Below are 52,340 nucleotides of genomic sequence, written 5' to 3'. Positions count from 1 at the left end.
CTATTTCGAAGGCTCGGCGCCGATCGACCTGAAAGCCGTGGGCGATATCGAACGCCAGTGGCGCGAAGCCGCGGCGAAGGTGGTGCAGGCCGTTCAGGTGGCCGGCGAGGCGATGGGCGTGAAGGTCCGCCCGGAAACCGCCACATCCGACCTGGTCTCGGAAACCGTGATCGCCACCGCCACGAAGCACGGCTGCGACCTGATCGTCATGGCCTCGCATGGACGCAACGGCCTCAAGCGCCTGTTGCTGGGCAGCGAGACGCAGCAGGTGCTGACGCACTCGCACATTCCCGTGCTGGTGCTGCGCTGAGCGCTCAGGCGAACAAGGCCTTGTATTTTTCGCGCAGCAGGTTTTTCTGAACCTTGCCCATGGCGTTGCGCGGCAACTCGTCGACCACGAAGCAGCGCTTGGGCAGTTTGAAGTTGGCCATGTCGGCCTTGAGCGCGGCCAGGATGTCCTCCGGCAGCAGCCGGGCACCGGCGCGGGCGATCACCACCGCCACGCCCACCTCGCCGAAATCGGGGTGCGGCACACCGACCACGGCGCTCTCGGCCACGCCAGGCAGTTCGTTGATGCGGCCCTCGATCTCGGCCGGATAGACGTTGTAGCCGCCGCTGATGATCAAGTCCTTGCTGCGACCCACGATGGTGACGTAGCCGTCGCCGTCGATGCGGCCCACGTCGCCGGTCTTGAAGAAGCCGTCGGCGGTGAACTCCTCGGCCGTCTTCTCCGGCATGCGCCAATAGCCGTGGAACACGTTCGGCCCCCGGACCTGGATGCCGCCGATCTCGCCCTGCGCCACGGGCTGGCCGGCGTCGTCCACCACACGCAGCTCGACCCCCGGCAACGCAAAACCCACCGTGCCGCCGCGCCGCTCGCCGTCTTCGGCACGGCACGGATTGGAGGTCAGCATCGCCGTCTCGCTCATGCCGTAGCGCTCGAGAATGGTATGGCCGGTGCGTTCCTGCCAGGCCCGGAAGGTTTCGATCAGCAGCGGTGCGGAGCCGGCGACGAAAAGGCGCATGTGGCGCGCGGCTTCGCGCGTCAGCCCGGCCTCCTGCAAAAGCCGCACGTACAGCGTCGGCACACCCATGAACACCGTGGCTTCGGGCAGCTTCTGCACCACGAGCTTCGGGTCGAAGCGGCCGAGCCAGATCATCTTGCTGCCGTTGAGCAGCGCGCCATGGATGGCCACAAAGAGCCCGTGGACATGGAAGATGGGCAGCGCATGGATCAGCACGTCGCCGGGCTGCCAGTCCCAGTAGCCCTTCAGCGTCTGCGCGTTGCTCAGCAGGTTGCGATGCGACAGCATCGCGCCCTTGCTGCGGCCGGTGGTGCCGCTGGTGTAGAGGATGGCAGCCAGGTCGTCGGGCCCGCGCTCGGCCACCGCGTGCTGGTCGCTGTGGTGGGCGGCGCGTTCGAGCAGCGATCCGGTCACGTCGTCGTTCAGCGTGAAGACGTGGCTGGTGCCGGCCGTGAACGCGATCTTGCTGACCCAGCCGAAGTTCTTGCCGGTGCACACGACCACTGAGGGCTCGGCATTGCCGATGAAGTAGGCGATCTCGCTGCTCTGGTAGGCGGTGTTCAGCGGCAGGAACACGTAGCCGGCGCGCAGCGTGGCCAGGTAAAGCACCATGGCCTCGACCGACTTCTCCACCTGGACCGCGATGCGGGCACCGGCGGGCAGGCCCAGGGAGCCGAGCAAGTTGGCCATCATCGCCGTGGCGCGGTCGATGTCGCGCCAGGTGTAGCGCAGGCCGAGGTCGGTCTCGACGGCCACGGAGTCGATATCTTGCGGGAACGCGGCGCGCAGGGCGGCGAAGAGGTTTGCGTTGGAAGGATTCATGGTGAAGGCAGGATGGATTCTGGTGCTCAGTCTAGCTTCGCGCCCGAAGCCTTGACCACGGTGGCCCAGCGTTTCACCTCCGCGCTCACGAAGGTGCCGAACTGGGCCGACGTGAGGCTGGGGAAATCCGCGCCGTTGGCGGCCCAGATGGTCTTCAGCTCCTCGGTCGCGCCCGCACGCTTGACCTCTTCCACCATGCGGCCCTGCACCTCCACGGGAGTGCCCTTGGGCGCCCACAGACCGTACCAGGTGGTGACGGTGTAGTCGGGCAGGCCCACTTCCGCCGCACATGGCACGTCGGGGAACGCGGGGTTGCGCTTGGGGCCGGAGACCATCAGCGCCTTCACGCGGCCGCTCTTGATGTGGGTGGCCGACGAGCCCAGGCCGTCGAACATCATGTCGACCTGGCCGCCCACCAGGTCGCGCAGCGCCGGGCCGGCGCCGGTGTAAGGGATATGGGTGATGAAGGTGTTGGTCTGAAGCTTGAACAGTTCGCCCGCGAGATGATGCGAGGTGCCGGTGCCGGCCGAGCCGTAGTTCAGCTTGCCGGGGTTCTTGCGCACCAGGGCCAGAAAGGACGCCATGTCGGGCGTGGCCACGTTCTTCGGATTGACCACCAGCACCTGCGGCACGTTGGCCAGCATGGCCAGTGGCACGAGGTCGCGCTCGATGTCGTAGTCCAGCTTGGCATACATGGCCGGCGCGATCGCGTGGTGCACCGCGCCCATGAAGAAGGTGTAGCCATCGGGCTGGGCGCGCGCGGCGATGCCCGCGCCCAGCGTGCCGCCGGCCCCGCCCCGGTTTTCGATGATCAGTTGCCGGTTGGTGAGCCGCGCGAACTGCGCCGCCAGCGGACGCGCGAAGGCATCGGTGCCGCCGCCGGCGGGGAACGGCACGATCAGGGTCACCGGCTTGCTCGGCCAGGCCGTCTGGGCGTGCAGCCAGGGGGATGCGAGGCCGGCGCCGGCGGCGGCCAGCCGCAACAGGCGACGGCGGTTGAACGGGGTTGCGATCAGGTGGCTCATGGTTTGTCTCCGGTCTGATTTTTTGTGATTGCCCGCGCTGCGTTCGGGCGTTGGGAATGGCACTACAGCAAGGATTCGATCTGACCCGACACCGCGATCCGGCCCTGGGCCAGCAATGCGCGGTGCTTGTCCAGCCGCTTGAGGTCGTAAAGGTAATTCACCATCAGGCCGTGCGACTGCTTCAGCCCCTTAGGCGACAGATCGCCGGCCCAGTTGAGTTGCTCCACGCGCGCGCCGTTGCCCAGGTGGAAGCGCGCCACCGGGTCGAGCGGCTTGCCGTCCAGCATTTCACGGCCGAGGTAGTGGGCGGCGGCGCGCAGCATGAACCTGCGCACCGGCGAGGATTCGGCCAGCGCCTGCGGCTTGTCCAGCAGGGCCAGCACGTGCTCGGGCTGCGGTGGCTCGAAGCCGACGGCCCGGCCCAATTCCGCAAGCTCCTTGGGACTCAGCCGCGCCAGCATGGCCGTGCCGTTCCTGCCGAGCCAGCCGCGGTAGCCCGGGATCGGCGACAGGGTGGCAAACGTCTTCAATTGCGCGAACTCCAGCTTCAGCGTCTCGACCACTCGTTTGATCAGCGAGTCGCCGAAACTCACGCCGCGCAGCCCCTGCTGCGTATTGCTGATGGAATAGAAGATCGCCGTGGTCGCCTTGCGCGGGTCCGCCGCATCGGCCGACTCGTCCAGCAGCGGCGTGATGCTCTGCGCGATGCGGTCGACCAGCGCCACCTCCACGAAAATCAGCGGCTCGTCCGGCAGGCGCGGGTGGAAGAAGCCGTAGCAGCGCCGGTCGGAATCGAGCCGATTCTTCATGTCGGCCCAGCTCCTGATGTCGTGCACCGCCTCGTACTTGATGAGCTTCTCGATGAGCGAGGCCGGCGAATCCCAGCTGATGCGGCGCAGTTCGAGGAAACCCACGTCGAACCAGGTGGAGAACATGTATTCCATCTCCACATCGAGCGCCAGCAGGCGTTTGTCGGCCTTGAGGAAAGGCGACATTTCGGCACGCAGGTCCACCAGGAAACGGATGCCCTCGGGCGCCACGCTGAAGCGCTGCAGCAGGCGCCGGCGCGGCGACACCGTGGCGCGCCGGTAGTTGACTTCGGCCACGGCCTCATCGGGCGTGCCCACCGCCGCGGCGAACTTGGCCTGCGCGGCCTTCACCCGGGCCGCGTCGGCGACGAACTGCTCGCTCATCAGCAGCCACAGGTCGCGCCGCTCCGGGGCGGTGGCCTTGGCATACCAGGCCGCCACTTCCTGCGCACGCCGCCCACCCTCGACTTCGCTGACCTGCGGATCGACGATGGCGCGCAGTGCCTCGAGCGTGCGGCGCAGGACACGCGGCGACAGGGCTTCCTCGGGCTGGCGCAAGGTGGCGTTGAGGCGTTCACGCGTCGAACGCAGCGGCTTGACCTTGGCGGGCGTGCCACCGGGCGCGGCATCCCCGCCGGCGCGCAGCTTCGCAACGCTCGGAAAAGTCCGCGTGATCCAGTCCGGCGTATTCATGACGCCAGCCTCGACTTGCGGCCAGCCGCCAGTTCGCGCAAGGCTTCGCGCTGGCGCATCAGATGGGTGCGCATCGCGGCCTCGGCCCCTTCGCTGTCACGCGCCTTCAGGGCCGCGAAGACCGCCAAGTGCTCGGCCAGGCTCTGTTTCAACCGGCCCGGCGCATGCAGTTGCTGCAGCCGCGCGAGCTTCAGGATCTTGCGCAGGTCGGCAATGGACTGGGCCAGCCAGCGGTTGTCCGCCAGTGTGATGATGGCTTCGTGGATGGCGAAGTTGGTGGCGTAGTAGTCGGTGATGCGGCCGGCCCTGGCATGCGCCTGCAGCCGGTCGTGCAGCACGGCGAGTTCGGCCAGCTCGGCGTCGCTGGTGTTGCGCGCGGCCTCGAAGGCGCAGCGGCCCTCGAGCAGTGCGATCACCGGAAAGATGTCGTCGAGGTCCTTCTCCGTCACCTGGTTCACGAAACAGCCGCGGCGCGGCTCGTGTCGCAGCAGACCTTCGGCCGTGAGCACCTTCAGCGCCTCGCGCAGCGGCGTGCGGGAGATTTCCAGCGTGGCGCACAGCGCCACTTCGTCGAGGAACATGCCCGGTGCAAGCACACCGGCGAAGATCTGCTCGCGCAAGGTGCTGGCAACTTCCTGGTGCAAGGAATTCTGGACGAGACGCATGGCGGGCTGCGGGCTTTCCTGGTGAAGTCGAGGACCGCACCTTAGCGGCAAACACGCAGGCGCATTGACGGTAATTACCCGTAATTATGAGAACGCCGGTTGACGAGAGCCCCCGCAGACCATGCCGCCGGGCAAGACGAGCGCGCACGCCTCGCGCTCGCCGTGACCCTCACGCCTCTTCGCGGCCCGACTTGTCGATCAGGCCAACGACCTTGGGCACCAGCGCGAACACCGCCAGCGCCAGCAGTGTGCTCAGCACCGCCGTGGCCTCTCGCCCCATGCCGGCGGCCACACCGATGGCGGCCGTGAGCCAGATGCCGGCCGCCGTCGTCAGGCCCTTGACCTTTTCCTCGCCGTCGAGCTTCAGGATCGCCCCGGCCCCGAGGAAACCCACGCCGGCCACCACGCCCTGCACCACCCGGCTCAGGTCGGCCTCCAGCATGCCGGCCTGCTGCGAAACCAGCACGAACAACGCGGACCCCATGGCCACCAGCATGTGGGTCCGCACCCCGGCCGCCTTGCCGTGCGACTCGCGCTCGACACCCAGCAGCCCACCCAAGAGCGCCGCCAGCAGCAACCGCAGCATCACGCGTGTCGCCTGTTCGATGTCGGGCAGATCGGAGAATTCGGCGGCGATGGTGTCGCCGATCTTTTGCAGCGCGGAAGTGGTCATGGGGCCTCGGCGAAATCCGTGTCAACGGGAGCGGACACTGTAACCGCCGCGGCGTTTTCGACGCAGGTCGAACCTGGCGGCGACAGGTTTAAGACCTGTTTAAGCCACCCGCCTCAGAATGGAATTTCCACTTCATCCCATGCAAGGAGTTTCATCATGCACAAGATGTTCCAACCTGGAAAGCGCGTCCTGGCCACCGCTGTTCTGCTGGCCGCCGGCGCGTTGGCCGCCACCGCGGCGCAGGCCGCGACACCATCCATCCATGTCAGCCACGGCATCGAATACATGAGTGGCGGCATCGGCAGCGACGAGGCGCATTTCATGCAGACGGTGTCGCCGCAGTGGTCGGCCACGATGGAATTCGCCGTGAAGGACGCGGCGGATAGACAAGGCGCCGATTTCGCTGCCAACGTGCACGTGCAGGTACTGGACGCTGCCGGGCACGCGGTGCTGGACACCGTGTCCGAGGGTCCGTTCCTGTTGACCCGCCTGGCGCCCGGCCACTACGACGTGCAGGCCACGTTCAACGGCCAGACCCTGAAGCAGGCGTTGACGGTGCAAGCCGGCACCCCCAGCAAGAACCTGTTCGTCTGGCCCGCCAGCGCGTTGCGCTCCTGAGCGCCGGACGCCCTGGGTGCGCCGTCAGCGCCGCACGGGCACGGCACCGCCATCGCGCCGCGCCCAGATCCACAGCCCGATGCCGCCGAGCACCATCGGCACGCACAGCCATTGGCCCATGCTCATGCCCAGCGACAGCAGGCCGAGGAAGGCATCGGGCTCGCGGAAGAACTCGGCGATGAACCGCAGCACGCCATAACCCACGAGGAAGGCCGCCGCCACCTCGCCCTGGCGCCGCGGCCGGCGGGCATACAGCCACAGGCAGACGAACAGCAGCAGGCCTTCGAGCAGGAACTGATAGACCTGCGACGGATGGCGCGGCAGTTCGCCCGCGCCGCGGAACACCATGCCCCAAGGCAGGTCGGGCGGCGCCAGGCGGCCCCAGAGCTCTCCATTGATGAAGTTGCCGACGCGGCCGGCCGCCAGCCCGGTGGGTACACACGGCGCCACGAAGTCGGCCACTTGCAGCCAAGGCTTGTGACGGGAGCGTGCGAACCAGATCATCGACGCGATCACGCCCAGCATGCCGCCGTGAAAACTCATGCCGCCTTGCCACACGTAGAAGATTTCGAGCAGGTTCGACAGGTAGTAGCCGGGCTTGTAGAACAGGCAATAGCCCAGCCGCCCACCGATCACCACCCCCATGACACCGAGGAACAGGATGTCCTCCACATCCTTGCGCGACCATGCGCCGGGGCCCTGGATTGAGGCATAGGGTTCGTGGCGCAGCCGGCGCCTGCCAAGGAACATGAACAGCGCGAACGCGGCCAGATAGGTCAGGCCATACCAGTGCACGGCCAGCGGTCCCACCTGCAGGGCGATGGGATTGATTTCGGGGTGGATCAACATGGCCGGTATTGTGCCTGCAGCCGCCATTGGCGCCGGGTGCGCCGGCTCAGCGTGTGGTGTAGCCGCCGTTGGCGAAGATCGTCTGGCCGGTGATCCACCAGCCTTCGGTGACGAGGAAGCGCACCAGGGGCGCGATGTCCTCGATGTCGGTCAGGCCCTTCTTCGAAAAGCCCGACAGCGCCGCCGCCGAGGCGTGGTAGGCGGCCGACGCATTGCTCTCCTGCCCGTAGAAGAAGGGCGTGTCCATGGGGCCGGGGCCGATGGCGTTGACGTTGATGCCGCGCGCACCGAATTCCTTGGAAGCCGCGCGTGTGTAGTGCTCCACCGGCGCCTTGCTGCCGGGGTAGATGGCATAGGAGTCGGTGTAGGCGGCCAGCAGCGAGCTGACGATGGTCACGATGCTGCCGCGCTCGGCGAGCGTGCGGCCGGCCTGTTGGATGAAGAAGAAGGCGGCCTTCGCGTTCGCGGCGAAGCTGCGTTCGTAGTCGGCTTCGGTGACGTCCAGGATCGGCTTCTTGACGACCACGCCGGCGGTGTTGACGGCGATGTCCACCTGGCCGAAATGCGCCAGCGCCGTGTCGAACAGCCGCACGTTGTTGTCGACCACGGACAGGTCCCCCTGAAAGCCGATGGCGTCGGCACCGAGGGCCTTCAGGGCGCCGATGGTGGCCTCGGCTTCGGCCCTGGAGGCGTCGCTGTTGTAGTGCACGACGATGCCACGGGTTCCGCCACCGGCGAACTGCCTGGCGATGAGTGCGCCGAGATTCTTGCCGCCGCCGGCGATGACGGCGACTTTGCCTTGAAGGGTAGGGGCTGACATGGCGTTTCCTTTCGTTGGGTTGAGACACCCAGTCTATTGAGCGATCAATCAGGAATAAACACGCAGTCAAGGACTAGACTATTCAGGAAACCAGATCAATTGCATGGATCGAATCGAAAATCTCGCCGTATTTGTGCGCATCGCTGAAACTGGCAGCTTCACCTCGACGGCCAACCAGCTCCAGCTGCCGCGCGCGGCGGTTTCCACTGCGGTGCAGCAGCTGGAGGCACGGCTGGGGGTGCGTCTGCTGTACCGCACCACACGGCGCGTCAGCCTCACGCCGGACGGGGCGGCCCTGCTGGAGCGCGCACGCGATCTCGTCTCCGACATGGAAGAGATGGAACAGCAGTTCAGGCCCTCGCCCGGTGCGGTGGCCGGCCGGCTCAAGGTGGATGTGCCCAGCCGCATCGCGCGCCTGTTGATCGCGCCCGCGCTGCCGGGCTTCTTCAAACAGTTCCCCGCCGTCGAACTCGACCTCGGCTCCAGCGACCGGGCGGTGGACCTGGTGCAGGAAGGCGTGGACTGCGCGCTGCGCGTCGGGCCGCTGGCCAGCAGCAGCCTGGTAGCACGGCCGCTGGGCACGTTCGAGTTGATCAACTGCGCCAGCCCGGCCTACCTGGCACGGCATGGCACGCCCGGCTCCCCCGCCGAACTGTCCGGGCACTGGGCGGTGAACTACGCCGCGCCCGGTGGCACGCGCAATGCAACCTGGGATTGGCTCGACGCCGGCACGCCGGTCCAGCAGGCCATGCGCAGCCGGGTCACCGTGAACAACGCCGAGAGCTACATCGCCTGCGCCCTGGCCGGGCTGGGCATGATCCAGATTCCGGCCTACGACGTGCAGGATCATTTGCAATCGGGGGAGTTGGTCGAGGTGCTGCCCGAAGCACGCGCGGCGGCGATGCCGGTGCACCTGATGTACCCGCACCGGCGCCATGTATCGAACCGGGTGCAGGCGTTCTCGCGCTGGCTGGAAGTGGTGCTGGCGCCTGCGCTGCAGGGGCGGCGCAACGGCGCTGCGTAGTCGCGGCGCCATCAAACCGTGTCGGACCGCCCTCCGGCCTGTTCCCGCACGAATCCGATGAAACGCTCCAGCGACGGGCTTCGACCCTCTTCGCGCCACACCAGGCTGGTCTCGCAGCCTGGCAGCGCCGGGGCGCGCTTCACGCGGTGAACGGCACGGTAGACCACGCCCGGCCGCTGGAACTGCCGCACGCTTTCCGGCACCCAGGCCACGCCCAGCCCGGCGGAGACCAGGTTGACGATGGTCTGCATCTGGATCGCCTCCTGTGCCACCTGCGGCGAGCGGCCGGCCGCGTGGTAGAGCGCAAAGATCGCGTCGTACAGCGAAGGCACGATGCGCCGCGGGAAGATCACCAGCGGCTCGGCCAGCACGGCATCGAGCCGGAGCACCGGTGCGGTTGCCAGCGGATGCTGCTCGGCCAGCGCGATCACCAGCGGCTCCTGCGCGATGAGCTGGCGTGCCAGGCCAGCCGGTGCGAAGCCAGTGGCGTGCAGCATGAAGCCTGCATCGATCTCGCCGCGCGCGAAGGCCTGTAACTGCACGTCGCCGGTGGCCTCGGTCAGCTCGACGCGCACGTTCGGATAGGACTCGCGAAAGCCGCGCAGCCACTGCGGCAGCTGCGCAAACCCCACGGTGGAGACGAACGCCAGCCGCAGGCGACCGAGTTCGCCGGCCGCGGCGGCACGCGCATGTTCGGGCAGCGCCTGCGCGCGGGCCAGCAGATCGAGCACCTCGGGCAGCAGCGCCTGGCCCGTGGCAGTCAGCTGAACGCTGCGCTTGGTGCGGTCGAACAGGCGCACGTCGAGCAGCCGCTCCAACTGGGCGATGGCCTGGGTCAGCGGCGGCTGCGTCATGTGCAGGCGCACAGCCGCGCGGCCGAAATGCAACTCTTCAGCCAGCGTGGCGAACTGGCGCCACAAGCGGAGTTCGATCTGCGCTTCTTTCATATGCTGAATGAATTAATGGCGGTGAAAAAATAGATTGGAAACGATTTTCGAGACGGCGCATACTTCGCGCTGAAATTTTCCCCACGACCGATAAAGAGATACGCCCATGGAAACCAAGCCGATCCAGATCAACCGCCGCAGCGCCAACATCACCGAAGGCAAGTCGCGCGCGCCCAACCGCTCCATGTACTACGCCATGGGCTACGAGGAAGGCGATTTCAAGAAGCCGATGGTCGGCGTGGCCAACGGCCACAGCACCATCACGCCGTGCAACTCCGGCCTGCAGAAGCTGGCCGACGCGGCGATCGAGGGCATCGAGGAAGCCGGCGGCAACGCCCAGGTGTTCGGCACGCCGACGATCAGCGACGGCATGGCCATGGGCACAGAGGGCATGAAGTACTCTCTGGTCAGCCGCGAAGTCATCTCGGACTGCATCGAGACCTGTGTCGGCGGCCAATGGCTCGACGGCGTGCTCGTCGTCGGCGGCTGCGACAAGAACATGCCCGGCGGCATGATGGGCATGCTGCGCGCCAACGTCCCGGCGATCTACGTCTACGGCGGCACGATCCTGCCCGGCCGCTACAAGGGCCAGGACCTGAACATCGTGAGCGTGTTCGAAGCCGTGGGCCAGAACGCGGCCGGCAACCTCTCCGATGAAGACCTGACCGAGATCGAACGGCGCGCCATCCCCGGCACCGGCTCCTGCGGCGGCATGTACACGGCCAACACCATGTCCTCGGCCTTCGAGGCGCTGGGCCTGTCGCTGCCCTACTCGTCCACCATGGCCAACCCGCACGACGAAAAAGCCAACTCGGCCAAGGAATCGGCCAAGGTGCTGATCGAGGCCATCAAGAAGGACATCAAGCCGCGCGACATCGTGACGCGCAAGTCCATCGAGAATGCCGTGGCCGTGATCATGGCCACCGGCGGCTCGACCAACGCCGTGCTGCACTTCCTGGCCATTGCCCACGCCGCCGGCGTCGAATGGACCATCGACGACTTCGAGCGTGTGCGCGTGAAGACGCCGGTGCTGTGCGACCTGAAGCCCAGCGGCAAGTACCTGGCGGTCGACCTGCACCAGGCCGGCGGCATTCCGCAGGTGATGAAGACGCTGCTGGCCGCCGGCCTGCTGCACGGCGACTGCCTCACAATCAGCGGCCAGACCATCGCCGAAGTGTTGAAGGATATTCCTGATGTGCCGCCCGCCACGCAGGACGTGATCCGCCCGATCACCAACCCGATGTACGCCCAGGGCCACCTCGCTATCCTGAAGGGCAACCTCTCGCCCGAAGGTGCGGTGGCCAAGATCACCGGCCTGAAGAACCCGGTGATCACCGGCCCGGCGCGCGTGTTCGACGACGAACAGTCGGCGCTGAAAGCCATCCTGGACGGCAAGATCGTGGCCGGCGACGTGATGGTGCTGCGCTACCTGGGCCCCAAGGGCGGCCCGGGCATGCCCGAGATGCTGGCGCCGACCGGCGCGCTGATCGGCGCGGGCCTCGGCGAAAGCGTGGGCCTGATCACCGACGGCCGCTTCTCCGGCGGCACCTGGGGCATGGTGGTCGGCCACGTGGCGCCCGAGGCCGCGGTCGGCGGCACCATCGCCTTCATCCACGAGGGCGACTCGATCACGATCGATGCACGCAAGCTGTTGCTGGAGTTGAACGTGGACGAGGCCGAGATCGAAAAACGCCGCCAGGCCTGGACGGCACCCAAGCCACGCTACACCCGTGGTGTGCAGGCCAAGTTCGCGTTCAACGCGTCCACGGCCAGCAAGGGCGCGGTGCTGGACGACTACTGATCGGCCGCCCGACGCCTCGTCCCCAAGACAAAAACCCCGAAACCACCCGGTTCCGGGGTTTTTCATTTCAAGGCTACCGGCTTCAGCGCTTGCGTGGCGGCAGGCCCATCGCACCGCGGCTCTTGTCGATGCGCGCCTGCTTGCGGCGTTCCTCCCGCTCTACCGCCTTGCGTTTGGTGTGGCCGCTGAAGTCGGCCCAGGCCCACCACGCCACGGCCAACGCGAACGGCGCCAGCACGATCCACCAGCTCCACAGGGCCACGGGGCCGATCTCGAGGTACTTGAGAAGCAGCAGCACGACACCCAGGCCGAGAAAATACATCGCACACTCCTCATTCAAAGACGGCAGCCTGCCCGGCATTGGCCCAGGCGCCGCGGGGTCAACCCTGTTCATTACAATCGCGTTGAACGACTGTAACCCAACCCATCCCCCACGCGCACGACCCAAGAGGTGAAAACGATGAAACGCATCCTGCTGACGCTGGCCACGGCCCTCACCGTCGCCGGCCCCGCCCTCGCCGACCAGGCCCTGGCCACGGCCAAGAACTGCATGGCCTGCCATGCCATCGACAAGAAGCTCGTCGGCCCCGCCTACAAGGATGTCGCCGCCAAATACCAGGGCGATGCCAGCGCCGTCGACAAGCTGTCGGCCAAGGTCATCAAGGGTGGCTCGGGTGTCTGGGGACCGATCCCGATGCCGGCCAATCCGCAGGTCAACGAAGCCGATGCCAAGAAACTCGTGACCTGGATCCTCGGCCTGAAGTAAGCGCCCCGCACGCAACAAAAAACCCGCTGGCAGCCAGCGGGTTTTTTGTTGCCGTCGCAGCCTTGCGGCTGTCGTCGATCAGAGCTTTTCAGCCAATTGATCGAGGATGGCGGGGTTTTCCAGCGTGGAGGTGTCCTGCGTGATCGCTTCCCCCTTGGCGATGCTGCGCAGCAGGCGGCGCATGATCTTGCCGCTGCGGGTCTTGGGCAGGTTGTCGCCGAAGCGGATATCCTTGGGCTTGGCGATCGGGCCGATCTCCTTGGCCACCCAGTTGCGCAGTTCGTTGGCGATCTGCTTGGCTTCCTCGCCGGTGGGGCGGGAGCGCTTGAGCACGACGAAGGCGCAGATGGCTTCGCCGGTCAGGTCGTCCGGACGGCCCACCACCGCGGCCTCGGCCACCAGGTCGGACTTGGCCACCAGCGCCGACTCGATCTCCATCGTGCCCATGCGATGGCCGGAGACGTTGAGCACGTCGTCGATGCGGCCGGTGATGCGGAAGTAGCCGCGGTCGGCGCTGCGCACCGCACCATCGCCGGCCAGATAGATGGTGCCACCCATTTCCTCGGGGAAATAGCTCTTCTTGAAACGTTCCGGGTCGTTCCAGATGGTGCGGATCATCGAGGGCCACGGCCGCTTCACCACCAGCATGCCGCCCGCGCCGTTGGGCAGGTCGTTGCCGGTCTCGTCGACGATGGCGGCCATGATGCCCGGCAGCGGCAGCGTGCAGCTGCCAGGCACCAGCGGCGTGGCGCCCGGCAGCGGCGTCATCATGTGGCCGCCGGTCTCGGTCTGCCAGAACGTGTCGACGATGGGGCAACGCTCGTGGCCGACGTTCTTGTAGTACCACATCCAGGCTTCGGGGTTGATCGGTTCACCCACCGAGCCCAGGATGCGCAGGCTGTCCAGGTTGGAGCGGTCCGGATGCACGGCGGCGTCGCCCTCGGCGGCCTTGATCAACGAACGGATCGCGGTGGGGGCGGTGTAGAAGATCGAGCACTTGTGGCGCTCGATCATCTGCCAGAAACGGCCCGCGTTCGGATAAGTGGGAATGCCTTCGAAGATGATCTGCGTGGCGCCCGCGGCCAGCGGCCCGTAGGCCACGTAGGTGTGGCCGGTGATCCAGCCGATGTCGGCCGTGCACCAGAAGACGTCCTCGGGTTTCAGGTCGAAGGTCCAGTCCATGGTGAGCTTGGCCCACAGGAGGTAGCCGCCGGTGCTGTGCTGCACACCCTTGGGCTTGCCGGTCGAGCCCGAGGTGTAGAGGATGAACAGCGGATGTTCGGCGCCCACCGACACCGGCGGGCAGTCGCTGCTCTGGCCCTGGATGGCTTCGGCGAAGGTCTTGTCGCGGCTCGCGACCATGTTGCACGCCGTCTTCGTGCGTTCGTAGACGAACACGGTCTTGATGCTCTCGCAGCCGCCCATCGCGATGCCCTCGTCGATGATGGCCTTCAGCGGCAGCTCCTTGCCGCCGCGCATCTGGAAGTTGGAGGTGATCACGGCCACGGCGCCGGCATCGATGATGCGCTCGTTCAGCGCCTTGGCCGAGAAGCCGCCGAACACCACGCTGTGCGTGGCGCCGATGCGGGCGCAGGCCTGCATGGCGATCACGCCCTCGAGCGTCATCGGCATGTAGATCAGCACCCGGTCGCCCTTCTGGATGCCCTCGGCCTTGAGTGCGTTGGCGAACTGGCTCACGCGCACCAGCAGTTCGCGGTACGTGGTCTTGGTGACCGTGCCGTCGTCGGCTTCGAAGATCACGGCGGTCTTGTTCTCGACCGCCGTTCCCATGTGTTTGTCCAGGCAATTGGCCGAGGCGTTGAGCTCGCCGTCGGCAAACCACTGGTAGAACGGCGCGTTCGATTCGTCGAGCACCTGCGTGAAGGGCTTGTCCCACTGCACGTTCTCACGCCCCAGCCGACCCCAGAACCCGGTGAAATCGCGTTCGGCCTCGGCACAGAGCGCGTCGTACGCGGCCATGCCCGAGATGCGCGCCTGCCGGACCATGGCTTCCGATGGCGGGAACACGCGGTTCTCGACCAGGACCGATTCGATGTTGTTGGACGCGGTGTTGCTCATGGTGATGTCTCCTCGAAGTCTAGGGTTAATCCGAACTGCGTCGTAATGTCGCGGCTCGCTCTTACAAGCGACTGACTGAAGGCTAGCTTACACCCGGCGCAATCCGTCACGGGTCACCCCTACAATTCCGCCTTTTTGCCTCACTACCGATCGGTCCGATGTCCAAACCTCCTGTTTCCCCCAACACCGGCCTGGGCCCTCTTGCCGGCTTCATCTTCGCCAGCCGCTGGCTGCAACTTCCGCTCTACCTCGGGCTGATCGCCGCGCAGGCGGTGTATGTGGTGCACTTCCTGGTCGAGTTGCTGCACCTGGTGGAAGCCGCCTTCGGCAACCAGACCGCCCTGCAGGCGCTGATCACCAGCATCGGCTACAACAACGCGGGCACACCACCGGCGCTCAACGAGACCATCATCATGCTGGTGGTGCTGGCGCTGATCGACGTGGTGATGATCTCCAACCTGCTGATCATGGTGATCGTCGGCGGCTACGAGACCTTCGTGAGCCGCATGAACCTGGAGAGCCACCCGGACCAGCCCGAATGGCTGAGCCACGTGAACGCCTCGGTGCTGAAGGTGAAGCTGGCCATGGCGATCATCGGCATCTCCTCGATCCACCTGCTCAAGACCTTCATCAACGCCGCCAACTACGACGTCAAGGTGCTAATGTGGCAGACCATCATCCACGTCGTCTTCCTGCTGAGTGCGCTGGCCATCGCCTACACCGACCGGCTGCTGACCGCCACCTACAACTCGCGGCACGAGTGAGCATCGCCCCCCTGCCGCCCGGGCTACCGGTTCAGGCCGGCGGCGCGCGCCGGCGTTCCGGCAGCAGGTGGCGCTCGTGCAGCCAGCCCTCGAAGGCGGCCGCCGGCATCGGCCGGGCGAAATGGAACCCCTGCAGCTCGTCGCAGTCGAGCAGCTTGAGCTGGCCGGCAAGCTCCTCGATCTCCACCCCCTCGGCGATCACGCGCAGCCCTAGCGTATGGCCCAGCGCGATGATCGCGCGCACGATGGCCAGATCCGTCGGGTCGCTCAGCATGTCGCGCACGAAGGACTGGTCGATCTTGAGCTTGTCGATGGCGAACCGCTTCAGGTAGGCGAGGCTCGAATAGCCGGTGCCGAAGTCATCGATCGACAACTGCACACCGAGTGCCTTCAGCGCGACGAGCTGCTCCTCGGCCAGGCTGGTGTTGTCCATCAGCAGCGACTCGGTGATCTCGATCTCGAGCGCGGCCGGCATCACCCCGTGCCGCTCCAGGCAGGCCTGCACCTGGGCCACCAGGTCGGTATCGGCCAGCTGCATGGCCGAAAGATTCACCGAAACATCGAGGAAGCCCAACCCCTGTGCATGCCAGCGCGCCAACTGGCTGCAGGCCTGCTCCAGCACCCAGGCGCCGATCGGACGGATCAGGCCGGTCTCCTCCGCCACCGGGATGAACTGCGACGGCGGCACCGCGCCGAGCTCGGGATTGTTCCAGCGCAGCAAGGCCTCCACCCCGATCACATCGAGCGTCAGCGCATTCACCTTGGGCTGGAAGTGCAGGCTGAATTCGCCGAGCGCCAGTGCTTGGCGCAGGTGGTTTTCCAGCGTCACGCGCTGCTGCGCCATTTGCTCGATCTCGGGCTCGTAGAAACGCGCCATGTCGCGCCCCTCGCTCTTGGCCACGTACATCGCGGCGTCGGCGCGGCGCATGAGCTGGTCGAGATCGCTGCCGTCATCGGGATAGAGCGACACGCCGACGCTGCACGACACATGCAGGTCATGCCCTTCCACATGGTGGGTCTGGCGGATCAGCGGGATCAGCCGCCGCTCGACCATCTGCTGCACCTCCGCCCGGTCGCTCACGCCGCGCAGGATCACCACGTATTCGTCGCCACCGAGCCGGCTCACGGTGTCGTCGGCGCGCACGGCATGGCTCAGCCGGTGGGCCACCGAGCGCAGCACGCCGTCGCCGATGTGGTGGCCCAGCGTGTCGTTGATGTTCTTGAAGCGGTCGAGGTCGATGAACAGCACGGCCACGCGCTCGCCGCTGACGGCCGCGGCCTTGAGGGCGATCTCCAGCCGCACCACGCACAGCGCACGGTTCGGCAGCTCGGTCAGCACGTCGTGCTGGGCCAGGAACTGCACGCGCGCCTCGGTGCGCTTGCGGTCGGTGATGTCCACCGAGATGCCGATGTATTGCGACACCGTGCTGTGCCGCGCGCCGTCGCGCACCGCCGAGATCATGAGCCACGCGGGATAGGTCTCACCCGAGCGTTTCACGAAGTTGACCTCGCCCTGCCAGGCGTCGCGCTCCTGCGACAGGTTGTCCAGACGCTGTCCGACAGTGATGGCCTGCTGCCCCTCGAGCAGGAAGCTCAGGTGCTCGCCGATGACCTCGTAGAAATCGTAGGAGGTGCTGCGGCAGAACGCGCGGTTCACGCTCAGGATCTTTTGCTGCGCATCCATGATGATGATGCCCTCGCTCGAGGCTTCGAAGACCTTGGCCCACAGCTCGAGCCGGCGCTCCATCACCTTGAGCACGTTGATCGGCGTGAAGGCCGTGAGCACCGCGTCGCGGCCCTGGAACTGCAGCCGCCGCGCCGACAGCACGGCCCACGACGGCTCGGCGCCGCCGAGCCAGCGCACCTCGAATTCGTCGACCGCACCGCGGTCCGACAGATGCTGGAAGAAACGGGTGCGCACGCCCGGCTCGAGCCCGGTACGCCAGGGGTCCGTGTTGTTGCCGGCCAGCCATTCCTGGGCCGGCGCATTGGCATGCAACACCTCGTGGTCGGGCACCGAGGTCATCACCAGCGCGATCGGGATCGCCTCGACCAGCGCCTGCTGGGCCTGCGCGGCACGTTCGCGCGCCGTGGCCTCCTGCTGCACCAGCCGCTGCTGGTCGAGCTGGGCCAGCATCTCGTTGAAGGCGGTGACGAGCTGGCCGATCTCGTCACGGCTGTGCCAGACCATGCGCCGCGTGTGGTCGCCCGTCTGGCGCACCGTGTCGGCCACGCCGGCCAGGTTCTTCAGCGGCCGCGAGATCTGCCGCGCGACGGCATACACCAGGCTCAGGATGCAGCTCAGCAGCAGCAGCGCCGTGCCCAGGTGCAGCCACATGCGCGTGAACAGCAGGTCCACGCGTTCGCGCAGCAACCGGTCCAAATCGGTGGCGGTGAGGGCCCAGGCCTGCGTCAGCGCCTCGAGCGAACCGGCGTAGTGGCCGCGCAATTGCTCCAGGCTGCGCGGGTTGACGCTGCCGTCGGCCAGGGCCTGCACCGCGGCCAGGAATTCGCCGAGCCGGTCTTCCAGCAGCTTGCGCCCGGGTTCGAGCGCAGTGCGCTGCACCAGCGTGCCCGCGGCGAAGGCCTGCGTGTAGTCGGAGCGGATGCCCAGCGCCACCGCGTCGAGCCGGCCGGCCAGGATCAGCAGTTCCGTGCGGCGGTCGGTCACGCCGCTGGCGCTCCCGGGCGAGGCGGCCGGCAGGATGCGCACGGTGTCGTTGAGCACCTCGAGCAACTCGGGAAAACGCAGCACCACCAGCGACATCGCGTAGTAGCTGTCGAGGTCGGGGTCGAGGATCAGGTTGGACTGGTTGCCCACCGTGGTGAGCAGTTCGCGCGCCTCGCGCACCAGGCCGCGCAGCGCGTTCTGGCGGTTCACTGCGCTGTTGGCGCCGGGCGCGTCGGGCGCCGGCACGCGCCGCCAGCTCTCGACGAAAGTACGGCTGGCCTCTTCCGTCTTCAGCGCAGGGTCATGCGCATCGCGCAGCTGATGCAGGCGTTCCAGCAGCACATCGGCCGCCTTGGGGTCGGCGGCCGGCGCGAGGAAGGGCACCATCAGCACATCGCGCACGGCCACGCTGTAGGTGGTGCCGACGATCTCCTTGCGGGTGAAGTCGATGGCCTGGAATTTCTCGTGGATCAGGATGCTCGAGACGTAGATGACCGCCGTCAGGTCGAGCAGGTAGATCAGGGTGAGCTTGCGGCCGACGCTCAGCCGACCCAGCCATCGGGTGAAGAGCTTGGTCAACGCCAGCGCCTCTTGCGTTGAGGCAGACCGGCAGGCGCGGCACTGACCTGATCCCGCACCGCCGAAACGGCGCGGCCACCATTCAAGGAATCAACGAAGGAGCGTCGCCAGTCGTCCCCCGTCATCAGTGACGCCCGGCCGCCCGAAGGCACTGACGCGTCCCCTTCGGGGGCAGCACAAATCGACGCATGGCGCCAAGCGATGAGCGGGGTCTCATCGTCTCAGGCCGCCGCGGGCACGAGGAACTCGCGGCTGATGTGCGAACCGAGTTCGTTGACCCGGTCGAGGAACTGGGTGAGGAACGCATGCAGGCCGGTGGCCAGGATCTCGTCGATGCGCGCGTACTGCAGGTCCGCGCGCAGCTTGCCGGCGCGGCGCAGGGTTTCGCTCGATGGATTGCTGGAAACCAGCCCCAGGTTGCTCAGCACTTCGTTCAGGCAGCCCAGCAGCGAGCGCGGCATGTCCTGGCGCAGGATCAGCAGTTCGGCCACGCGCTCGGGCTTGATCACGTCGCGGTAGACCTTGCGGTAGACCTCGAAGCCAGAGACGCTGCGCAGGATCGCACTCCAGTGGTAGAAGTCGTACTCCTGGTCCTTTTCGCTGGCGGCGCCGTAGAAGTCGCTCTCCACCGCGTGGAACTTCACGTCCACCAGGCGCGCCGTATTGTCGGCCCGCTCCAGGAACGTCCCCAGGCGCGTGAAGTGGAAAGCCTCGTCCTGCAGCATCGTGCCCAGCGTGACACCACGCGACAGATGGGAGCGGAACTTGACCCATTCGAAGAACTGGGCCGGGTCGGCTTCGAATTCACCGGCCTTGAGCATGCGGTTCACGTCGAGCCAGGTGGTGTTGAGCGTCTCCCAGACTTCGGTGGTCAAGGTGCCCCGAACGGCGCGGGCGTTCTCGCGCGCGGCACGCAGGCAGGAGATGATGGACGAGGGATTCTCCTCGTCCTTGACCATGAACTCCATCACCGACTTGGAGGTGATGTCGCCATGTTTTTCCTTGTAGGGGTAGAGCAACTCGCTGATCGACAGCAGGCCCTGCAGCCCGACCTGCGCGACGGCGGCGGATTGCGGCAGCAAGGCGGTCTGGTAGTTGATGTCGAGCATGCGCGCGGTGTTCTCTGCACGCTCGGTGTAACGGGACATCCAGAAAAGATGGTCGGCGGTTCTTGAAAGCATGTTTTTTCCTCGGCCCGTTGTTCAGGATTGGGATTGGGATTGCGCAACGACGGGCACGGTAGCGGGCACGGCGTCGTCTTCGAGGATCCAGGTGTCCTTGGTGCCGCCGCCCTGCGACGAGTTGACCACCAGCGAGCCTTCCTTCAGCGCCACGCGCGTCAGGCCGCCCGGCACCATCTGCACCTCCTTGGCCGACAGCACGAAGGGACGCAGGTCGATGTGGCGCGGTGCGATCCCGCTTTCCACGAAGGTCGGGCAGCTGGAGAGCGACAGCGTGGGCTGCGCGATGTAGCCGCTCGGGTTGGCCAGCACGGCGGCGCGGAATTCCTCGATCTCGGCCTTGGTGGCGGCGGGGCCGACCAGCATGCCGTAGCCGCCGGCGCCGTGCACTTCCTTGACCACCAGGTCCTTGAGGTTGGCCAGCGTGTAGGCCAGGTCGTCCTTGTTGCGGCACATGTAGGTCGGCACGTTGTTCAGGATCGGCTTTTCGCCGAGGTAGAACTCGATCATCTTCGGTACGTAGGGATAGATCGACTTGTCGTCGGCCACGCCGGTGCCGACGCCGTTGCAGATGGTCACGTTGCCGGCCGAATACGCCGCCATCAGGCCATCGCAGCCCAGCGTGGACGTGGGGCGGAACACCTGCGGATCGAGGAAGTCGTCGTCCACGCGGCGGTAGATCACGTCGACACGCTTCGGGCCACGCGTGGTGCGCATGTAGCAGAACTTGTCCTTCACGAACAGGTCCTGGCCTTCGACGAGCTCGACGCCCATCTGCTGGGCCAGGAAGGCATGCTCGAAATAGGCGCTGTTGTACATACCGGGCGTGAGCACCACCACCGTGGGCTCGGCCGTGGCCGCGGGCGCCGAGGCGCGCAGGGTTTCGAGCAGCAGGTCGGGGTAATGCGCGACGGGGGCGACACGGTGGCGGTTGAACAGGTCGGGGAACAGCCGCATCATCATCTTGCGGTCTTCGAGCATGTAGCTCACGCCGCTGGGCACGCGCAGGTTGTCTTCGAGCACGTAGTACTCGCCCTCGCCCTTGGCGTTGGGCGCGCGCACGATGTCCACACCCGAGATGTGCGAGTAGATGTTGTTGGGCACATCCACGCCCATCATCTCGGGGCGGAACTGCGCGTTGTTGATGACCTGCTCGCGCGGGATGATGCCGGCCTTGAGGATTTCCTGGTCGTGGTAGACGTCGTGGATGAAGCGGTTCAGGGCGGTCACGCGCTGGACCAGGCCTTTTTCCATGCTGCCCCATTCGTGGGCCGGGATGATGCGGGGGATCAGGTCGAATGGAATCAGGCGCTCGGTGCCGGAGCCGTCCTCGTCCTTGGCGCCGTAGACCGCAAACGTGATGCCGACGCGGCGGAAGATCATCTCCGCTTCCTCGCGCCGCTTGGCCATCATGTCCCCGGGTTGCTTGGCGAGCCAGGCGTCGTAGATCTTGTAATGGTCCCGGATCTGCTCGCCGTTCGAGAAGAACTCGTAGGGCAGCTTGGTGTACATCTCGTCAAATTTCTGCATAAAAGTTCCATCTCCTGAAAACAAAGAATAGCAAGTTGCGCGCCAGCGACCATGTCCAGCGCCGCCCGGTACGCACGAGATATCCACCCATTTCTCATCGATCGATGTCCGCACCCTGGTAAACCCGCAGACCCCGCGTACGAAGCATTCATCGTATACCGGCGATCCCCAGGACTTGGCCGGGAGGGTGTTTTCATCCCTCTTTTTTTGCGAGCTCGGGCGCGTTCGCGCGTGGCGCCAGACGGTGTTGCCAGTACCGTTGTTGCGTGTCGCGCTCGCAATCCGGCGCGTCCCCGTCGGCCGAAGACCACCGCATGGCGCCACAGCGCGCCGAGTCGAAAACCGCGATGCCGCGTTCGTCGTAGCGCGCCAGCACCGGCGCCGCCGGATGGCCGAAGCGGTTGCGGTAACCCGCCTGGACCAGCGCGAACCGCGGCGCCACCGCGTCGACGAAGGCCGGGCTGCTGGACGTCTTGCTGCCGTGGTGCGGAAGCATCGTATGGAACCATGATGAAACAGTGTCGGTTTCACGCCTGTAGGCGCTGGATGGTCACATCGCGGGATAAGATAGTTCCCCGCATCAATCCCGCATGCGATCCCGCACAACAACCCATGGCCTACATACGAAAACTCTCAACCGGCTGGCGCGCCGAGGTGCAAAAGCACGGAAGTCGATCCAGCAAAGTCTTTGACACCAAGCGCGAGGCGCAGAAGTGGGCCATGGATACAGAGGCATCTCTGGATTCGTTGAAGGGCTCAGGCGGCATGACCTGGGAGCAGGCATCAACCAAATATCTTGCCACGGTGGTGCAAGAGAAAGCAGCAAGCGCCGCAGACTGGGAGCGCCGTCGCCTGGATGAGATGGCGGTCTATTTTGGTGCAGAGACGCCCCTCGCCTCTATCACAAGCCAGATGCTGGGTGAGTGGCGGGACACGCGCCTGAAAGACGTAAGCGGGTCAACGGTCATCCGGCAGTTCACGGTAATGCGATGCCTATTTCGTGTGGCAGTGGAGGAATGGAAGGTTCTGACTTCAAACCCATGCAAGGGGGTGAGAATGCCCGAGCACCTACCGCCGCGGCATCAAGTCTGGACGTGGAGACTGATCAAGCGCGTTCTTCGCGCCCAGCGCGATGGAAACACGCTGCAAACCATTCGCGCGTTCCATATCGCCCTGCACACCGGCATGCGTTTGAACGAGATCCTTGCGGCGCGGGTGGTCGGGAAGGTGGCAATTCTGGAGCGCGACAAGAACAGCGGAAAAGCATCACCGCCCATCAAAGTACCCCTCGCGCGGAAAGGCGCGGCCTTGTTTGCAAAGTACCAGCCGTTCACCGTGCGGCCAGACATCGCCAGCGCACTGTTCTCAGACTTGACCGACCAGTTGCTGATCGATGGCTTGACGTTCCACGACAGCCGCGCCACCGCGCTGACGATGTTGTCCCGTCGAATGGATGTGATGACGCTGGCCAGAATCAGCAGGCACAAGAACTTGAAAATACTGATGGAATCGTATTACCGTGAAACCGCAGAACAGATCGCCGCCAGGCTATAGCCGTCTGCTGGATCATTCGCAGACACCTCGATTCACGCCCAAGTCATTGATTGACATTGGTTTTCCAGCAATTCCACCGCTGGAAATACAACCAAACGAGCGCGTTACCGGTCATTTGAAATCAACTACTTACGCGGTAGTTTTGAACTGGATCGCATCCCCTTTGCCGGAAGCTGCGGCTAGGGGGTCTTCGGCAGCTTGGCCTTGGCCAGCACTTCGCGTGCCCACTTCAGCCCTTCTTTCTTGCCGAGCGAATCGATCTTCGCCCACACACTTTTCGGCAGGAACATGGCGCGCCGCTCCAACGGTTCTTCGAGCGGGGGGCGCCCACGGGCGCGTTTTTCTTCATCGGTCATGCGGCAATTGTAGTGCCACTGAAAATATATTTGTTGTGGCATCAAAAATAGCTTGCAATCTCTATTTATGGTGGCACAATAAATACATCGACAACGCACCGGGAAGAACAAAATGATCTCAGTCAACATCGCAGCAGTGGAATCCAAGTACGGCAACAAGATCGCCGCCGTGATCCTCTCCGCAACTGCCGCCAACAACGGTCGCCTCAACGGCCTGGCGATGACGGAATCGCAAAAGTTCACCGCCCGCCGCGCTGTCAAGCTGGGCCTGATGACCGAGCACCACGCGATGTTCCCCGGCTTCCGCGAAGTGCCGATGTTTGAACTGGCGGCTTAAATGAGCGCGCCTTGGTGGCAGAAATGCCCGACGCACGGGCCTGCGAAGCAGGGAGCATGGGGATGTCCTGATTGCGTGCGCGAGATGCGTGAAGAGCGTCTCTCCCAGGCTTGGCAACCGATCGAGACGGCGCCGAAGGATGGCCGCTCGATGCTGGTGTACTGCAACCGGATGATTGTTGAGGCGTGGTACGCCAGCGCTTGGGACAAGTTCGCCAGTGCGGTAACCGGTGGAACCCACGGTCTCGATGCGCCAACTCATTGGATGCCACTGCCGCCAATTCCCACCACCACACAGGCCGACCCCATCCCTGCCCGACGCACATCCACATGAACAATGACGAAAACAGCCTGAGCGAGTCCGACCGCTTTGAGGTGGCCAACATCCTGACTCGCCGGTCCAATGAGATTGCGGGCTTCGCCGATGCGTACCGCAATGATCCGAAGCACTTCGGCAGCGTCGAAATGGCGCTGTCCCGCGAGATCGACCGGTTGCGCAGTCTTGCCGACCGCGTGAAGAATGCAACCCCCTTGCCGGGTACATCAAAATGAACAACCAAAGATTTTCCAAGGCCGCCGCGTTGAAAGCCCTGTATGCGCGAGCAGACCGCATCGCAGCAGACCAACAATTCGACATGGGCAATGGGACGTCACAGCTCAAGCCAAAGAACCGGATGTCCGATGAGGACGTGCGCCGGGCGGTCGAATACGGCCGGATGCGTGCCTTCGAGCAGTTCGCCAAGGCCATCGAAGACGGGCTCCGTTTCGAGTGATTCCCACCCACTGCCCGAGAAGCCCATGACAACTGATATCGACACCAAGATGCAGCGCTGCCTGGAGTTCCTGCGCCCCATTGCGTTGCCCGCCGAAAAGAAGGCAGATCATGCGCACTGGATTGCCGCTCGGAACGCTGACCCCGAGCAAGGCGAGGATTACTGCCGCGCGTGCTGTCAAAAGGAGGTGGACCGTTTGAATGCGGAAAACCCGGACGGTGAATACCTCGTGGACGGCGGCTGGGGTTCGGAGTCGGATACGTCGGGCGTATGTTCGGGCTGCGGTGAGCCGCTTCACGTTGGGCTCACCGAACACGGCGTTTCGTCCGAGCTTGAGCACTTCGAGCGACATCGGATCAACCTGCGCGGAACGCACGCCCCCTACACAGCCTTTTATCTGGTGGCCACGCTTGAAAGCGCATTTATCGGCGACGTGGACAAATGCAGCTGGCTCCGAGGCCATCAGGCCGATCACGTCAAGCGCAACCAGCAAGGCGTCCGAAAATTGCTGCGCCGCATCGATGCCATTCGTGGCCGCATGGCCGCAATCCCACCCACTGTCTGAGCAGATCGAGAAACAAAATGAAATTCCACCTTGAGGCAAAAGTGACCATCAGCGCCCGCACGGTCGTGGAGGCCGACACCCTTGAGGCCGCCATCAAAATCGCGGCGGGCCGGGCCACGGCATCCTGGGAGCCGTCGCTGAACGACGAAGAGGTCTGGATATGCGATGACGTGGACGGCACGCCTTTCGACATTGAGAGCCAGACGCTCTAACTTCCCACCCACCTACCTGGAAGAGCCGACATGACGAAAGACGAGATCATTGAGACTGCACGTAAGGCCGGCTTCCTGACGGGCAAGATCGACTATGCCGGCATTGAGGGCGCCTACGACGTGGTGCAGTCCAGGGCGACGGGAAACATGCTGGCGGAGTTAACCAAATTCGCGGAATTGGTAGAGCAGCGATATTTCGTCGCTACCACGCCGGCCGAACTGGATGCCGTCTTTGCCCGCATCGAGGCAGGGGGATAGGATTTCATGGACCCTGCGAGGGCAGGGCCATCATTGAAGCGTCGGCGCGGCGAGCGAAGTACAAGCGGACCGCGTAGGATGTGCAACGAGCTCTACCCGAAACGGATACCTCGCCCGGCTCACGACCGGGGCGCTTCAATGATGGTGAATGCGCAGGCTGATGCGCCTAGAGCAAGTGACGGGTTCATGCACCAGGCCCGGATGCGAGACGAAGCGCGAGAGATCGCAGGGTGTAGTAAGCCGGAGATCAGCACCGGCCAGCATCAACCCATCCTCCGTGCGCCAATGGCGCCAATCCCACCCACTGCCGGTGAAGATGGGGCTATCTGCCTTGGATTGGGGTGATGGTGGCAGGTGCTGAATTTCCTGCTTGTGTGCGTCGCCTCTAAGGATTGCCCCGGCGCCCATCACAAACTCCCGCTACACGGATAGAGATAGCGGTTCTATCGCTCGCGCATCAGCAATTGCGCATTCACCATCAAGTTAGGCCTCCGAGCACGGCAAATGCAACGGCCCCTCCGCACTGCCTTACGGCTCGCGGTGTTCTCCAGTTCTGAACTAAAGCCTAACTTGATAGCCCTCGTCTTTCCGAGGTGTCAGACCAGCTGGCCGAGGCCTAGATTCTAAATCTTCGTCCCCGATAAGTCGAGCCTAGAGGACGGCAAAGTTCGACTCTGTGAAATGCGCGCCTTCCTCGCCCGAGGCCGTTATCTCCACCCAATTCATGGGTATGCCGTCAACCACTGTTGGGCGCAACCAAGTTGCCTTAACGAGCGGCATTCGCTCACGCAGCATGTCGAGGTGGATGTCTGTCATTGCCGCGTAGACGTGGGACACGCCCATTTCGTGGAAGGGCTTGAGCCCAACTGTCTCCATCAGCTTGTAGAAGCCTGCGCCCATCAGGCTGTCGATCATGCCGTTGTCGCCCATGCGCGCGACCTGCAGCGATGACGTGGGGCGCTTGTCCGGGCCGCGCTCAAACACCAGCACGGTGTCGCGGCGGTGCACGATGCGGTAGGTGATGTCGCTCATCTTGGCCAAGCCTCAAGCAGCATCTTTACATCGCTGGCGTGCTGGTCAGCTGCTCGGCCCAGCTCTTGAACTTCAGCCGTACACGCTCCGAGTACGGAACGGATGGAAGCTGTAGCCCGATCTCCGGCGGCTTCGGGTTGGCCGGGCACGTTTGAGGCAGTGGGGGCGCTGGCAAGGTCGAGCAACCTGCGGCGCTCAGCGTCAACAGCAAGATAAGCAGCCTGAAAGGCTTGCGTGCGTTTTGTAGCTGCATTTTGTGCCTCTATTACTCGGGATTGACGAAGGGTTTCAAGACGGCGGTTTTCGGATTCGGCCGAAGCCGCGGCTTGCTGCTGGGCGATGGTGGATCTGTCCCAATCGGCGCGGACAGATGCTTTGCCGGCGCGATAGATGAAGGCGTGGGTGAAGATGAGGAACGCAGCCAGACCTAGGGCAATCCAGGTCTTGGGCGACAGCCAGGCGATCACAGCACTTCGCCCCCGGCCATCAGATACGCCGCACGTAGCGCTTGCATGGACCTCTCGGGCTGGCCATACCCGGCCCCTGGCAGAGATGCCCACAGGTTGCGCACGGCCGCCACGGCTTGATCGAACGAGCCAGCATCGATCAGCGGCAGGGCACCACGCTCGCGGATCAACTGAATGGCCCACAGATCCTGAGACACCGGCCCGAAATCGGCCAGGTTCAACTGCTTCTTGTAGTGCGCCCAGTCCTTCAGCATGAACTGATAGCGGCCGGAAGCGGTCGAGTACAGGCCCTTGCTGTTGATCTGCTTTGGCTTGCGACCGTTGGCAAACGGGTGGTCGCTGTAGTCATCGAAGATTTCAGGACCATCAAGCCCGGTCACGATCACGTCAAAACCATTATTCCGGCTCATTGGGTGAGTTGATGTTCCCTCTGATATCGATAGCATATCAAGGAACGCTTTTCGATTTACGCTTAATTGAGTGCCCATTTTTAAACAATCCTTTATTCGGAATGGCCTTTAGCCGATCCTTAAGAGATGCGATATACAGATGAGGACTTGGACCAGACCATATAAAATGCTCCGCGCTTTTCCTAACGCAGCAGGCTTCGAAGAAATCTTCGTAATATCCCAATGCAACACGCTTTTTTTCATGGTTTATAAAAACAAACCAGCGGTTGGTCCTATGGAACCACGAGACGCCCTTCAGTCCAGATGAGTTGTCTTCCCTTATCTTCGTGTTTGTTGCCTGAGTAAATCGTGAGGCCCACCGAACATTTCCTGGTTCATAGTCCCCGGATGGATTGATTCTGTCCAGCGTGAATCCAGGCGCAGGCGGCTCCCCAACATCGGCTAGGAATTTCGCGAATGTTCCCCATTGCGGACAAACTTTTACTCCCTTGCCGCCATAGAATTTGTACGCGGTATTGTTTGGGTTTTCGCAGCGCTGGCGCATTGCAATCCATGCTCTGTAAATAGGATGCTTGTGAAATACCATTGCCAACTCCATAAGTAAATTGGCAATTATACTTCATACGTCGTAACCTTTGTTCTGCGTCATTGGGCTGGTGCTGGTGCCCTCGGACACGCTGAGCATGTCGAGGAAGGCTTGTCGGTTTGCATTCATCAGCGTTCTCCCAAAGGTGCGTTACCTGTCTCTTCCAGGCTGATGCCGAGCCGCTTCTCAGCCAGGCGCTTACCTGCGCGCTCCACCATCACCAGCATCCGCGCGCCAAGATGACCCGACACGCCCACAATCGCGCCGGTGTACAAGGGCTGGATGGTCAAGGCTTCACAGATCCAGAACGTGATCAGCCCCACGAATGCGCTCACGCACAGCTCACCAATCAGGGCGGAAAGGCTGTAGGTCATCGCATCCCCCTTGCGGATGGCCAGATACCACCGCACCAAGCCGCCGAGCATTGCAATGCCCAGCATGGCGCCGTACTCATAGAGGCTGTAGCTGAGCGGGCTTTTCATGGTGGACTGAGCCCATACAGCGATGGGCGTCAGGAGGTGCGCGCAGAGGATGAGGGTTAGGAGGAATCTCACGTGGCCTCCATTGCTGCAACAATCGACGCCTTCCGCTCCGCAGTGAGTAGGCCCATGGCCACCAAGGCAGACAAACCATCTCGCGTGCGCTGGTCTGCAATCGTCACGTACTGCGCAGCCAGTAATCGGTCGTACCAGAGCTTGACCTGCGGATTGGTCATGGCCGCTGTTGCAACCGAAAGCTGCTCGCCAGCGGTGAACAGGTCGAGTAGTTCAAGACTTGTGAATTGGCGAGGCTGCGGGGCAACTGCGGCCGGCTGGCTCAACGCATCGGCTTCGGCTTTTGAGATGGCTTTCAACTCGCGCCCGATGAAGGCGTCCTGCGATCCATCGGCTTCGAATGCGTAGACGACATTCGCGGGGTTTTTGAAGTATTTCATGTGCGCCTCAACGAAGTTCGAACCAGGAGGTGAGCGAGCCCTGCGTGACCGCAAAGACATAAGTGGCACCGTTCGGGATGAGTGCGCAAGCGGTCAAGGTCGTGTTGGCTGGCGTCGATCCCGCAGTGGCGACGTTGATCCCGATCCCAGACACCCCGGCAATGTTCCAGGCCACGGCAAGTGTGCTGTTCGCAACCAGGCCAGATGCAGAGGCAGCGACCATGATGGACCGGCCTGTGCTGTTGGTGTACGTCGTGTTGATCGCACGGCTGGCGGTGAGGTTCTGCCAAGTCTGGTTGGTGATGGCGTCGGCCTGGTCACGCAATGTGGCGATGAATGCGCCGTGGTAACGGATCGCATCGTCCAGTGTCGAGGGTGGGTCAGAGGCGCCGTCCGGGCCGTTCAGGGCGGCGTTGGTCGAAAGGCTGGCGAGGGTGGTTTGAACTGCCATGTTGCTCCTAAAATGCGAAAACCCGCTCGGTGGCGGGTCTGGAACTAAAAGTGAAACCTGATCAAAGTACCGAAAACTCCGTGGCCGCCCTGTGGCTGGTCGTGCCGATCCTGGTCATCGGCGTGTCGGTCTTTGTCTTTTTCTTAGCGCTGATTTAGCAGTCCGCCGCCGACCAGGGCGTTAACTTGGGCGTTGACCAGCTCTGGATCGATGTAGTTCTTCGATGCCATGGCATTGACCACGCGAGGCGACGTGACAGCCCGAGAAAGCATGTTGATGCCACCAATACCGGCCGCTGCGCTGAGTGGCACGGCAGGATTCAGCAAGCCACCAAGCGCGGCCGCACCGCCGCCGGCCACAGTGGCCAAAATCCCGCGTGCTGCAGAGTTCGCGCCCGTACCGGACGGGTTGGCCCACATCTTGGAGGTGTCGCGCATCATGCTGGTGGCGCGAGCTACGCTGTCTACCGCTGACTTGACTTCTGCCGAGTTCTTGAAGCCCGAAAAAAGCTCTTGTCGGGTTGCCGGTGTCATGCGGTTCCAGTTGGTCAGGAACGTTTCAGGGCTCCATGCCGTGCCAGCATCGTTTTGCACACCGTTGGTAGCCCGTCCAAGCCGCTCGATCACGGTTCCAGCGGCATCACCGCGCGCACCCTCTGGAAGAGACTTCTTCACCGCCTGCAGGGTGGACAAGTTGTCTTCTGCAGACTTGGCGTACATGCGGAAGGCTTGTTCTGGTGTTCCTGCATCGGCGAAAGGCGCCACGCGTTCCATCCGGGCCAAGTTGGCGCGGTTGTAGTTGTTGGCGCGATTGAAGGCCTGGGTAGCGGCTGGACTGGTCTGTTCTGCGGCGGTGCGCATGTCGCCACTCAATGCACCATAGAGCGGATTCCACTTGCTGCGTGGAACGTCACTCATGATGGTGTTGTCGGAAATCTCATTCCCCACGGCGGTGCGCAACTGCTTCACAGCGGTGAATGGCAGCTTGTCGGTGGACGATCCACCAGGGATGGCGGCTACTGGAACGGCGACGGGCGCATTCATCAGACCACCACCACCACGAATGTCCAGCATGACGCCCGGACGCGTACCTTGCGTGTCGGCCTCAATGGCTCGGCCGATGCCAAGCATGCGCGAATTCTGGAACAGCGGCGACAGGTTTGGGGCACCCTCGATCTCGGGATTCAGTGCTCGGATCGTTGCCTTGGTGTTGGCCACATTGACCGGCGTTTGTGCTGGGATCACTTCATCCAGCTTGTTGTATAGCTGCTTTGTCGTAGCCTTGCCCTGGTCCCTGAAGTCACGGTTCAGCCCACTCTGGATAGACATGCCAGATTCCAGTGTGCCGCGGTTGTTGGATGCTTGGTTGGCCGCCTCTTGGGCCTTTTGCTGCAAGCCAGCGATGGCGGCATCCCGAGCTTTGCCCATCACCGTTAGGGCGCCAGGCGTGCTTTGGAGCAGATTTTCCACACCGCCAATTAGCTTGTTACCCGAGGCAAGGCCAAGCGTCGGATTGTCAACGCCCGCATTCTTCAGATCTTGGATGCGCTGCGCCATGTTCTGCCGGCCAGCTTCACCACCGCGCACGCCGCGCTGAACCAAATCCGTGCCGTATGTCTGGATACCGGTTGGGGCCATGCCGGCGGCGATGGCTAACGCCGTGTCGCCCGTGGAGTCATAGACCAGCTTGCCAGAACTTGCGCTAAGTGCGGAATTGATGCCCTGATTCACCGCTTGCTGGACGGTGTTAGGCTTCATCACGCCGGTCAAGGCGCCGCCGATGGCCTGTGTGTATCCACCCTCATAGTCAGGGTTGGCCGGATCGACCATCAAACGCCCAGCATCGGACTTGCGCGCCTGCTTCAGAAGCCATTCGCTGGAGCCTGGAATCTCGTCGCGAGGACGAATCTGCAGTGCATCTGGAGTCTTGCCAGTGATGGCGGTATACGGCGTGCCGATAAGTGCTTTGCCGAGGTCGAGCACGTTGGCCGCGGTGTCCACAGGTAGGCCGGCTAGGCGCGTCAGACCACGAAAATACCCCGTCCCCAGGGCATTTCCAGTATCCATGACTGCCGAGCCTGTTCCCTTCGCCTTCGGCTCCAGGGTGCTGGCTGGAGCTTTCGGTGTCGAGAAAATGGACTCATCGAAACCCGCAGACGTTGCCTCCCCCTTGGGTGTGCCGAACACATCAGGATCGAATCCACTCATTTGCCAAACAGCGGGTTAGCGCTGGACCAATTTGCGAGTTGAGAATAGAAGCCGTTGTCGAGCTTCCCATACTTCGCCTCGTACTTCCGAGCGAAATCGGCGACTTGCTGATTGCGTGTTTCGACCGCGATGCCGGCCTGGATGATTTGCTTGCGGCCTTGTGCCGTCTGGCCGATATCAGGCGTCATGCTGGAAAGAAAATTCCGATCGGCATCCGACATCGCACCGGGCATGCCAGCACCACCAGCAGGATTGCGCAGGCCAAGGGCAATCTCTCGGCTCATGGCAAGCGCCGCTTCCTTGTTCGGGAGGTTCTTGTCCACTTTCATGCCGAGCGAGTTCATTGCGCTGGCGAACTGAACACCCTTGTCAGAGAGCGCGCCGCCTTCAAAGTCGCCCAACAGCTTGTCGATCTGCTGCAGCTTCGCAATGCGACTTGGCGCACTGAAACCAGCAGAAACGATGTTCTTGCGCTGCTCGACCTGATCCTTGGCAACACCGCTCTGATAAGCAGAATCAGCGGTGTTCCGGCTTTGTTCCTGCGGCGACAGCTCCACCACATTGCCACCAGGTGCGCCCACGGTCGGGCCGCCGTTAGTCATCTGCCGCGAGTAGGCGTCATAGGCGTTGGCGCGCTCCTGTGGATCTTTGATGGCAGCGATCATCGGCAGAACCGTTTCTGGAGCACCCTGGAAACTGCTGGTCATGCCGCCTTGAGCCTGAGGCAGGTTCTGCAGCGATGCCCGATAGTCAGAGGTCGCTGGCTGCACGTTGGACAGGACCGAGCCGATGCGCTTGCGACCATCAGGTCCAATGGTCGGCGTGCCTTCTTTGTAGGCGGCTCCGCTGCGATTGGTGATGTCTTGGTAAGCACCGTAGGTTTCCAGCGCGCCCATGGGGGTTCCAACACGTACACCGCCCTGCCCGTCTGGCATAGTCACAGAGGTCATGCCGTTGGCCGCGGTGTTCACGCCAGGGATGAAGCCCTGCTGCAGTTTGTTCTTGTCGTAGGCATAGCCATTCGTCACCTGCATATCCGGCGTGCCGCGCTTCTCCACCATGGCCGCGATACCCTTGCCGCCGTTGAAAACGAGGTCGTATTTCAGCGCTTCGGCGGGGATGCCGTATTGCTTGGACATGGCATCGAGCGTGCCGGCCGCTGGCGTGCCCTGCTGCGCGCCAGCATAAGGCGCGGGCATGGGCGCAGTGCCGCCACTGCCTGCCACGTTTTGGCCGGGCATTGGTGCCGTGCCGGCACTACTGGTGATGTTGGCCCCAGGCATCGCTCCAGGCTGCTGCGTGGTGGTCGCTGGTTGACCGATGCCGAGCAACTGGTTCTGGATGTCCATTTGCCGTTGGGACATCGCCAACTGCTGACGGCGCATGGCATCTTGGCTGGTGTTTTCGGCGATCTGCGATTGCAGGAGAGCATTCTTCAGCTTCTCCATGTTCTGCGCCTGGCCCACTTGCATAGCGCCCTGCACACGCTGGCCGATGTTCATCGGCACGGTGGAAGGGCCACCAGCAGCCAGCAGGTTGATGCCAAGCTGGGCGTCGGGGTTGTTGAGGAAGTCGAGCAAGCCAGCCATATCAACGGCCTCCGTCGCTGTTGAAGGCTGCGAACGGGTCCGTCACTTGGTACTGTGGACCTGTTGCTGGCGCCTTGACTGGTTGCTCCATCGCCATCGTAGCTTGAGGAATGGCATAGCCCAGGCCTGCCGTGGTCGTCATGGGCGCGGTCTGCTGGCGCTGGGCGAGCATGGCCAACAGGCCGGAATTGCCCGACTGGTTACCGGTCGTGCCGAAGTTGTACGAGGCAGGCCGTGCGCTCGGGTTGTCGCGGTTGAAGCCGGTTTGCTGCCCGCTGATCTGCCCCAAAAGGTCGGGAATCAGCGTGTTCATGTAGGAAGTCTGATTGCCCATATTCCCCAGCGCGGCAAGTTGCTGCTGATTGAACGGATTGGCGGCGTACTGGCTCTGCAGCGCCTGGCCCGTGGCGAGGTTGCTCTTGATCCAGGGCGCGGCTTCTGCCCAAGGTTCCTTGGTGGCCGTGGTCGTGCCCGCACCGCCTCCACTGTCACCACCGCCAAGCAGGCCGCCAACGGCAGCGCCTGCCACCTGACCGATGATTGCGTCTGGCATGTCAAATGTCCTTTTCTAGAGTCACTGTGCGAATCCGGTAAGCCGGGAGGCGCTTCGCCCACCCTTTGCGACCGGTAAAAAATGCCTTGTTGCAGCCAACGGACTTGCCCCAGGCCTCGATCTCGATGCGTAGTGAATCGACGTAATCGCCGGCCATCGCAACGAAATGCAGGGCGCGGCCGCGCTTGGTTTCCACCACCTCGGTGACGGCCCAAAGGCTACCGTCGCGCCACAGCTGGGCCATGTCCTGCTGGCACTTGGTAACCCAGGTGCATGCGTTGTGGACCTCCGACAGATCGAAGGCTGGCGTCAATCCTTGAACCGCGGCCTCAAAGTCAATGGAGGCCGGCCGAACAACTGGCATCAGAAAAACTGGCCGTAGTCCGGGTTGGTGTATTGGGCGTAGTTGCCCGAGCCGCTCACCCAATCGGTGTTGCCAGAGCCGTTCTTGTACTGGTTGTAGATGCTGTTGCCGAGCTGCGCGCCACCCAGGGCCGAGGTGATTGGACTGCCCGAGCTGCCTTGCACGCCGGTCGTGGTGCCGAAGCCCTGCCCCAGGCTGTTGGCGTTCTGGGAAAACTGCCCGTAGTAGTTCAGCGGGGTGTTTTGGACCGTCGTCCCGTTGTTCAGATCCTGCTGGTTGTAGCCGTTCATGGCCGACAGCAGGCCGATGCCGGTTTGCAGGTTCTGGTTGTTCTGGCTGAAGGCGTCGTTGTACAGGCTGCGATCAAAATTCTGATCCCACTGGTAGTTCTGGATGTTCTGGTTGTAGGCGTTGCCACGCAGCGTGTTCGAGATGTCACCCAGAGAACTTTGCAGATTCTTCTGAGAGTTTTCGTTCAGTTGCTGCACGCCGGCATTGCCGAACGAGCCCGACTTCACCATGGCGTTGTTGTACGCCGGCTGGGCCGTCATGTTGTAGTTCCTGACCAGATCGCCCTGCGCCTTGTCAATGCTGGAGGTCAGATAGGGGTTTTCGGTCGCAAGATATGGGTTTGCCATGTGCTCTCCAGCGCTTCGCAGCGTTAGGGGTTGTTTAAAGTCAGTTGCCGGTCAGGGCGCGGTGCTGCACAAAGGTGCCTGGCGAGCCCGCGGCGACACAGATCCAGCCTGTCACGACGTATTTACTGCCCGCGGTTCCGGCCTCTACCGGTGCGCTGTTGCGGACAAAATCGCCACGCTGGTACTGCCCCGTGGTTGGGGCCGATGTAAGCGCGTTGTCGATGGCCGAAACACGACCATCGGCGATCTGATTGGCCTTCTGAGCAAACGCACGGAAGACGCGGGTCAGCAGTTGGTTCAACGCCACCTCGTAAGGGCTGGTGGCACCGATTGGAAGCTGCGGGTTTTCTTCGAGCCTCATGCGGCCTCCTGCAACAGTTGGCTCAGCATGTAGCAGAACGGCTCCCCGCCCGCCTCCCGAGGATCGATACCGCAGCGCTCGAAAACGTGCAGAACGGCGTGACTCAGTTCGTGCACCAGTTGCGGGGTAGCAGCCGCCCATATCAGATAGGTCCACATCCCATCCTTGCCCTCCCCGCCAGTGAAGCGGCCAACCTGGGCGCAAGTCAGGATGTCCGGCGTCTTGAAGAGATTGACATGCTCGCGCTCGTACTCCTTGCGCGACTTGGCGACGAACAGCCGTCCGTGATACGGGCGCAGAGAAAGTTCTTTCATCGCGCCCCCGTTACCTTGGGCTTACCGTCGAAGGCCGTCTCTTTGTGCGGCCCGGTCATGTCCACGCGGATGCGATGGAACCGGCCCGTCTGACGGATGTCAAACTTGCCGTCATTGATCGCGCCCGATGGCCCTGCGACCAGCGCATCACCCTCGTTGAACTTGAACGAGCCCGAGGCAATCGCTGTTGTTGGCCGATTGACATAGCGGACCCGGAACCGGTCCAGGATCGTCACGGCGTCGTCATCGCCCATGTCACCCGTCGTGAAGCTGGACGCCTGCGTGATGCCGTTTAGCGAAACCAGTTGATGCGACGTGTTGAAGTACGCCGAAACCTGCCCGCCAGACAGCCAGTACTGCGAATCAACCGGAATGTTTGGCAGCGTATCGATGGTGCTGGCATATGCATCCAGGCCGTCAATCGTCACGCCGGGCGAGATGTAGTTCAGCGGCGCCTCAAGCGTCGTATCGGCGCGGCCCCACTTCTTGGCAACCACGTGGTACACGAGGCATGTGTCACACGCGCCACTCGATGCAAGCGAGGGGAAGCTTACCCGCACCAGGTTGTTTTGCTTGTCGTAGGAGGCTTTGGTCCGGTTGCGGTAGCTCGGGCTGGAGTTGTCCAGGAACCACTTGCGCACCACACCCGTGCCGATGGGTTGAGGACGGGTGCCATCGAACAGCCAGAAATTGTCGTTGCTGACGATGAAATGTGCCCCGCCGATGTCGCAGACCGCATCCTGACCAACAGCACCCGCCTCGCCGCCTGGCACCAGGTTCCACTGCCAGACCACTGGCGCGCCGGCAAACGAGCCAATGAAGATGCCGCGGGCTTTGTAGGCCACCACGTAATCCCCAAGCGTCATGGCGGCCTGAATGGGGCCTTCAATCGCCACCAGGCGCCCCGTGTTGGCCGAGTTGGCTACGTTGGGTGTCCAGTTGGTCTGATCGCTCTGAGCGCAGCACCACCAGCGGTCCGGTGAAGCCCCATAGGTCACGTCGTTCGTGTTGAAAGCAATCACGAAATTGGACGATGCGCTGACGACGATCTTGGCTTTGGGGGCCGTGGCAATCGCAGTAAAAGCCCCGGAGGCCGACGACTGCATGGCGTCCGTCAGATTGGAGGCCACCGTCGTATCACCGAACTGACAGAAGCTCCATCGCGACTCGCTGGAGCCGGTGTAAGTGCCTGCGCTGCGGTCGGTCCAGGTCGATCCGGTGAGCTCGTACAGCTTGGTCTGCGTTCCGGCGAACACCCGGCGCGTGCCGTCCAGCTTCGTCGCAACAATCGCACCGCGGCATTCGGCAGCGAGCGCAGCAGCAGCCACCGCGACCGGCGTCGGTGCACCCTGGAACCCGGATTCGTAAGGCACCACATTGGCGCAGTCGAGGAAGATCCCCGGCACCAGAGGGTCTGAATCCGGCGCAAAACCAACGATGGGGTTCATCCTGCGCGCACCCTCAGTGCGGAGCCGCTGGACAGGGCCGAGTCGTCAGCGTCCTGAACGTCCTTGATGGCGCTCTTGTACATGGCCTCCCAGCGTGCGGCGCGCTCGTCGTTCATCGTGTACAGGCTGAATTCCTTCATGCAGGCGTTCAGGTAGACCGATGGGTGATTGGTCAACAGCCAGTTGGTCGGCGTGACGCTGAGAGCCGGAAACTTGGCGTAATACACCGCCTTGAGCGTGTAAACAATGTCCGGGGTCGGTGCGAGCAGGAAGTTGCCTGCTTGCAAGGTGTAGATGCTGGGCTTGCCGAGCGAGCCGTTGTCGGGAAACTTCTCTTCCATGTAGCCGAGCGGCACATAGTTCAATGGCGCAGAGGAGGCACCGCCAGACACGTCGAGGTTCTGGAATTCCAGCCAGTCGGAAGGAAGCGCTTGCGAGCGCGTACCGCCGACCGTGCTGAAGGTCGTGCTGACCAGTTGCATGCGCAGGCGAAGGTCGCGGTTGATCCGCGCTTCGGCCAGGGTCACGAAATCGGGAATGATCGCATCCAGGTCGGCACGGTTCGCCCAGGCTGCAACAGAGGCCAGCAGGTCGGAATAGGTAGCGAGCGACATCAGATTGCTCCAGGCCAGATGCGGAAATGCGCCAGCGCCGGGTCTTGCAGCATCCGCTTGATGTGGGCCTTGTCCTTGCACCAGTCGGAGAAGCTGATCCCGTTGTCGTTGATGTACTTTTCGACCATCACCATGGGGATGCGTGCGGCGTGCTTCATCTCGCTGGTGCCATGCGCACCGATGTTGTGCTGCGACTTGGCGTATTCAGCGATGGGCGTGCAATCCTGGGTGTTGGAGACGACCATGCGGCCGTCCTGAACGTGGATGCTGGACTGCAAGCCGCTCATTAGCAGTTCTCCAGGGGGCTGACCTGCACCACACCTGGGCCGGCAACCTGAATCGCGGCAATGTTGGTGACGCCAGAAGGAACGTGAAGGATCACGGCGTCACCGGGTTGAACTTGCAAGTCGGTGGCGACGGCAGTCTGCGCGCCAGCACCGATGCGGACACACGCCGCGGCAGAGGCGGCAACGCGGATGTATCTGGGGATTTCACCGCTCGATGCGGTAGGAATTGCGCCGCCGGCAGACGTGCCGGAGGTCGTGATGGCAATACCGGTCTTTGTGACCGTGATGCTGTCGTCAAATCGATTGCCCATGAAGGCTCCTGCGCTTCTCAGCGTTGAGGGAAAGAAAAGGCCCGGTGGTTAGCCGGGCCAGGAGCTTACAGAATGTCCAAAATCCCGCCGTGGGCCTTGGGTGCCCGGTTTTCCAGGCAGTACTCGACCACGATTTCCTTCTTCATCGAGTCGCCGGTAGGAGCCAGGTCGATGGTCGTGAAGGGACGCAGGTAGGCCACCGCCAGCTTGTCGGACTGCAGCACCCACACATCGCGGGCGCGCTGGAAGCGGTTCGGCACAGCCTTGAGCTCGCCGAAGTCACCTACATACACGTCCACCGATGCGGTCAGGCTCTTGTCCTCGCCCTTGTCGAAACGGGTCGAGTTGCCGGTGAAGCTGGAGAAGGTTTGCTTCGCCAGCGGGCCGAACATGATCGTGTCGGGGTCGCCACCAGCGGTGTAGACCTTCTGCAGCACGTTTTTCATGCGCGTTTCGGTGAAGGCGGCTTGCGTGCCGTCGGTTTGCGCCACGTTGGTGACGTAGTTCGGAGCGACGTAGCCGGCACCAGCGTCCACGTTGTCACCGGCCCAGCCCACCAGGCCGCGCGAGGTGCGTGGCGAGGTAGCCGCGGTGTTGTTCTGGGTCAGGCCCAACTCCATGTCGCGCTTCAGTTCCAGAGAGGCCAGGGCCATCTGGTAGCCCATCTCGTCCTTGCGGCCGGCAGAAAGGGTTGCTTGCTGCGTGCCGGAGACGAAAACGGTCTTGGTGCTGATTTGGGTGCGGTTGCCCAGACGGACGGTGGGCGTCACAACCTTGGCGGCGGCGTCGTCGCCTTCAGCCTGCGCATTGCTGGCGGCTGCGGCGAGATCCTGGGTCTGCCACTCGTGCAACGTGGCCGTCGCTTTGGTCTTGCTGGCCATGCTCAGCAAGGGGGTCTGCGTTGGGGAAATTCGGTAGATGGTATCGGCCAAATCTTCCCTGTTCCCGATCGCGGCGGTGGAAACAAAGGTATTGGTAGGTGCGGTCATGAATGGCTCCTGCGCCTCTCGGCGTTAGGTTAAAAGGGATGCAAACACGGCGCCGGCATCTTCGACGCGCCCAGACTTGCTCAATCGCTGGAATGCAACCGAGCGTTTGTCGACGTTTTGGGTCTGACCAGTGGAAGGACGCTCAACCCGAGCCGGGGTGGCGTTGATCTTCTTGGCCGCGACGGATGCCTTTGCCACCATCTGGTCGTACAGCATGGCCTTGCGGACATTCAGCACGGCGCGATGGTCGTGAACGTTCGAGATTTCGGACTCCGAATACCCAGCTTTGAGCAGGTAGTCCTTGATCTCCTGGGTGCCTTGCTTCATCTTCGCCTCGTCCTTCCATTCAGGCACCTTGGCGAGAAGCAAATCCCGCTGGTTCTGGATGTGTTCGCGATAGCTCGACGCCTGCTCGGCTTTGACAACCTCCTCCAGCTGGGCCTTTTGGTTGAGCGTCTGTTGCAGGTCGGCGTGTCGCTTTTGGGCGATGTGTTGCTGCCTCAGATACTCGACCGGATCAGTGTCCAGAAGATGCTGCCAATCGATGTTTTGCTGCTCTTGCAGCTGCGCTTCCAGTACCGCGGCGGCCTTGTTCAGGCCATCGGCGTACTTCTGGCGTTCTTCACGGGCCTTCGCGGTCTCTGCTTCAGCGGCTTTGCGCTGCTCGGCGAGTTTCTGCGTCTTCTCCGTGTAGTCCGCTTGCCGTAGGCCACTCTTGTGCGCCTCGGCGATCTGGGCTTTGGTCAGTTCGACCGGCTTGCCGTCAACAAGGACGGTGACGATCTCATCTCCCTCTGCTTCAGATGGTTCGGGGTTGGCCCCCTCTTCCTGTTCGTTGGGCTGCGCTTCAGCCTCAACGGCGGCAGGCTCTTCCTTTTCAGGAGGCTCTACCGGGTCCAGCATCGACGCGAATGCCGCGCCAGCCTCTGCTGTGGTGAGGCTTGAATCGCTCGTTTCCGAGCCTGTGGGTGTCGTAGACGTGTCCACTCGTTCTCCTTTGGCGACGCATCACTGCGCTGGCCTGCCCAACTAATAAGCCGAAATGGCTATCCATGCGCGTTGGGCAAACGCTGAATTAGATTGGCTCTAAAAGCCTTCTGGTGGGACCGATGAGGTCCGGCATATCATCGATCCAGATGTCCGGCATCAGGCCCTGAGCTGCCATGTATGCGCCTTTGGGCTGACCGCCTGTATAGAACAACTCAATCCCAGGTGGTGGCGCGTCAATAGGCTGCCGGTCCTGATAGCGAAACGTCACACACACCACAAGGTGTCGATTCTTGACGGCTGCCGCAATGAACAGATCCCACAGTTCAGGATCTGCCGTGTAGGTGTCGTCGTAGTCAAGCGCGATGATTTTTGTCATCGCAGTTCAATGATTTCCCCGGTGGTCAGTTGGTAGGCCGGCTCCCCGACCTGCACGCGCACATTGCCGTGGTGCGTGTCGAGCACTTCGCAGTCGGCGTCCGGATGCCAGACTGTGGCGATCTGGTAGTGGAAGCAGTGCTTGTTCTTCACATGCTTCACAGCGTCATGCCAAGCGATTCCTTCAGCCGGTCGGCGATCGACTTCTTGTGCTCCAGCTCCTGCGCTGCCAGTTTCCCCGTTTCCATCGTGGTTTGCAGCATCGACTGCACTTTGTTCAGCGTTGCGAGCATCAGCCAAAGCCTTTGGCGGCCGTCCTCGTCGCGGGCTGGTGAGGTTTCCCATTGTTTGATGATCTCCGTCTTGTAGTCGGTGAAAGCCTGCTGGTAGACCTCGTTATCGAGGACTTCCTTCGCTCGGCTGGCTTGGTGGATCTTGGCTTCTAGTGACATGGTTTCGCTCCCGGATTGGCGCGGTTTATGCATCGGGTTACAGTTGCATCTGCTCAACAAATTACCAAAAGGCCCGGAAATGCAAGGAATTCACTGGTTCGCCATCGCTACTGGCGTGAGCGTCTTTGTCATCGCCGGACTTGCTGTCGCCTGGCAGGCCTGGCACCACCGGAATGTCTCGCCTGAAGAACATCGCCGGCAGTGGGAAGACCTCAACGACCAGCAGTGGTAGCCACGACTACAGGTTGCACTGGGCCACCACGTCGGCAGGAATAAAGGCAGAAGGATCGCCATGCGTGCCGGTATGCGTGGTCAGCACAACTGATGCCGCCGTGCCCGTGACCTTTGTCACCAGCAGATCGGAATTGTTGGCCTTGGAAACGATGGTGTCGGAAGCGGATGCGGTCATGCGCATGTTCTTGCCTCCGTACTGCGAGGTAGAAAACTGCATCGGATCGCAATCCGCGACGTTGGCTGCAAACCCTGGCGCACCACCAAATGCCGTGTTGATCGCCGATGTGAAGCTGCTGGACGCCTGCATGTACGCCAGGTTGCAAACGGGGTAGATGCCATACCAGTTGGTGATGCCCGAGTACTGCGCCAGCGCACGCAACGATGTCAGCCCGCCCATCGACTGACCAACCACGCTGAGCTTTGCAACCGTCAACTTGGTCTTCAGCCACGCAAGCGCGGCCTGGGTTGCAAGCCAACTCGCCGGGTTTCCCCAGTGGTCGGTGATCGATCCACCAGACGACGTGATGACGATCCAGCCATCGGCCAGCAACGCCTTGAGCGTGGCACGGAACAACAACTGCGTGGAAGTGGCCGCCGTGATGCCGGTGAGGTGGCTCAAATAGTCATCGCCTGCGCCATGGAAGTACATGCAGACTTTGGCCGAAGCAGGAAGCGCGGCCGGAAACAGCACAGCCACATCGTCGGAAACGGCCGCATTGCGCTGGTACGCCGCGCCGCTGAGGATGGGTGCGGCCTTGAAACTGGCATTCGTCTCCAACAAGAACGGGGTCGTGGCCGTGTTGACGTTAGCCGTCATGATGGGCAGCGTCCCCTGGGCATCGAAGCCGATCTGGCAGGCAATGACGTTGAAGGTCGTTGCTTCGAGGAAGCCACCTGCATGCCCTTGCAAATATGCGGGCTCGTAGCCGGTCGGAAGGTTTAGGATGTTCTCACCCTTGGCCGCAATGGTGCCCGCCGACTTGTTCAAGCGCCCGGCCAGATTGACGGTTCCGGAGTTCAGCGAAGCAACGGGAAGTTGGCTATCAGTGGCGGCTGCATTTGAGGCCGACAAGGATTTCCAGTTGTTCAGGAAGCCGCGAACAGGAACAAACAATGGCTGGGTGCGCAGTAGGTCGGCGATAGTCGCCGAACTGCCACCAGAGCCGCCCACCGATGAAAATACAGCAGAAGTGCCAAGCCCAGCCAGCGACCACATGGCCCCATCGACCGTGGCCAACGTGCCGACAGGGAACGATGCCGTGCCAGCCGCAAGGGATGCGTTCACCACGGCGATCTCGGCCGCGGTCAGGCTACCCAGCGTAAAAGCACCGTTGGCCGCGTAGATGCGGTCATACGATCCGGCAGTGATTGCCTTGATCGACACCGACGTTTGCACCTTGTAAGGTCCGATGGTCTGCGTACCGTCCAGGTGCACCGTCTGCGTCCCCTGGGTCGAGGTGATCGTCATGTCGGCAATGCCGGTGAACGTGTAGGTGTCGTCGGCATCGACCGTCAGATTGATCGTGGCGCCAATGGCAAATGAAGGCATGGTGTTCCTTGGTTACTGAGTCACGTCCGCGCTGACTTCGGCGGTGGCGGCTTGGGTTGCGGCGTCGTCCAACTTGGCCTTGCTGGCGATGTTGGCGACCTGAATCTTGGTTGCGGCTTCGAGCTGGGCGACTTCCCACTTGAAAGCCATCTCACGCTGATGGGCTGCGTCGTCGTTCTGCAGCTTCAACTGAGCGAGTTGGGCTTCCTGCTGAATCTTCAGCGTGTGCTGCTCGGCTTCAGCGCGCTGGCGGTTGTTATCCACCTCGGCCTGCATCTGCATCCGAGCCTGCTCAAGCTGAGCTTCGTAGTTGCGCTTGGCCTCGGCTTCCTGCGCGGCGTATTGCGCTTTGACCTGCTCAATCTGCGCATTGGCCTGCAATTCGGCTTGTTTGCTTTGGTTCTGCGCCTGCAGCTTCATCTGCTCGATCTGCAACTGGCCTTGCATCTTGGCGGCCTCTGGATCGGGACGCGGCGGCGGCGGGTTCTTCTCGGGGTCGTTGAAATACTTCTCGGCGTTCTTGAAGCCCATCAGCTCGGCCATGTCCACGTGGAGCTCGTAGACGTTCTTGGGGTTGCTCACGCCGATGGCCATGGCATTCGCTTGCTGTTGCGCAAGGCCCATCAGCTTCTGCACCTGCTCATCTTTCGACCCGATGCCCAGGCCGACATTGATGTTCACGTCGAACTGGTTACGCCACTCCCGCGGGTCCATGTCCACCCACTGGCCGTTGACGTTGATTTGCGTCTTCTTGTCCTGATGCTGGCTGACCAGCTTGAGCATCATGCGGAACAGGTCCACGAACCCTTCGGCGAAGTTGCGCGCGATCAGGTCCACACGCATGTCACCCTTGCCGGTGATGATCTGCACCCCTGTGGCGGTCTGGTTGAGCGCCTTGGAGTCGTTGCCCTGGCTGTAGCGTGTCCAGCCGGTGGACTGCTCAAGGTTTTCCTCCATCCAGGCCATCATTTCGGTGGATGCGCCGCCGTCACCATGGCCCTGGTCGAGCCGACCCACCGCGTTCGGGTTCTTGATGCGCACCACGCCACCAGGGCGGGAGTACATCAGGTCATCCAGATTCACCTGGCCTTCAACCGCGAAGTACCTGCCGTTGACCTGCAAATACATGTTGTCCAACTGCGCGCGCAAGATGTTGGTCTTGGTGCGCTGGCTCTCCATGGCCAGGTCGGCGACTGACAGGCCATAGAACATGTGCGACAGTGGCACAGGGCAGATCGACACGAACGGGGCGCAATCGACTTCCTCGTTGTCGAGGATCTGATTCCCAGCGCGAACGACCTTGCGAAGCTCTGCGATGCCATCACCGTCGTAGTCGCAGCGGATGTAGCACTCCGTCACCCACACGATGCGCTGCGACTTGTCGCCGCTGTTGTCGTCGATGTAGGTGTGTTGTTGGTCGCGGGTCAGGCGCTCTTCATTCAGGTCACCATCACCATCGGAGGCGATGTCGTCGACGTTTTTGTAGCCCATCGAGCGCAGTTCGGACAGCGTCCGCGGCACACGATGACCGACAAACCGCGCCGTCTCGATGCTCTTGGCCTCACGCGAGATCAGGAACTCTTCAGGCGGCACGTTGTTGATCGCAATCTTGCCGGCCTTCAGCGACCGCTTGAAGGCCACGTCGTACAGCATGGCGGGCGGCTGGGCCTGAATGTGTGCGATCTGCGCCTGAAGCTGCTGCACGGCCTGCATGGCCTTGGGATTTCCCTGTGGCGCCTGTGGGTTGGGTTGCGCGGCCTGCATGGCCTGCTGCAACTGCTGGCCCATCGCCTCCAGAGCATCCTGGCGGTGCTTGGCATCTTCCTCGTCCGGGTAGGTCGTCTGCTCGATGGCTTCGACCTCTGGATCGTCCATGATCTGAGCGAGTTCGATCTCGGTCAGGCCCTTGTACTCTTCCCGCTTTTCCTCGGCGCGCGTGTCCCACCAGATCTTCAGGAAGCCGCGCTTCTGCAGCAGGGCATCCAAGAACCATGTCGAGCAGATCGCGTGACCGTTGTTCTTCTTGAAGAACAGGTAGTTCAGGTAGTCCGTGCAGGACTTGGCCTTGTCCTCGTCGTCAGGCTGAGATGCCTGGAACTCCACCACCTGATCTCCACCGACGAACTTCGCCATGAGCTGCGGCATCATGGACAGGATGGTGTTGCGCACGTCAGTCGAGACAACCTTAGACCGGCCTTCGATCTCTGGCGGCGTCAGGTCGTACTCGGGCAGGCCGAGGTAATACACCATCGCCTTGCGCCGTTCGGCGGACAGCTTTCCACCGATGTGCTGCACGGCGGCGCGCATTTCTGCGTCGGTCAGCGCCTTCAGATCATCATCGCTGAGAGGGGATGGTTTGGTCATTTGTATCGGGGCGCTTCGCAGCGATGCCGGTTTGTTATCCGTTGTTGAGTCGGGGGTAATTGAGCTTTGTGCCCCATTCGTCGTTGGTCATTTGCTCGACAGCCATGCCGGCATACCTGAACATGTCCGCGCCATGCGAGAACTCGTCATGTAGTGGCGCGCCTGGCTCCATCGTCTTCTGGTTGATGTCACGCTTGTAGCGCTTCAAACACTCCATCAGGCGGGCCGTCTTGTCCTTGTCGAAGTACACCCGCGGGAACATCATCCGGGCGGCCTTGATGCCTTCTTCAATGGCCAGGGCAGGCAGGACTACCACACGGCGTCCCATGGCCTGCAAAGCCTCTTCGGTGCTCTTTCCGGTCTGCGTGTTCTTCGCCTTGCCGTCGTGCGGGATGAAGTCCGTTCCCCAGCGATACGAGCGTTTTTCGATCTGCGCCACATACCAGTCCAGCGTGTGGTGGCTGTCCTCGATGTAATCAATGCACCGAACCTCAGCGCCTGAACGCTGCCAGAACCCGATGGTCATGGCGTCGTTCCAACCCAAGTCCCAGACCGTGTGCACCTTCAAGAGCGGGTCGTAAGGCACAGGACGCAGCCGGTTGTCCTCAAACAGCTTCTCGACCTCGTAGCGGTAGATCGCGCCTTCGGAAACGCGCTTGGGAACGCCCCCCCAAATGTTTGCGTAGCTGTCAGGATCGCGGCGAAGCGTGTCTTGGCGCTCTTTTTCCAGCTCCGGCCCGAACCACGGGTTCGAGTCCCAATTCATCTGAATCACGAAGTCTTCCGGCGCTGCATGCTCCACAAAGCGCTGGTAAGTCTCGTCCGTCTCCATGTCCGGGTTGAATGTCACCCAGATTTCAGAGCCGGCCTTGCGGATGGTCGGCGTCAGCACATCCCAAGACCGCTTTGTGACCGTCTGGGCTTCTTCCACCCAAACAACATCGCAGCCCTCGAACGACTTGATCGACTCCACCGTGTGCGAGGACAGGCCAGCAAACAGGAAAAGACTTCCGTTCTTTCCTCGAATCTCTGTGTCCAGAATGTCGAAGAAAGCACCCAGGCCCATCGCCTGGATCTGATCACTCAGCAGCCGGTGGACAGAATCCTTGATCGACTTCTGCACTTCCCGCGCACACAGCACACGAAGCGGCTTTTGCGCGGCAAGGACAAGCAAAGCGCGGGCAAACCCCCACGACTTGCCCGACCCACGACCGCCGTGTGCAACCTTCCGGCGATTTGGCTGGAACAACGGAGCCAGCATCTCCGGGATCTGAACGTTCATTTTGGCGTGTCAATAACGCACCAATGGCTCGGCTCATTCTCTTTATCGGTATACCAGCCGCCGTCTTCATCGACAAGACGCCCATCCTTGTTCAGATGCATGAGCTCATAGCCGCGCCCAGCCTTCCAGCAAAGAATATCCTCGTCAACTGGCGGTTGCTTATCTTTGAGGAGCGTCCAGTTCATGACTTTCCCACGAACGTCACGTTCAGGTTGTGGTCGATGGGGCCGCCGCCCTCCCCTGTGTGCTCAGCGCGAGACAGCTTCGGAATGTGGTACTCCATCACGTCCATCAGCATCTTGAACGCCACCGCAGGGCCCTGCTTCTCGTCCCTGGCGATCTGATCAAGCCAATCCTGCAACTGATCGATGTTCCCCTCGACCAGCTTCGCAATCGCCTCTCGCGCCATTCCCGTGGCCTTGTTGGGCGTTCCCTTGACGCGACCCATCCCAGCGGCTGGTGGCTTGCGTTTTGCAGCAGGCGACACTTGTTTGTTGGCTTCAACCACGGTCCCACCCATCAAGCAGGCCGTTTTGACCGTTGCCAGGAATTCGCATCTGTGCTCGGCCTTGCTTGAGACCTTGGTGATACGCATCCCGGGGATTCATCCGCACTTCAATGCGGCCATACTGCAACCAGAGCCAGATAGACCGGCCTAATGCGGCGATGCGATTGAATGGCACCGGGTAGCAAACGGCCGCATCACGGTAGTACTCATGCCAAGCCACGCCATACCAGGCAGGGAGCATTTCCCCTGGGTTGCTGAGTTTTCGGAATTTCATGTTGGTGCTTTCGAGTGCCTCACGGCGTGTTCGATGATGAGAGCGCATCGGATTTAGCGATTGCCTGCGCTGACCGGTCCTCGGCTCCCTTGATCGCCGCTGCCGCAGTGGCTGAAGGTTTCCCGCTGTTTACCCGCAGCGAGCCGGCTCAAGTTGCCGGTATTTCCGGGTGCGTAGGTGCTGGCTCAGTTCCTGGGCATAAAGCTTTTGGTGTCGAACTGGCCAGCGGAAAATTGCCGGTTACGCTTCGGGTTGTAGCCCTACTCTCCGGCGCCCTTACGGCCGCTGCGGAATGGATACCGCCGAATTGTTCCTGGTTCTTAAGGCTGATTTATGCACGAAGGGTTCGCCAGGCCCACGCTTGTCACTCCATAGGATCCCGGCAAGGACAAAGCTCGCGTATTCAGACCGGGAAACGAAAAAACCCGCCGAGGCCTAGACCTGAGCGGGTGAATTTTGGAGGCACTGAGGCCTTCCGATGCGGATATTAGATGAACTGCCGAGCGCGTGTCAACACATTTTTTACATCACGCCCGCCGAAACTAGCCGCTTGATCAACTGCGTCCGAGCTTCAGCCAGCACCACACCACGCTCTGCCGGGTCTTGCGGTAGCCGCGGGCTCATCCACACACTGCGGCCGGTGTAGCAATTCCTGGCCAGGACGTAGATGCCTGCCTTGTAAGGGTCTTGCATCTCGCTCACCTGGAAATCAACGGCCTTCATAATCTTGCTGTTGATCTCGGCGTCTACGATGTCTTCGGTAGTGTCCCACTGCTTGGATGACTTCGCGTTGCGGAACATCGGGTCAGCGCCGCACACTGGAACCGGGGCATAGTTCTTAGCCCATCCGTGCCAGCGCGAGAGGATGTCGTCCAGAATTTCACGTTGGGTGATGTCTCGGTTCATCTCACCAGCCTTTCAGTGGTTGGTTTGCGGCCATGAGGAGACGATGACCATCGTTTCCATGCCTGTATATGTCGCCAGTCCAGCCGTCTTTAGCGTCTCGCCCCTCTTGTCGGACCAGCAACGCAGCAAATAAGCCTCTGCTGGGGTTTCCGGCCGAATCCATAGGGCGCCGTTTTCATCCATGTCAGCAGTCATATTCATCTTTCAGGTTGTGCCGGTTAGGCGGGTTGCGGGGAAAATCTGCGCGCGTGCTCCTGTTCGATCAGGTTCACGATGAACTGCGTGCGCTTTCGGCCTGCTGCCATGGCGACGAGCTTTTCCTGAGTCGTCTCGGGTAACTTGAGCGCCAGGCGCTTTGCCCGTTTGGGTGCCGGCCGCGGGTTCTTGTTGGGGCCGCGGTGGCGCTTTTGCGCTGGTTGTGGTGCTGGTGGCTTGACCAGCGTTCCGAGGCCCATCAGTGGTGCACGGCATTGGTGGATGTCGTGGCCTTCTTGGTTGCAGCGTTCACAGGTCATGCTGATTCCAATTCGTAAAAGGTGACGCCGAGTTCAGTCACGGCATGGGCTTCGACCTTCTGGCAGAAAATGCTGAATTCGGCGGTGTCGAGCTCGGTGGAGCTCATGCCTACCACCTGGCCATTGGGGAGCTCGATCACGCCAATGAACTGGCGCTTGAACTGCTCGTGCCACACCTCGGCCGAGAAAAGCCGGCCGTTCACGGTTACCTGCTCGGAGATTTGCGCAAGCACGCCGCGGCCCCAATAGCGCCGGTTCTGCGGCTTGGATCGCTTACGGCGGGTTACCGTGAGAATCCATGAGCGACCTCCCTGCAGACTGTCACGCAGGAATGGGTAAAGCACGGTCTTGATCAGTTCCCACGCTTGGCTGCGGTTGTGGAGCTCCAGGGTAAGTTTGTCGCTCATTTGTTTACCTCCAGCCAGTCTTCATAGGCCTCTTTCGGCGTGTAGCCGAAGCCGATCCATTCACGAATATCCATGGACGGCCTGCGGCATGCCCACATGCGGTCAATCAATCGAATGCGTGGTTTCATGTGTTCACCCCAATCAGCGCTAACGCAGCAACCAAGCAGTCTCGACAAATATGCGCAGTACGGCTTTCATAGTCAGCAGGCTCACCAAGTTCGACGCATTCCCACGAACTCTTACCGCACTCATTGCACCCCATAGGCGAGCACCATGAGTCATTGCCGATGATATTTTTTACATCCTCGGCAGTGGCAGAGTTGACATCAAGCTTTTCCAGTTTTTGCGAGATCTTGGAAAACTCGGAGTTCTTGGGATATCCGGCGTATTGCCACCGCCACTTTGTGGCCGCGTTCCTGATCTGCTCGCGCTCATTCAAATGTTTCATGCTGCAATCCTCTTTTCCAGGCGTCGGGCCTTCTTGTTCATCACGGTTTTCAGTCGGGTGAGATATGGGATGTCCCACTTTGGCGAGTGCTGCATGCATTCGATGGCCTCTACCTTTTCCAGGCCGTGCAGCTTGACCATCCCCTTGCGGTACTCGACCACGTTGCCGCCCAGGTAGCGGTTGCACCCATGGCACTGCAGGTTGATTTGCGGGAGCCAGAAGCGCATGTGCGGGGCGCTGCCAACGCTGCGCATGTGGCCGGCGTCAAATGCACCACCGAATGCGCCGCGGTAAGGCAGACCGCAGGAAATGCAGCACGGCCGGTATAGGATGTCGCGCAGGCGGGCGACCTTGTTGACCACGACCTGGCACTCCTTTATCCACTGGCTGCGCGTCTTGAGCTTCTCCAGCTTCTGGCGCGTCTCCCGCTTGTCAGCCACAGCAGCGGCCTTTGCCTTCTTTTCGTTGGCCTGGTCAACTAGGCGGCTTGCGCAATACTGCGAGCAGGCGCGAGCCCAGGAGCTGCGCGGCTGGAATTGAGCCTTGCAAAACTTGCAGGGCTTGGGCTTGAGTGGCTTTTGGGCGATCATGTGCCCTCCGGATGATCAGCCAGCAACCTCTCTCCACCCTCTGCCAGCACCACCTTGGACCAGGGGTATTCAAGCGTGTTATCCAGCTTCAGCACGCGGCCGTACTTCTTTCCGCCGTAGATCAATGCCTTGTGGTGCATGTTGGTAATGGTGCGAGCAATCGTCAGATTGGCCGATGCATCAAAGCAGCTGTAACGCCCATCCCGTACCAGAACGCGCAGCACCTTCACCGGGTCGCGTTGGTCAGCGCGTTTCATTTCATCGATGCCGCCAGAAAATGAGCAAACGATCATTTGGCTCATGGTGTTACCCCAAACACTTCTTCGCTCCGTCCTCGGATGACTTCCGCGCGAGTTCGGACTTCACAGCCTCGTACAGGCCGGGGTAGGTTGACTCCAGTTGCTGCGCCCTGTATCTGGCGTGATCCCTGAATCCTGGGAGTAGAGCCATGCGAAGGATGTGGGTGAACTCGGTTTGGTAGGTCATTCATGCGACCTCCCGCTCGCGAAGGGTTTCGTCTACCGCGCCTGGACCTGGATCGCGCAATGGCTTCAGCCATGCGTCTGGATACCAGCCCTCGGTCGCCGAGTCCCATCCGTTCGGCTGACCCCACTTCACAGAGCGCGGGAATGAGATTAGCCAGCCCTGCAAGAACTGCCCGGTAGCCTTTTCTTTGTAGGCATCCCCCAGCGAAATGATTTCGCATGTCTTGCCCTCTTGTTCGCCCTTGATGCAAAGCGCCAAATCACCAGGCTTGCAGTTCATACCCCCTCCTTTGGTTGGCTCATTGGCTGGGAGCGGGCAGAGATCAACTCAATGGCTTCCTTTACGCCCCACATCCTTCCTTCGGTTACTTGCGTATATTTCGCATCACCGTGTTTTCGCTCGCGCCGAACCAATTCCTTCAGAATCGCCTCCCTCTCCGCCTTCACTGCGGCCTCTACGGCTGCAAGGTGGTCGGTGTGGCGCACCCATTCGCCTAAAGGCTCCAGGTTGGCGTCTGGCATGCCCGTATAGGGATTCGCGCCGTATAGGTCGTATCGCTTGATTGGTGTGGTCATGCTGGTTCCTTAAGCAAATTTCTCGACCATCGCGTCAAGTTCTGCGATTCGTGCGCGCAATGCTTGTTTGGCGTGCGTTGGGATGCTCGGGTCCATAGCCATGCCGCGCAGCATGTTCGCGGTCTGCTCCATCAGGAGCAGCATTTCTTCAATTTCCTCTTCGGTCATGCGACCTCCTTGTAAGTTGGCAGTGGCACGGCCTTGTTCATCGGCCATTCGATGGGCTCAAGATCGCCTGTCAGTCGTAGGGCGTCGTTGATCAGTTCCTCGGGGAAGTCTTCGCCAGCCAGGCGCGCTTCCAGCAGGTTGATGGCTTGACGGAGGGTCATGCGGCCTCCTTGGCGTATTCGTCAACTCGGCGCTGCGCCTCGGCCTTGAGGGCTTGCAGGCGTTCGCGCTCGGCATCGTTCGAGAATCCGATGTCATGCTGGGCAGCGATCTCGTCCCGTAGCTCGGCCAGCCGCTGGAGTGCCTGGGCGCGGAGTGCGAGGTTTTTCGGCGTGGCATCGGCCGGGGCAGGCAATGCGAGCACCTGGCCAAGACCAATCTGTGGGACCGACAGCACATCAGCACTCAAGCGTCCAGCCTGCACATGCGGCAGCAGCACAGAATCTCGGCCTGCAGCGTCATGGCCTAGACTCACCACCCACTCAGGCGGAATCCGCGATTCGCGGGCCTGGGCGACCAGCCGGGTGTAAGCCTCCTTGAATGCCATGCGGGCGCCCACGTCATCGCCGGCCTGCACCAGCGGTTGACACACGCCCATGGCTTCCGACATCTCTGCAGTCCACACGATGGTCACAGCCTCATCTCGGGCACGAACGGCCATTGCCCAGGCTTCCTCGGCGCCGGGCCGGCCATCCTCGGAAACAATGCCCTTGATCTGCGCGATCACATCGGCCGGCATTGGCAGGAACTTGCCGCGGATCGGGTCTTTGACATGGGCATCCAATCCGGCACGGACCTCGTTCAGCGGGTACTCGGCGAGCACGCGGAAGAACATGGCTTTCTGGCTGGCAGTCGGGACCGGGCCCTTCAGGCTCCAGATCGCATCCAGCATTTCCGAGAACTCGGTGAAATCATTCTTCTGCATCTATCGTCTCCGGTGTGAGGTTGTCGAATCCAAGGATTCGGGCGGCATCGGCTGTGGACTGGGCATTTGCGGCGGCACGGTCTGAGTCACTGACCGCACCGCCAAAGGAGCGTCCAGGCGGCTTGGCATTCCGGCACCAGTTGCGCCATGTGGCTTGCCAGTCCAGCTTCGTCGCGTCCTTGCCCGACTTCGCTCGCCAGAAGTCGGCAAACTTCGCGGCCTCGTTGCGGATGAAGTCCGCTTTCCAGCCTGGGAACTCGGCAACCGTCCATTCCCCCCATGCCATCGGGAGAACCCAATCGGCTGGCAACCGTGTCGCCCGTTGTGCCGGCGCGGCAGCGG

The 52,340-nt window shown here is 62.3% G+C and carries 70 protein-coding genes and 1 pseudogene (2 of these 71 cut by a window edge); 14 read left to right on the top strand and 57 right to left on the bottom strand.

Translation table 11 applies throughout. The features are described 5' to 3' along the window. Positions 1–310, top strand: partial view of a universal stress protein gene (locus tag RD110_RS11195; protein WP_076199469.1) — the 3' portion only. It extends 134 nt beyond the left edge of the window; the window shows 310 of its 444 coding nt (coding positions 135–444); its start codon lies off the left edge, out of view; its stop codon occupies positions 308–310. Positions 311–314: 4 nt separating this feature from the next. Here the strand turns inward: RD110_RS11195 and RD110_RS11190 are convergent, their stop codons facing one another. The 5 genes from RD110_RS11190 to RD110_RS11170 all read right to left on the bottom strand — a co-directional run bounded on the left by RD110_RS11190 (position 315) and on the right by RD110_RS11170 (position 5,712). Continuing rightward, positions 315–1,847 (bottom strand): malonate--CoA ligase, encoded by a 1,533-nt coding sequence (locus RD110_RS11190; protein ID WP_076199467.1) that lies wholly within the window; start codon positions 1,845–1,847, stop codon positions 315–317. A gap of 26 nt (positions 1,848–1,873) precedes the next feature. Then, entirely contained in the window at positions 1,874–2,872 is a 999-nt protein-coding gene (locus RD110_RS11185; RefSeq protein WP_076199465.1) for a Bug family tripartite tricarboxylate transporter substrate binding protein, read from the bottom strand. A 62-nt stretch (positions 2,873–2,934) separates the two neighbouring features. After that, a complete protein-coding gene (locus RD110_RS11180; RefSeq protein ID WP_076199463.1) occupies positions 2,935–4,374 on the bottom strand; it encodes a malonyl-CoA decarboxylase domain-containing protein in 1,440 nt (479 codons plus the stop codon). After that, positions 4,371–5,039 carry a GntR family transcriptional regulator gene (locus tag RD110_RS11175; RefSeq protein ID WP_076199461.1) on the bottom strand — a complete coding sequence of 223 codons (669 nt, stop codon included), beginning with the start codon at positions 5,037–5,039 and terminating at the stop codon, positions 4,371–4,373. Before RD110_RS11175 ends, RD110_RS11180 begins: the two co-directional genes overlap by 4 nt. Positions 5,040–5,208: 169 nt before the next feature. Next, positions 5,209–5,712, bottom strand: coding sequence for an MgtC/SapB family protein (locus RD110_RS11170; protein ID WP_076199459.1), 504 nt, complete (start codon positions 5,710–5,712; stop codon positions 5,209–5,211). A gap of 156 nt (positions 5,713–5,868) precedes the next feature. Here RD110_RS11170 and RD110_RS11165 point away from each other — a divergent pair, with 156 nt between their 5' ends. Then, complete coding sequence (locus tag RD110_RS11165) at positions 5,869–6,330, top strand: carboxypeptidase-like regulatory domain-containing protein (protein WP_076199457.1); 462 nt, start codon at positions 5,869–5,871, stop codon at positions 6,328–6,330. Positions 6,331–6,354: 24 nt separating this feature from the next. Here RD110_RS11165 and lgt read toward each other — a convergent pair whose 3' ends face one another. Both lgt and RD110_RS11155 read right to left on the bottom strand, forming a co-directional pair. Then, positions 6,355–7,179 (bottom strand): prolipoprotein diacylglyceryl transferase, encoded by an 825-nt coding sequence (gene lgt, locus RD110_RS11160; RefSeq protein ID WP_076199455.1) that lies wholly within the window; start codon positions 7,177–7,179, stop codon positions 6,355–6,357. 46 nt (positions 7,180–7,225) lie between these two features. Beyond that, the gene (locus tag RD110_RS11155; RefSeq protein WP_076199453.1) at positions 7,226–7,999 is read right to left on the bottom strand and encodes an SDR family oxidoreductase; all 774 of its coding nucleotides are present in this window, start codon (positions 7,997–7,999) and stop codon (positions 7,226–7,228) included. 103 nt (positions 8,000–8,102) lie between these two features. Here RD110_RS11155 and RD110_RS11150 point away from each other — a divergent pair, with 103 nt between their 5' ends. Next, positions 8,103–9,023 (top strand): LysR family transcriptional regulator, encoded by a 921-nt coding sequence (locus RD110_RS11150; protein WP_076199451.1) that lies wholly within the window; start codon positions 8,103–8,105, stop codon positions 9,021–9,023. Positions 9,024–9,034: 11 nt separating this feature from the next. On the opposite strand, the gene RD110_RS11145 is transcribed toward RD110_RS11150, so the two are convergent. Continuing rightward, on the bottom strand, positions 9,035–9,970 hold the full coding sequence (locus RD110_RS11145) for a LysR family transcriptional regulator (RefSeq protein WP_076199449.1): 936 nt from the start codon (positions 9,968–9,970) through the stop codon (positions 9,035–9,037). Positions 9,971–10,076: 106 nt separating this feature from the next. Here RD110_RS11145 and ilvD point away from each other — a divergent pair, with 106 nt between their 5' ends. Then, a complete protein-coding gene (gene ilvD, locus RD110_RS11140; protein WP_076199447.1) occupies positions 10,077–11,771 on the top strand; it encodes a dihydroxy-acid dehydratase in 1,695 nt (564 codons plus the stop codon). A gap of 82 nt (positions 11,772–11,853) precedes the next feature. On the opposite strand, the gene RD110_RS11135 is transcribed toward ilvD, so the two are convergent. Then, positions 11,854–12,093, bottom strand: coding sequence for a TIGR04438 family Trp-rich protein (locus RD110_RS11135; protein WP_076199445.1), 240 nt, complete (start codon positions 12,091–12,093; stop codon positions 11,854–11,856). Positions 12,094–12,231: 138 nt separating this feature from the next. Here RD110_RS11135 and RD110_RS11130 point away from each other — a divergent pair, with 138 nt between their 5' ends. Then, positions 12,232–12,537 (top strand): c-type cytochrome, encoded by a 306-nt coding sequence (locus RD110_RS11130; protein ID WP_076199443.1) that lies wholly within the window; start codon positions 12,232–12,234, stop codon positions 12,535–12,537. Between the two features lie 78 nt (positions 12,538–12,615). Here RD110_RS11130 and acs read toward each other — a convergent pair whose 3' ends face one another. Then, complete coding sequence (gene acs, locus RD110_RS11125; RefSeq protein ID WP_076199441.1) at positions 12,616–14,616, bottom strand: acetate--CoA ligase; 2,001 nt, start codon at positions 14,614–14,616, stop codon at positions 12,616–12,618. A 158-nt stretch (positions 14,617–14,774) separates the two neighbouring features. Here acs and RD110_RS11120 point away from each other — a divergent pair, with 158 nt between their 5' ends. Then, positions 14,775–15,380 (top strand): TIGR00645 family protein, encoded by a 606-nt coding sequence (locus tag RD110_RS11120; protein WP_076199439.1) that lies wholly within the window; start codon positions 14,775–14,777, stop codon positions 15,378–15,380. 31 nt (positions 15,381–15,411) lie between these two features. Here RD110_RS11120 and RD110_RS11115 read toward each other — a convergent pair whose 3' ends face one another. The 4 genes and pseudogenes from RD110_RS11115 to RD110_RS11100 all read right to left on the bottom strand — a co-directional run. Then, positions 15,412–18,636, bottom strand: coding sequence for an EAL domain-containing protein (locus RD110_RS11115; protein WP_076199437.1), 3,225 nt, complete (start codon positions 18,634–18,636; stop codon positions 15,412–15,414). Between the two features lie 215 nt (positions 18,637–18,851). Beyond that, positions 18,852–19,811 carry an alpha-E domain-containing protein gene (locus tag RD110_RS11110; RefSeq protein WP_076199435.1) on the bottom strand — a complete coding sequence of 320 codons (960 nt, stop codon included), beginning with the start codon at positions 19,809–19,811 and terminating at the stop codon, positions 18,852–18,854. A 21-nt stretch (positions 19,812–19,832) separates the two neighbouring features. Then, complete coding sequence (locus tag RD110_RS11105) at positions 19,833–21,341, bottom strand: circularly permuted type 2 ATP-grasp protein (RefSeq protein ID WP_076199433.1); 1,509 nt, start codon at positions 21,339–21,341, stop codon at positions 19,833–19,835. Between the two features lie 193 nt (positions 21,342–21,534). Further along, positions 21,535–21,837: pseudogene (locus tag RD110_RS11100) on the bottom strand (ComEC/Rec2 family competence protein); the annotation flags it as partial. Positions 21,838–21,953: 116 nt separating this feature from the next. On the opposite strand from RD110_RS11100, the gene RD110_RS11095 reads away from it, so the two are divergent. Next, positions 21,954–22,895 carry a tyrosine-type recombinase/integrase gene (locus RD110_RS11095; protein WP_076199431.1) on the top strand — a complete coding sequence of 314 codons (942 nt, stop codon included), beginning with the start codon at positions 21,954–21,956 and terminating at the stop codon, positions 22,893–22,895. A gap of 179 nt (positions 22,896–23,074) precedes the next feature. On the opposite strand, the gene RD110_RS27955 is transcribed toward RD110_RS11095, so the two are convergent. Then, positions 23,075–23,251, bottom strand: a complete 177-nt coding sequence (locus tag RD110_RS27955) for a hypothetical protein (protein ID WP_157900157.1) — start codon at positions 23,249–23,251, stop codon at positions 23,075–23,077. 112 nt (positions 23,252–23,363) lie between these two features. Here RD110_RS27955 and RD110_RS11090 point away from each other — a divergent pair, with 112 nt between their 5' ends. The 6 genes from RD110_RS11090 to RD110_RS11065 all read left to right on the top strand — a co-directional run bounded on the left by RD110_RS11090 (position 23,364) and on the right by RD110_RS11065 (position 25,395). Then, positions 23,364–23,588 (top strand): hypothetical protein, encoded by a 225-nt coding sequence (locus RD110_RS11090; protein WP_076199429.1) that lies wholly within the window; start codon positions 23,364–23,366, stop codon positions 23,586–23,588. A gap of 329 nt (positions 23,589–23,917) precedes the next feature. Next, complete coding sequence (locus RD110_RS11085) at positions 23,918–24,139, top strand: hypothetical protein (protein ID WP_076199427.1); 222 nt, start codon at positions 23,918–23,920, stop codon at positions 24,137–24,139. A 29-nt stretch (positions 24,140–24,168) separates the two neighbouring features. Continuing rightward, the gene (locus RD110_RS11080) at positions 24,169–24,360 is read left to right on the top strand and encodes a hypothetical protein (RefSeq protein ID WP_239467217.1); all 192 of its coding nucleotides are present in this window, start codon (positions 24,169–24,171) and stop codon (positions 24,358–24,360) included. Positions 24,361–24,385: 25 nt separating this feature from the next. Continuing rightward, the gene (locus tag RD110_RS11075; RefSeq protein ID WP_076199423.1) at positions 24,386–24,925 is read left to right on the top strand and encodes a hypothetical protein; all 540 of its coding nucleotides are present in this window, start codon (positions 24,386–24,388) and stop codon (positions 24,923–24,925) included. A gap of 17 nt (positions 24,926–24,942) precedes the next feature. Then, positions 24,943–25,137 carry a hypothetical protein gene (locus RD110_RS11070; protein WP_076199421.1) on the top strand — a complete coding sequence of 65 codons (195 nt, stop codon included), beginning with the start codon at positions 24,943–24,945 and terminating at the stop codon, positions 25,135–25,137. A 30-nt stretch (positions 25,138–25,167) separates the two neighbouring features. Continuing rightward, complete coding sequence (locus RD110_RS11065) at positions 25,168–25,395, top strand: hypothetical protein (RefSeq protein ID WP_076199419.1); 228 nt, start codon at positions 25,168–25,170, stop codon at positions 25,393–25,395. A 651-nt stretch (positions 25,396–26,046) separates the two neighbouring features. On the opposite strand, the gene RD110_RS11060 is transcribed toward RD110_RS11065, so the two are convergent. From RD110_RS11060 to RD110_RS10965, 23 genes are all read right to left on the bottom strand, one after another. After that, a complete protein-coding gene (locus RD110_RS11060) occupies positions 26,047–26,427 on the bottom strand; it encodes a hypothetical protein (RefSeq protein WP_157900156.1) in 381 nt (126 codons plus the stop codon). Beyond that, positions 26,424–26,894: a hypothetical protein gene (locus tag RD110_RS27950; RefSeq protein ID WP_157900155.1), complete on the bottom strand. Its 471-nt coding sequence runs from the start codon at positions 26,892–26,894 to the stop codon at positions 26,424–26,426. The genes RD110_RS11060 and RD110_RS27950 overlap by 4 nt, the downstream gene beginning before the upstream one ends. Then, entirely contained in the window at positions 26,891–27,304 is a 414-nt protein-coding gene (locus RD110_RS11055) for a glycoside hydrolase family 24 protein (RefSeq protein WP_394329447.1), read from the bottom strand. The genes RD110_RS27950 and RD110_RS11055 overlap by 4 nt, the downstream gene beginning before the upstream one ends. A 37-nt stretch (positions 27,305–27,341) precedes the next feature. Continuing rightward, entirely contained in the window at positions 27,342–27,890 is a 549-nt protein-coding gene (locus RD110_RS27945) for a hypothetical protein (protein WP_157900154.1), read from the bottom strand. Positions 27,891–28,018: 128 nt separating this feature from the next. Further along, a complete protein-coding gene (locus RD110_RS11050) occupies positions 28,019–28,372 on the bottom strand; it encodes a phage holin family protein (protein ID WP_239467216.1) in 354 nt (117 codons plus the stop codon). Positions 28,373–28,440: 68 nt separating this feature from the next. Continuing rightward, positions 28,441–28,824 (bottom strand): hypothetical protein, encoded by a 384-nt coding sequence (locus RD110_RS11045; protein ID WP_076199411.1) that lies wholly within the window; start codon positions 28,822–28,824, stop codon positions 28,441–28,443. 7 nt (positions 28,825–28,831) lie between these two features. Further along, positions 28,832–29,275 carry a hypothetical protein gene (locus RD110_RS11040; protein ID WP_076199409.1) on the bottom strand — a complete coding sequence of 148 codons (444 nt, stop codon included), beginning with the start codon at positions 29,273–29,275 and terminating at the stop codon, positions 28,832–28,834. A 143-nt stretch (positions 29,276–29,418) separates the two neighbouring features. Then, positions 29,419–31,482: a hypothetical protein gene (locus RD110_RS11035; protein WP_157900153.1), complete on the bottom strand. Its 2,064-nt coding sequence runs from the start codon at positions 31,480–31,482 to the stop codon at positions 29,419–29,421. Beyond that, complete coding sequence (locus RD110_RS11030; protein WP_076199405.1) at positions 31,479–33,071, bottom strand: hypothetical protein; 1,593 nt, start codon at positions 33,069–33,071, stop codon at positions 31,479–31,481. Before RD110_RS11030 ends, RD110_RS11035 begins: the two co-directional genes overlap by 4 nt. A 1-nt stretch (position 33,072) precedes the next feature. Then, a complete protein-coding gene (locus tag RD110_RS11025; RefSeq protein WP_076199403.1) occupies positions 33,073–33,624 on the bottom strand; it encodes a hypothetical protein in 552 nt (183 codons plus the stop codon). Between the two features lies 1 nt (position 33,625). Next, positions 33,626–33,988: a hypothetical protein gene (locus tag RD110_RS11020; RefSeq protein ID WP_076199401.1), complete on the bottom strand. Its 363-nt coding sequence runs from the start codon at positions 33,986–33,988 to the stop codon at positions 33,626–33,628. Beyond that, on the bottom strand, positions 33,988–34,626 hold the full coding sequence (locus RD110_RS11015) for a hypothetical protein (RefSeq protein ID WP_076199399.1): 639 nt from the start codon (positions 34,624–34,626) through the stop codon (positions 33,988–33,990). Before RD110_RS11015 ends, RD110_RS11020 begins: the two co-directional genes overlap by 1 nt. A gap of 40 nt (positions 34,627–34,666) precedes the next feature. Continuing rightward, positions 34,667–34,987: a hypothetical protein gene (locus RD110_RS11010; RefSeq protein WP_076199397.1), complete on the bottom strand. Its 321-nt coding sequence runs from the start codon at positions 34,985–34,987 to the stop codon at positions 34,667–34,669. After that, positions 34,984–35,301 (bottom strand): hypothetical protein, encoded by a 318-nt coding sequence (locus RD110_RS11005; protein WP_076199395.1) that lies wholly within the window; start codon positions 35,299–35,301, stop codon positions 34,984–34,986. The genes RD110_RS11010 and RD110_RS11005 overlap by 4 nt, the downstream gene beginning before the upstream one ends. Further along, the gene (locus tag RD110_RS11000; protein ID WP_157900152.1) at positions 35,298–36,749 is read right to left on the bottom strand and encodes a hypothetical protein; all 1,452 of its coding nucleotides are present in this window, start codon (positions 36,747–36,749) and stop codon (positions 35,298–35,300) included. The genes RD110_RS11005 and RD110_RS11000 overlap by 4 nt, the downstream gene beginning before the upstream one ends. Next, positions 36,746–37,363: a phage adaptor protein gene (locus tag RD110_RS10995; RefSeq protein WP_076199391.1), complete on the bottom strand. Its 618-nt coding sequence runs from the start codon at positions 37,361–37,363 to the stop codon at positions 36,746–36,748. The genes RD110_RS11000 and RD110_RS10995 overlap by 4 nt, the downstream gene beginning before the upstream one ends. Then, complete coding sequence (locus tag RD110_RS10990; protein ID WP_076199389.1) at positions 37,363–37,650, bottom strand: hypothetical protein; 288 nt, start codon at positions 37,648–37,650, stop codon at positions 37,363–37,365. Before RD110_RS10990 ends, RD110_RS10995 begins: the two co-directional genes overlap by 1 nt. Beyond that, positions 37,650–37,961 carry a hypothetical protein gene (locus RD110_RS10985; protein ID WP_076199387.1) on the bottom strand — a complete coding sequence of 104 codons (312 nt, stop codon included), beginning with the start codon at positions 37,959–37,961 and terminating at the stop codon, positions 37,650–37,652. The genes RD110_RS10990 and RD110_RS10985 overlap by 1 nt, the downstream gene beginning before the upstream one ends. Before the next feature lie 65 nt (positions 37,962–38,026). Next, on the bottom strand, positions 38,027–38,950 hold the full coding sequence (locus tag RD110_RS10980) for a DUF5309 domain-containing protein (RefSeq protein WP_076199385.1): 924 nt from the start codon (positions 38,948–38,950) through the stop codon (positions 38,027–38,029). Positions 38,951–38,974: 24 nt separating this feature from the next. Beyond that, complete coding sequence (locus tag RD110_RS10975; RefSeq protein ID WP_157900151.1) at positions 38,975–39,937, bottom strand: hypothetical protein; 963 nt, start codon at positions 39,935–39,937, stop codon at positions 38,975–38,977. Positions 39,938–40,025: 88 nt separating this feature from the next. Beyond that, entirely contained in the window at positions 40,026–40,316 is a 291-nt protein-coding gene (locus RD110_RS10970; RefSeq protein WP_076199383.1) for a hypothetical protein, read from the bottom strand. Further along, positions 40,313–40,477, bottom strand: a complete 165-nt coding sequence (locus RD110_RS27935; RefSeq protein WP_157900150.1) for a hypothetical protein — start codon at positions 40,475–40,477, stop codon at positions 40,313–40,315. Before RD110_RS27935 ends, RD110_RS10970 begins: the two co-directional genes overlap by 4 nt. Continuing rightward, positions 40,474–40,767 carry a hypothetical protein gene (locus tag RD110_RS10965; RefSeq protein ID WP_157900149.1) on the bottom strand — a complete coding sequence of 98 codons (294 nt, stop codon included), beginning with the start codon at positions 40,765–40,767 and terminating at the stop codon, positions 40,474–40,476. The genes RD110_RS27935 and RD110_RS10965 overlap by 4 nt, the downstream gene beginning before the upstream one ends. On the opposite strand from RD110_RS10965, the gene RD110_RS27930 reads away from it, so the two are divergent. Then, entirely contained in the window at positions 40,766–40,999 is a 234-nt protein-coding gene (locus RD110_RS27930) for a hypothetical protein (protein ID WP_157900148.1), read from the top strand. The genes RD110_RS10965 and RD110_RS27930 overlap by 2 nt on opposite strands. Before the next feature lie 6 nt (positions 41,000–41,005). Here the strand turns inward: RD110_RS27930 and RD110_RS10960 are convergent, their stop codons facing one another. From RD110_RS10960 to RD110_RS10895, 19 genes are all read right to left on the bottom strand, one after another. Continuing rightward, the gene (locus RD110_RS10960; protein WP_076199379.1) at positions 41,006–42,550 is read right to left on the bottom strand and encodes an alpha/beta hydrolase family protein; all 1,545 of its coding nucleotides are present in this window, start codon (positions 42,548–42,550) and stop codon (positions 41,006–41,008) included. A gap of 12 nt (positions 42,551–42,562) precedes the next feature. Next, a complete protein-coding gene (locus RD110_RS10955) occupies positions 42,563–44,914 on the bottom strand; it encodes a portal protein (RefSeq protein ID WP_076199377.1) in 2,352 nt (783 codons plus the stop codon). 34 nt (positions 44,915–44,948) lie between these two features. Further along, positions 44,949–46,196, bottom strand: coding sequence for a PBSX family phage terminase large subunit (locus RD110_RS10950; protein ID WP_076199375.1), 1,248 nt, complete (start codon positions 46,194–46,196; stop codon positions 44,949–44,951). Continuing rightward, the gene (locus RD110_RS27925; protein ID WP_157900147.1) at positions 46,193–46,381 is read right to left on the bottom strand and encodes a hypothetical protein; all 189 of its coding nucleotides are present in this window, start codon (positions 46,379–46,381) and stop codon (positions 46,193–46,195) included. The genes RD110_RS10950 and RD110_RS27925 overlap by 4 nt, the downstream gene beginning before the upstream one ends. After that, positions 46,378–46,791 carry a hypothetical protein gene (locus RD110_RS10945; RefSeq protein ID WP_076199373.1) on the bottom strand — a complete coding sequence of 138 codons (414 nt, stop codon included), beginning with the start codon at positions 46,789–46,791 and terminating at the stop codon, positions 46,378–46,380. The genes RD110_RS27925 and RD110_RS10945 overlap by 4 nt, the downstream gene beginning before the upstream one ends. Positions 46,792–47,500: 709 nt before the next feature. Next, positions 47,501–47,884, bottom strand: a complete 384-nt coding sequence (locus tag RD110_RS10940) for a hypothetical protein (protein ID WP_157900146.1) — start codon at positions 47,882–47,884, stop codon at positions 47,501–47,503. A gap of 12 nt (positions 47,885–47,896) precedes the next feature. Then, entirely contained in the window at positions 47,897–48,079 is a 183-nt protein-coding gene (locus RD110_RS28335) for a hypothetical protein (protein WP_157900145.1), read from the bottom strand. Between the two features lie 23 nt (positions 48,080–48,102). Then, positions 48,103–48,399 (bottom strand): hypothetical protein, encoded by a 297-nt coding sequence (locus tag RD110_RS10935; protein WP_076199369.1) that lies wholly within the window; start codon positions 48,397–48,399, stop codon positions 48,103–48,105. After that, on the bottom strand, positions 48,396–48,806 hold the full coding sequence (locus RD110_RS27915; protein WP_157900144.1) for a recombination protein NinB: 411 nt from the start codon (positions 48,804–48,806) through the stop codon (positions 48,396–48,398). Before RD110_RS27915 ends, RD110_RS10935 begins: the two co-directional genes overlap by 4 nt. Further along, the gene (locus RD110_RS28835) at positions 48,803–48,934 is read right to left on the bottom strand and encodes a hypothetical protein (RefSeq protein WP_275425870.1); all 132 of its coding nucleotides are present in this window, start codon (positions 48,932–48,934) and stop codon (positions 48,803–48,805) included. Before RD110_RS28835 ends, RD110_RS27915 begins: the two co-directional genes overlap by 4 nt. Then, complete coding sequence (locus tag RD110_RS27910) at positions 48,931–49,254, bottom strand: hypothetical protein (protein WP_157900143.1); 324 nt, start codon at positions 49,252–49,254, stop codon at positions 48,931–48,933. The genes RD110_RS28835 and RD110_RS27910 overlap by 4 nt, the downstream gene beginning before the upstream one ends. After that, positions 49,251–49,844 carry a recombination protein NinG gene (locus RD110_RS10925; RefSeq protein ID WP_076199365.1) on the bottom strand — a complete coding sequence of 198 codons (594 nt, stop codon included), beginning with the start codon at positions 49,842–49,844 and terminating at the stop codon, positions 49,251–49,253. Before RD110_RS10925 ends, RD110_RS27910 begins: the two co-directional genes overlap by 4 nt. After that, entirely contained in the window at positions 49,841–50,146 is a 306-nt protein-coding gene (locus RD110_RS10920) for a hypothetical protein (RefSeq protein ID WP_076199363.1), read from the bottom strand. Before RD110_RS10920 ends, RD110_RS10925 begins: the two co-directional genes overlap by 4 nt. A gap of 184 nt (positions 50,147–50,330) precedes the next feature. After that, positions 50,331–50,609 carry a hypothetical protein gene (locus RD110_RS10910; protein WP_076199359.1) on the bottom strand — a complete coding sequence of 93 codons (279 nt, stop codon included), beginning with the start codon at positions 50,607–50,609 and terminating at the stop codon, positions 50,331–50,333. Then, the gene (locus tag RD110_RS10905; RefSeq protein ID WP_076199357.1) at positions 50,606–50,905 is read right to left on the bottom strand and encodes a hypothetical protein; all 300 of its coding nucleotides are present in this window, start codon (positions 50,903–50,905) and stop codon (positions 50,606–50,608) included. The genes RD110_RS10910 and RD110_RS10905 overlap by 4 nt, the downstream gene beginning before the upstream one ends. Positions 50,906–50,914: 9 nt before the next feature. Continuing rightward, the gene (locus tag RD110_RS27905; protein ID WP_157900142.1) at positions 50,915–51,073 is read right to left on the bottom strand and encodes a hypothetical protein; all 159 of its coding nucleotides are present in this window, start codon (positions 51,071–51,073) and stop codon (positions 50,915–50,917) included. Continuing rightward, positions 51,070–51,234 (bottom strand): hypothetical protein, encoded by a 165-nt coding sequence (locus RD110_RS27900; RefSeq protein WP_157900141.1) that lies wholly within the window; start codon positions 51,232–51,234, stop codon positions 51,070–51,072. Before RD110_RS27900 ends, RD110_RS27905 begins: the two co-directional genes overlap by 4 nt. Further along, positions 51,231–51,998, bottom strand: coding sequence for a hypothetical protein (locus tag RD110_RS10900; protein WP_076199355.1), 768 nt, complete (start codon positions 51,996–51,998; stop codon positions 51,231–51,233). The genes RD110_RS27900 and RD110_RS10900 overlap by 4 nt, the downstream gene beginning before the upstream one ends. Continuing rightward, positions 51,985–52,340, bottom strand: partial view of a hypothetical protein gene (locus RD110_RS10895; protein WP_076199353.1) — the 3' portion only. 436 nt of this gene lie beyond the right edge of the window; only the last 356 of its 792 coding nucleotides appear in the window; the start codon falls outside the window, past its right edge; it ends in the stop codon at positions 51,985–51,987. Before RD110_RS10895 ends, RD110_RS10900 begins: the two co-directional genes overlap by 14 nt.

Source organism: Rhodoferax koreense (assembly GCF_001955695.1).
In the GTDB taxonomy this organism is placed as follows: Bacteria; Pseudomonadota; Gammaproteobacteria; order Burkholderiales; family Burkholderiaceae_C; genus Rhodoferax_B; species Rhodoferax_B koreensis.
This window is presented reverse-complemented; position numbering and strand designations above follow the sequence as displayed.

Coding starts and splice junctions, on each gene's coding strand:
- RD110_RS11190 (WP_076199467.1), bottom strand. CDS start 1,847: ATGAATCCTTCCAACGCAAACCTCTTCGCCGCCCTGCGCGCCGCGTTC.
- RD110_RS11185 (WP_076199465.1), bottom strand. CDS start 2,872: ATGAGCCACCTGATCGCAACCCCGTTCAACCGCCGTCGCCTGTTGCGG.
- RD110_RS11180 (WP_076199463.1), bottom strand. CDS start 4,374: ATGAATACGCCGGACTGGATCACGCGGACTTTTCCGAGCGTTGCGAAG.
- RD110_RS11175 (WP_076199461.1), bottom strand. CDS start 5,039: ATGCGTCTCGTCCAGAATTCCTTGCACCAGGAAGTTGCCAGCACCTTG.
- RD110_RS11170 (WP_076199459.1), bottom strand. CDS start 5,712: ATGACCACTTCCGCGCTGCAAAAGATCGGCGACACCATCGCCGCCGAA.
- RD110_RS11165 (WP_076199457.1), top strand. CDS start 5,869: ATGCACAAGATGTTCCAACCTGGAAAGCGCGTCCTGGCCACCGCTGTT.
- lgt (WP_076199455.1), bottom strand. CDS start 7,179: ATGTTGATCCACCCCGAAATCAATCCCATCGCCCTGCAGGTGGGACCG.
- RD110_RS11155 (WP_076199453.1), bottom strand. CDS start 7,999: ATGTCAGCCCCTACCCTTCAAGGCAAAGTCGCCGTCATCGCCGGCGGC.
- RD110_RS11150 (WP_076199451.1), top strand. CDS start 8,103: ATGGATCGAATCGAAAATCTCGCCGTATTTGTGCGCATCGCTGAAACT.
- RD110_RS11145 (WP_076199449.1), bottom strand. CDS start 9,970: ATGAAAGAAGCGCAGATCGAACTCCGCTTGTGGCGCCAGTTCGCCACG.
- ilvD (WP_076199447.1), top strand. CDS start 10,077: ATGGAAACCAAGCCGATCCAGATCAACCGCCGCAGCGCCAACATCACC.
- RD110_RS11135 (WP_076199445.1), bottom strand. CDS start 12,093: ATGTATTTTCTCGGCCTGGGTGTCGTGCTGCTGCTTCTCAAGTACCTC.
- RD110_RS11130 (WP_076199443.1), top strand. CDS start 12,232: ATGAAACGCATCCTGCTGACGCTGGCCACGGCCCTCACCGTCGCCGGC.
- acs (WP_076199441.1), bottom strand. CDS start 14,616: ATGAGCAACACCGCGTCCAACAACATCGAATCGGTCCTGGTCGAGAAC.
- RD110_RS11120 (WP_076199439.1), top strand. CDS start 14,775: ATGTCCAAACCTCCTGTTTCCCCCAACACCGGCCTGGGCCCTCTTGCC.
- RD110_RS11110 (WP_076199435.1), bottom strand. CDS start 19,811: ATGCTTTCAAGAACCGCCGACCATCTTTTCTGGATGTCCCGTTACACC.
- RD110_RS11105 (WP_076199433.1), bottom strand. CDS start 21,341: ATGCAGAAATTTGACGAGATGTACACCAAGCTGCCCTACGAGTTCTTC.
- RD110_RS11095 (WP_076199431.1), top strand. CDS start 21,954: ATGGCCTACATACGAAAACTCTCAACCGGCTGGCGCGCCGAGGTGCAA.
- RD110_RS27955 (WP_157900157.1), bottom strand. CDS start 23,251: ATGACCGATGAAGAAAAACGCGCCCGTGGGCGCCCCCCGCTCGAAGAA.
- RD110_RS11090 (WP_076199429.1), top strand. CDS start 23,364: ATGATCTCAGTCAACATCGCAGCAGTGGAATCCAAGTACGGCAACAAG.
- RD110_RS11085 (WP_076199427.1), top strand. CDS start 23,918: ATGAACAATGACGAAAACAGCCTGAGCGAGTCCGACCGCTTTGAGGTG.
- RD110_RS11075 (WP_076199423.1), top strand. CDS start 24,386: ATGACAACTGATATCGACACCAAGATGCAGCGCTGCCTGGAGTTCCTG.
- RD110_RS11070 (WP_076199421.1), top strand. CDS start 24,943: ATGAAATTCCACCTTGAGGCAAAAGTGACCATCAGCGCCCGCACGGTC.
- RD110_RS11065 (WP_076199419.1), top strand. CDS start 25,168: ATGACGAAAGACGAGATCATTGAGACTGCACGTAAGGCCGGCTTCCTG.
- RD110_RS11060 (WP_157900156.1), bottom strand. CDS start 26,427: ATGAGCGACATCACCTACCGCATCGTGCACCGCCGCGACACCGTGCTG.
- RD110_RS11055 (WP_394329447.1), bottom strand. CDS start 27,304: ATGAGCCGGAATAATGGTTTTGACGTGATCGTGACCGGGCTTGATGGT.
- RD110_RS27945 (WP_157900154.1), bottom strand. CDS start 27,890: ATGGTATTTCACAAGCATCCTATTTACAGAGCATGGATTGCAATGCGC.
- RD110_RS11050 (WP_239467216.1), bottom strand. CDS start 28,372: ATGAAAAGCCCGCTCAGCTACAGCCTCTATGAGTACGGCGCCATGCTG.
- RD110_RS11045 (WP_076199411.1), bottom strand. CDS start 28,824: ATGAAATACTTCAAAAACCCCGCGAATGTCGTCTACGCATTCGAAGCC.
- RD110_RS11040 (WP_076199409.1), bottom strand. CDS start 29,275: ATGGCAGTTCAAACCACCCTCGCCAGCCTTTCGACCAACGCCGCCCTG.
- RD110_RS11035 (WP_157900153.1), bottom strand. CDS start 31,482: ATGAGTGGATTCGATCCTGATGTGTTCGGCACACCCAAGGGGGAGGCA.
- RD110_RS11030 (WP_076199405.1), bottom strand. CDS start 33,071: ATGGCTGGCTTGCTCGACTTCCTCAACAACCCCGACGCCCAGCTTGGC.
- RD110_RS11025 (WP_076199403.1), bottom strand. CDS start 33,624: ATGCCAGACGCAATCATCGGTCAGGTGGCAGGCGCTGCCGTTGGCGGC.
- RD110_RS11020 (WP_076199401.1), bottom strand. CDS start 33,988: ATGCCAGTTGTTCGGCCGGCCTCCATTGACTTTGAGGCCGCGGTTCAA.
- RD110_RS11015 (WP_076199399.1), bottom strand. CDS start 34,626: ATGGCAAACCCATATCTTGCGACCGAAAACCCCTATCTGACCTCCAGC.
- RD110_RS11010 (WP_076199397.1), bottom strand. CDS start 34,987: ATGAGGCTCGAAGAAAACCCGCAGCTTCCAATCGGTGCCACCAGCCCT.
- RD110_RS11005 (WP_076199395.1), bottom strand. CDS start 35,301: ATGAAAGAACTTTCTCTGCGCCCGTATCACGGACGGCTGTTCGTCGCC.
- RD110_RS11000 (WP_157900152.1), bottom strand. CDS start 36,749: ATGAACCCCATCGTTGGTTTTGCGCCGGATTCAGACCCTCTGGTGCCG.
- RD110_RS10995 (WP_076199391.1), bottom strand. CDS start 37,363: ATGTCGCTCGCTACCTATTCCGACCTGCTGGCCTCTGTTGCAGCCTGG.
- RD110_RS10990 (WP_076199389.1), bottom strand. CDS start 37,650: ATGAGCGGCTTGCAGTCCAGCATCCACGTTCAGGACGGCCGCATGGTC.
- RD110_RS10985 (WP_076199387.1), bottom strand. CDS start 37,961: ATGGGCAATCGATTTGACGACAGCATCACGGTCACAAAGACCGGTATT.
- RD110_RS10980 (WP_076199385.1), bottom strand. CDS start 38,950: ATGACCGCACCTACCAATACCTTTGTTTCCACCGCCGCGATCGGGAAC.
- RD110_RS10970 (WP_076199383.1), bottom strand. CDS start 40,316: ATGACAAAAATCATCGCGCTTGACTACGACGACACCTACACGGCAGAT.
- RD110_RS27930 (WP_157900148.1), top strand. CDS start 40,766: ATGGTTTCGCTCCCGGATTGGCGCGGTTTATGCATCGGGTTACAGTTG.
- RD110_RS10965 (WP_157900149.1), bottom strand. CDS start 40,767: ATGTCACTAGAAGCCAAGATCCACCAAGCCAGCCGAGCGAAGGAAGTC.
- RD110_RS10960 (WP_076199379.1), bottom strand. CDS start 42,550: ATGCCTTCATTTGCCATTGGCGCCACGATCAATCTGACGGTCGATGCC.
- RD110_RS10955 (WP_076199377.1), bottom strand. CDS start 44,914: ATGACCAAACCATCCCCTCTCAGCGATGATGATCTGAAGGCGCTGACC.
- RD110_RS10950 (WP_076199375.1), bottom strand. CDS start 46,196: ATGAACGTTCAGATCCCGGAGATGCTGGCTCCGTTGTTCCAGCCAAAT.
- RD110_RS27925 (WP_157900147.1), bottom strand. CDS start 46,381: ATGAACTGGACGCTCCTCAAAGATAAGCAACCGCCAGTTGACGAGGAT.
- RD110_RS10945 (WP_076199373.1), bottom strand. CDS start 46,791: ATGCGTATCACCAAGGTCTCAAGCAAGGCCGAGCACAGATGCGAATTC.
- RD110_RS10940 (WP_157900146.1), bottom strand. CDS start 47,884: ATGAACCGAGACATCACCCAACGTGAAATTCTGGACGACATCCTCTCG.
- RD110_RS28335 (WP_157900145.1), bottom strand. CDS start 48,079: ATGACTGCTGACATGGATGAAAACGGCGCCCTATGGATTCGGCCGGAA.
- RD110_RS10935 (WP_076199369.1), bottom strand. CDS start 48,399: ATGACCTGTGAACGCTGCAACCAAGAAGGCCACGACATCCACCAATGC.
- RD110_RS27915 (WP_157900144.1), bottom strand. CDS start 48,806: ATGAGCGACAAACTTACCCTGGAGCTCCACAACCGCAGCCAAGCGTGG.
- RD110_RS28835 (WP_275425870.1), bottom strand. CDS start 48,934: ATGAAACCACGCATTCGATTGATTGACCGCATGTGGGCATGCCGCAGG.
- RD110_RS27910 (WP_157900143.1), bottom strand. CDS start 49,254: ATGAAACATTTGAATGAGCGCGAGCAGATCAGGAACGCGGCCACAAAG.
- RD110_RS10925 (WP_076199365.1), bottom strand. CDS start 49,844: ATGATCGCCCAAAAGCCACTCAAGCCCAAGCCCTGCAAGTTTTGCAAG.
- RD110_RS10920 (WP_076199363.1), bottom strand. CDS start 50,146: ATGAGCCAAATGATCGTTTGCTCATTTTCTGGCGGCATCGATGAAATG.
- RD110_RS10910 (WP_076199359.1), bottom strand. CDS start 50,609: ATGAACTGCAAGCCTGGTGATTTGGCGCTTTGCATCAAGGGCGAACAA.
- RD110_RS10905 (WP_076199357.1), bottom strand. CDS start 50,905: ATGACCACACCAATCAAGCGATACGACCTATACGGCGCGAATCCCTAT.
- RD110_RS27905 (WP_157900142.1), bottom strand. CDS start 51,073: ATGACCGAAGAGGAAATTGAAGAAATGCTGCTCCTGATGGAGCAGACC.
- RD110_RS27900 (WP_157900141.1), bottom strand. CDS start 51,234: ATGACCCTCCGTCAAGCCATCAACCTGCTGGAAGCGCGCCTGGCTGGC.
- RD110_RS10900 (WP_076199355.1), bottom strand. CDS start 51,998: ATGCAGAAGAATGATTTCACCGAGTTCTCGGAAATGCTGGATGCGATC.